At 61.7% G+C, this 55,491-nt stretch carries 56 protein-coding genes, 1 tRNA gene and 1 other RNA gene (1 of these 58 only partly in view); 46 read left to right on the forward strand and 12 right to left on the reverse strand.

Annotated features, from left to right (window positions below; translation table 11 throughout):
* From rnpB to PB2503_RS09200, 16 genes are all read left to right on the forward strand, one after another.
* Nucleotides 1-161, forward strand: an RNA gene (gene rnpB / locus PB2503_RS14185) — RNase P RNA component class A; it begins 211 nt to the left of the window's first position.
* A 206-nt stretch (nucleotides 162-367) separates the two neighbouring features.
* Nucleotides 368-913 (forward strand): division/cell wall cluster transcriptional repressor MraZ, encoded by a 546-nt coding sequence (locus PB2503_RS14040; protein ID WP_013300962.1) that lies wholly within the window; start codon nucleotides 368-370, stop codon nucleotides 911-913.
* A complete protein-coding gene (gene rsmH / locus PB2503_RS09135; protein WP_013300963.1) occupies nucleotides 906-1,901 on the forward strand; it encodes a 16S rRNA (cytosine(1402)-N(4))-methyltransferase RsmH in 996 nt (331 codons plus the stop codon). Before PB2503_RS14040 ends, rsmH begins: the two co-directional genes overlap by 8 nt.
* Nucleotides 1,898-2,284 (forward strand): hypothetical protein, encoded by a 387-nt coding sequence (locus PB2503_RS09140; protein WP_013300964.1) that lies wholly within the window; start codon nucleotides 1,898-1,900, stop codon nucleotides 2,282-2,284. The genes rsmH and PB2503_RS09140 overlap by 4 nt, the downstream gene beginning before the upstream one ends.
* Entirely contained in the window at nucleotides 2,277-3,965 is a 1,689-nt protein-coding gene (locus tag PB2503_RS09145) for a peptidoglycan D,D-transpeptidase FtsI family protein (protein ID WP_013300965.1), read from the forward strand. Before PB2503_RS09140 ends, PB2503_RS09145 begins: the two co-directional genes overlap by 8 nt.
* The gene (locus tag PB2503_RS09150; protein ID WP_013300966.1) at nucleotides 3,965-5,407 is read left to right on the forward strand and encodes a UDP-N-acetylmuramoyl-L-alanyl-D-glutamate--2,6-diaminopimelate ligase; all 1,443 of its coding nucleotides are present in this window, start codon (nucleotides 3,965-3,967) and stop codon (nucleotides 5,405-5,407) included. The genes PB2503_RS09145 and PB2503_RS09150 overlap by 1 nt, the downstream gene beginning before the upstream one ends.
* Entirely contained in the window at nucleotides 5,404-6,840 is a 1,437-nt protein-coding gene (locus PB2503_RS09155; protein WP_013300967.1) for a UDP-N-acetylmuramoyl-tripeptide--D-alanyl-D-alanine ligase, read from the forward strand. Before PB2503_RS09150 ends, PB2503_RS09155 begins: the two co-directional genes overlap by 4 nt.
* A gap of 8 nt (nucleotides 6,841-6,848) precedes the next feature.
* Nucleotides 6,849-7,955: a phospho-N-acetylmuramoyl-pentapeptide-transferase gene (gene mraY / locus PB2503_RS09160; RefSeq protein ID WP_013300968.1), complete on the forward strand. Its 1,107-nt coding sequence runs from the start codon at nucleotides 6,849-6,851 to the stop codon at nucleotides 7,953-7,955.
* 12 nt (nucleotides 7,956-7,967) lie between these two features.
* Nucleotides 7,968-9,320 (forward strand): Mur ligase family protein, encoded by a 1,353-nt coding sequence (locus tag PB2503_RS09165; RefSeq protein ID WP_013300969.1) that lies wholly within the window; start codon nucleotides 7,968-7,970, stop codon nucleotides 9,318-9,320.
* A gap of 1 nt (nucleotide 9,321) precedes the next feature.
* Complete coding sequence (locus PB2503_RS09170) at nucleotides 9,322-10,470, forward strand: FtsW/RodA/SpoVE family cell cycle protein (protein ID WP_013300970.1); 1,149 nt, start codon at nucleotides 9,322-9,324, stop codon at nucleotides 10,468-10,470.
* Nucleotides 10,467-11,558, forward strand: coding sequence for a UDP-N-acetylglucosamine--N-acetylmuramyl-(pentapeptide) pyrophosphoryl-undecaprenol N-acetylglucosamine transferase (locus PB2503_RS09175; protein WP_013300971.1), 1,092 nt, complete (start codon nucleotides 10,467-10,469; stop codon nucleotides 11,556-11,558). The genes PB2503_RS09170 and PB2503_RS09175 overlap by 4 nt, the downstream gene beginning before the upstream one ends.
* 45 nt (nucleotides 11,559-11,603) lie before the next feature.
* Nucleotides 11,604-13,025: a UDP-N-acetylmuramate--L-alanine ligase gene (murC, locus tag PB2503_RS09180; protein WP_013300972.1), complete on the forward strand. Its 1,422-nt coding sequence runs from the start codon at nucleotides 11,604-11,606 to the stop codon at nucleotides 13,023-13,025.
* Complete coding sequence (gene murB, locus PB2503_RS09185) at nucleotides 13,022-13,912, forward strand: UDP-N-acetylmuramate dehydrogenase (RefSeq protein ID WP_013300973.1); 891 nt, start codon at nucleotides 13,022-13,024, stop codon at nucleotides 13,910-13,912. Before murC ends, murB begins: the two co-directional genes overlap by 4 nt.
* Nucleotides 13,909-14,844, forward strand: coding sequence for a D-alanine--D-alanine ligase (locus PB2503_RS09190; protein ID WP_013300974.1), 936 nt, complete (start codon nucleotides 13,909-13,911; stop codon nucleotides 14,842-14,844). Before murB ends, PB2503_RS09190 begins: the two co-directional genes overlap by 4 nt.
* Nucleotides 14,832-15,701: a cell division protein FtsQ/DivIB gene (locus PB2503_RS09195; protein ID WP_013300975.1), complete on the forward strand. Its 870-nt coding sequence runs from the start codon at nucleotides 14,832-14,834 to the stop codon at nucleotides 15,699-15,701. The genes PB2503_RS09190 and PB2503_RS09195 overlap by 13 nt, the downstream gene beginning before the upstream one ends.
* Nucleotides 15,702-15,779: 78 nt before the next feature.
* The gene (locus tag PB2503_RS09200) at nucleotides 15,780-16,406 is read left to right on the forward strand and encodes a nitroreductase family protein (RefSeq protein WP_158305841.1); all 627 of its coding nucleotides are present in this window, start codon (nucleotides 15,780-15,782) and stop codon (nucleotides 16,404-16,406) included.
* Here PB2503_RS09200 and PB2503_RS09205 read toward each other — a convergent pair.
* Genes PB2503_RS09205 through accB form a run of 3 tightly spaced genes read right to left on the reverse strand, consistent with a single transcriptional unit; the run spans nucleotide 16,381 to nucleotide 18,727 of the window.
* Complete coding sequence (locus tag PB2503_RS09205) at nucleotides 16,381-16,926, reverse strand: CDP-alcohol phosphatidyltransferase family protein (protein WP_083811037.1); 546 nt, start codon at nucleotides 16,924-16,926, stop codon at nucleotides 16,381-16,383. The genes PB2503_RS09200 and PB2503_RS09205 overlap by 26 nt on opposite strands.
* Entirely contained in the window at nucleotides 16,905-18,248 is a 1,344-nt protein-coding gene (accC, locus tag PB2503_RS09210) for an acetyl-CoA carboxylase biotin carboxylase subunit (RefSeq protein ID WP_013300978.1), read from the reverse strand. The genes PB2503_RS09205 and accC overlap by 22 nt, the downstream gene beginning before the upstream one ends.
* Entirely contained in the window at nucleotides 18,248-18,727 is a 480-nt protein-coding gene (gene accB, locus PB2503_RS09215; RefSeq protein ID WP_013300979.1) for an acetyl-CoA carboxylase biotin carboxyl carrier protein, read from the reverse strand. The genes accC and accB overlap by 1 nt, the downstream gene beginning before the upstream one ends.
* 150 nt (nucleotides 18,728-18,877) lie before the next feature.
* Here accB and thiS point away from each other — a divergent pair, with 150 nt between their 5' ends.
* Together thiS and PB2503_RS09225 are read left to right on the forward strand one after the other, a co-directional pair.
* Complete coding sequence (thiS, locus tag PB2503_RS09220; RefSeq protein ID WP_013300980.1) at nucleotides 18,878-19,102, forward strand: sulfur carrier protein ThiS; 225 nt, start codon at nucleotides 18,878-18,880, stop codon at nucleotides 19,100-19,102.
* A complete protein-coding gene (locus PB2503_RS09225; RefSeq protein ID WP_013300981.1) occupies nucleotides 19,102-19,881 on the forward strand; it encodes a thiazole synthase in 780 nt (259 codons plus the stop codon). The genes thiS and PB2503_RS09225 overlap by 1 nt, the downstream gene beginning before the upstream one ends.
* Here PB2503_RS09225 and PB2503_RS09230 read toward each other — a convergent pair.
* The 4 genes from PB2503_RS09230 to PB2503_RS09245 all read right to left on the reverse strand — a co-directional run bounded on the left by PB2503_RS09230 (nucleotide 19,874) and on the right by PB2503_RS09245 (nucleotide 26,391).
* Nucleotides 19,874-20,785, reverse strand: coding sequence for an alpha/beta fold hydrolase (locus tag PB2503_RS09230; RefSeq protein ID WP_013300982.1), 912 nt, complete (start codon nucleotides 20,783-20,785; stop codon nucleotides 19,874-19,876). The two genes, PB2503_RS09225 and PB2503_RS09230, sit on opposite strands and share 8 nt — an antisense overlap.
* An 8-nt stretch (nucleotides 20,786-20,793) precedes the next feature.
* Nucleotides 20,794-21,603 carry a DsbA family protein gene (locus PB2503_RS09235; protein WP_013300983.1) on the reverse strand — a complete coding sequence of 270 codons (810 nt, stop codon included), beginning with the start codon at nucleotides 21,601-21,603 and terminating at the stop codon, nucleotides 20,794-20,796.
* Nucleotides 21,604-21,734: 131 nt separating this feature from the next.
* Entirely contained in the window at nucleotides 21,735-23,108 is a 1,374-nt protein-coding gene (locus tag PB2503_RS09240; RefSeq protein ID WP_013300984.1) for a M48 family metalloprotease, read from the reverse strand.
* A gap of 166 nt (nucleotides 23,109-23,274) precedes the next feature.
* The gene (locus tag PB2503_RS09245) at nucleotides 23,275-26,391 is read right to left on the reverse strand and encodes an Rne/Rng family ribonuclease (protein WP_013300985.1); all 3,117 of its coding nucleotides are present in this window, start codon (nucleotides 26,389-26,391) and stop codon (nucleotides 23,275-23,277) included.
* A gap of 605 nt (nucleotides 26,392-26,996) precedes the next feature.
* Here PB2503_RS09245 and PB2503_RS14045 point away from each other — a divergent pair.
* From PB2503_RS14045 to PB2503_RS09265, 4 genes are all read left to right on the forward strand, one after another.
* Nucleotides 26,997-28,316, forward strand: coding sequence for an N-acetylmuramoyl-L-alanine amidase (locus PB2503_RS14045; RefSeq protein ID WP_013300986.1), 1,320 nt, complete (start codon nucleotides 26,997-26,999; stop codon nucleotides 28,314-28,316).
* Between the two features lie 77 nt (nucleotides 28,317-28,393).
* Nucleotides 28,394-30,295 (forward strand): tetratricopeptide repeat protein, encoded by a 1,902-nt coding sequence (locus PB2503_RS09255; RefSeq protein WP_013300987.1) that lies wholly within the window; start codon nucleotides 28,394-28,396, stop codon nucleotides 30,293-30,295.
* Nucleotides 30,292-31,179, forward strand: a complete 888-nt coding sequence (locus tag PB2503_RS09260) for a 4-(cytidine 5'-diphospho)-2-C-methyl-D-erythritol kinase (RefSeq protein ID WP_013300988.1) — start codon at nucleotides 30,292-30,294, stop codon at nucleotides 31,177-31,179. The genes PB2503_RS09255 and PB2503_RS09260 overlap by 4 nt, the downstream gene beginning before the upstream one ends.
* Before the next feature lie 24 nt (nucleotides 31,180-31,203).
* Nucleotides 31,204-32,325, forward strand: a complete 1,122-nt coding sequence (locus tag PB2503_RS09265; RefSeq protein ID WP_013300989.1) for a hypothetical protein — start codon at nucleotides 31,204-31,206, stop codon at nucleotides 32,323-32,325.
* Here PB2503_RS09265 and PB2503_RS09270 read toward each other — a convergent pair.
* Nucleotides 32,223-33,242 (reverse strand): polyprenyl synthetase family protein, encoded by a 1,020-nt coding sequence (locus PB2503_RS09270; protein ID WP_041534969.1) that lies wholly within the window; start codon nucleotides 33,240-33,242, stop codon nucleotides 32,223-32,225. The genes PB2503_RS09265 and PB2503_RS09270 overlap by 103 nt on opposite strands.
* 173 nt (nucleotides 33,243-33,415) lie before the next feature.
* Between PB2503_RS09270 and PB2503_RS09275 the strand changes: the two genes are divergently transcribed.
* From PB2503_RS09275 to PB2503_RS09315, 9 genes are all read left to right on the forward strand, one after another.
* Nucleotides 33,416-34,258 carry a S49 family peptidase gene (locus PB2503_RS09275; protein WP_013300992.1) on the forward strand — a complete coding sequence of 281 codons (843 nt, stop codon included), beginning with the start codon at nucleotides 33,416-33,418 and terminating at the stop codon, nucleotides 34,256-34,258.
* 52 nt (nucleotides 34,259-34,310) lie between these two features.
* Nucleotides 34,311-34,514: a hypothetical protein gene (locus tag PB2503_RS09280; RefSeq protein ID WP_148235242.1), complete on the forward strand. Its 204-nt coding sequence runs from the start codon at nucleotides 34,311-34,313 to the stop codon at nucleotides 34,512-34,514.
* Between the two features lie 74 nt (nucleotides 34,515-34,588).
* Nucleotides 34,589-35,128 (forward strand): 3'-5' exonuclease family protein, encoded by a 540-nt coding sequence (locus PB2503_RS14695; RefSeq protein ID WP_013300994.1) that lies wholly within the window; start codon nucleotides 34,589-34,591, stop codon nucleotides 35,126-35,128.
* Nucleotides 35,088-35,969, forward strand: coding sequence for an alpha/beta fold hydrolase (locus PB2503_RS09290; RefSeq protein WP_013300995.1), 882 nt, complete (start codon nucleotides 35,088-35,090; stop codon nucleotides 35,967-35,969). Before PB2503_RS14695 ends, PB2503_RS09290 begins: the two co-directional genes overlap by 41 nt.
* A gap of 79 nt (nucleotides 35,970-36,048) precedes the next feature.
* A complete protein-coding gene (locus tag PB2503_RS09295; RefSeq protein ID WP_013300996.1) occupies nucleotides 36,049-36,861 on the forward strand; it encodes a SapC family protein in 813 nt (270 codons plus the stop codon).
* A 29-nt stretch (nucleotides 36,862-36,890) separates the two neighbouring features.
* Nucleotides 36,891-37,106 (forward strand): hypothetical protein, encoded by a 216-nt coding sequence (locus tag PB2503_RS09300; protein ID WP_013300997.1) that lies wholly within the window; start codon nucleotides 36,891-36,893, stop codon nucleotides 37,104-37,106.
* Nucleotides 37,107-37,121: 15 nt separating this feature from the next.
* Nucleotides 37,122-38,093: a homoserine O-succinyltransferase gene (locus PB2503_RS09305; protein WP_013300998.1), complete on the forward strand. Its 972-nt coding sequence runs from the start codon at nucleotides 37,122-37,124 to the stop codon at nucleotides 38,091-38,093.
* 18 nt (nucleotides 38,094-38,111) lie between these two features.
* Nucleotides 38,112-38,197: transfer RNA gene (locus tag PB2503_RS09310), tRNA-Leu, on the forward strand.
* Nucleotides 38,198-38,421: 224 nt separating this feature from the next.
* Nucleotides 38,422-38,712, forward strand: a complete 291-nt coding sequence (locus PB2503_RS09315; RefSeq protein WP_013300999.1) for a DUF2312 domain-containing protein — start codon at nucleotides 38,422-38,424, stop codon at nucleotides 38,710-38,712.
* A gap of 128 nt (nucleotides 38,713-38,840) precedes the next feature.
* Here PB2503_RS09315 and PB2503_RS09320 read toward each other — a convergent pair whose 3' ends face one another.
* Nucleotides 38,841-39,623 carry a PhoH family protein gene (locus PB2503_RS09320; RefSeq protein WP_013301000.1) on the reverse strand — a complete coding sequence of 261 codons (783 nt, stop codon included), beginning with the start codon at nucleotides 39,621-39,623 and terminating at the stop codon, nucleotides 38,841-38,843.
* 344 nt (nucleotides 39,624-39,967) lie between these two features.
* Between PB2503_RS09320 and PB2503_RS09325 the strand changes: the two genes are divergently transcribed.
* A complete protein-coding gene (locus PB2503_RS09325) occupies nucleotides 39,968-41,185 on the forward strand; it encodes a cytochrome b/b6 domain-containing protein (RefSeq protein ID WP_013301001.1) in 1,218 nt (405 codons plus the stop codon).
* Nucleotides 41,186-41,239: 54 nt separating this feature from the next.
* Here PB2503_RS09325 and PB2503_RS09330 read toward each other — a convergent pair whose 3' ends face one another.
* Nucleotides 41,240-41,908 (reverse strand): alpha/beta hydrolase, encoded by a 669-nt coding sequence (locus tag PB2503_RS09330; RefSeq protein WP_013301002.1) that lies wholly within the window; start codon nucleotides 41,906-41,908, stop codon nucleotides 41,240-41,242.
* Between the two features lie 139 nt (nucleotides 41,909-42,047).
* On the opposite strand from PB2503_RS09330, the gene PB2503_RS09335 reads away from it, so the two are divergent.
* The 11 genes from PB2503_RS09335 (at nucleotide 42,048) to PB2503_RS09385 (ending at nucleotide 50,276) form a co-directional block, all read left to right on the forward strand.
* Complete coding sequence (locus PB2503_RS09335; protein ID WP_049781999.1) at nucleotides 42,048-42,491, forward strand: Rrf2 family transcriptional regulator; 444 nt, start codon at nucleotides 42,048-42,050, stop codon at nucleotides 42,489-42,491.
* Nucleotides 42,484-43,644 (forward strand): cysteine desulfurase family protein, encoded by a 1,161-nt coding sequence (locus PB2503_RS09340; RefSeq protein WP_013301004.1) that lies wholly within the window; start codon nucleotides 42,484-42,486, stop codon nucleotides 43,642-43,644. The genes PB2503_RS09335 and PB2503_RS09340 overlap by 8 nt, the downstream gene beginning before the upstream one ends.
* A 1-nt stretch (nucleotide 43,645) precedes the next feature.
* Complete coding sequence (gene sufB, locus PB2503_RS09345) at nucleotides 43,646-45,169, forward strand: Fe-S cluster assembly protein SufB (protein ID WP_013301005.1); 1,524 nt, start codon at nucleotides 43,646-43,648, stop codon at nucleotides 45,167-45,169.
* Nucleotides 45,166-45,432 (forward strand): hypothetical protein, encoded by a 267-nt coding sequence (locus PB2503_RS09350; protein ID WP_013301006.1) that lies wholly within the window; start codon nucleotides 45,166-45,168, stop codon nucleotides 45,430-45,432. Before sufB ends, PB2503_RS09350 begins: the two co-directional genes overlap by 4 nt.
* Nucleotides 45,433-46,185: a Fe-S cluster assembly ATPase SufC gene (sufC, locus tag PB2503_RS09355; protein WP_013301007.1), complete on the forward strand. Its 753-nt coding sequence runs from the start codon at nucleotides 45,433-45,435 to the stop codon at nucleotides 46,183-46,185.
* The gene (gene sufD / locus PB2503_RS09360) at nucleotides 46,182-47,363 is read left to right on the forward strand and encodes a Fe-S cluster assembly protein SufD (RefSeq protein ID WP_013301008.1); all 1,182 of its coding nucleotides are present in this window, start codon (nucleotides 46,182-46,184) and stop codon (nucleotides 47,361-47,363) included. The genes sufC and sufD overlap by 4 nt, the downstream gene beginning before the upstream one ends.
* Nucleotides 47,363-47,923 carry a pyridoxamine 5'-phosphate oxidase family protein gene (locus PB2503_RS09365; protein ID WP_013301009.1) on the forward strand — a complete coding sequence of 187 codons (561 nt, stop codon included), beginning with the start codon at nucleotides 47,363-47,365 and terminating at the stop codon, nucleotides 47,921-47,923. Before sufD ends, PB2503_RS09365 begins: the two co-directional genes overlap by 1 nt.
* Nucleotides 47,920-48,195 (forward strand): hypothetical protein, encoded by a 276-nt coding sequence (locus PB2503_RS09370; RefSeq protein WP_013301010.1) that lies wholly within the window; start codon nucleotides 47,920-47,922, stop codon nucleotides 48,193-48,195. The genes PB2503_RS09365 and PB2503_RS09370 overlap by 4 nt, the downstream gene beginning before the upstream one ends.
* Nucleotides 48,192-49,415: an aminotransferase class V-fold PLP-dependent enzyme gene (locus PB2503_RS09375; protein ID WP_013301011.1), complete on the forward strand. Its 1,224-nt coding sequence runs from the start codon at nucleotides 48,192-48,194 to the stop codon at nucleotides 49,413-49,415. The genes PB2503_RS09370 and PB2503_RS09375 overlap by 4 nt, the downstream gene beginning before the upstream one ends.
* Before the next feature lie 74 nt (nucleotides 49,416-49,489).
* Entirely contained in the window at nucleotides 49,490-49,909 is a 420-nt protein-coding gene (locus PB2503_RS09380) for an SUF system Fe-S cluster assembly protein (RefSeq protein WP_041535546.1), read from the forward strand.
* A 1-nt stretch (nucleotide 49,910) separates the two neighbouring features.
* Nucleotides 49,911-50,276, forward strand: a complete 366-nt coding sequence (locus tag PB2503_RS09385) for a HesB/IscA family protein (RefSeq protein WP_013301013.1) — start codon at nucleotides 49,911-49,913, stop codon at nucleotides 50,274-50,276.
* A gap of 55 nt (nucleotides 50,277-50,331) precedes the next feature.
* Here PB2503_RS09385 and PB2503_RS09390 read toward each other — a convergent pair whose 3' ends face one another.
* A complete protein-coding gene (locus tag PB2503_RS09390) occupies nucleotides 50,332-50,526 on the reverse strand; it encodes a hypothetical protein (protein ID WP_013301014.1) in 195 nt (64 codons plus the stop codon).
* Nucleotides 50,527-50,540: 14 nt separating this feature from the next.
* On the opposite strand from PB2503_RS09390, the gene PB2503_RS09395 reads away from it, so the two are divergent.
* Nucleotides 50,541-51,494, forward strand: a complete 954-nt coding sequence (locus tag PB2503_RS09395) for a lipid II:glycine glycyltransferase FemX (protein ID WP_013301015.1) — start codon at nucleotides 50,541-50,543, stop codon at nucleotides 51,492-51,494.
* A 64-nt stretch (nucleotides 51,495-51,558) separates the two neighbouring features.
* The gene (locus tag PB2503_RS15050) at nucleotides 51,559-52,491 is read left to right on the forward strand and encodes a CatB-related O-acetyltransferase (protein ID WP_013301016.1); all 933 of its coding nucleotides are present in this window, start codon (nucleotides 51,559-51,561) and stop codon (nucleotides 52,489-52,491) included.
* Between the two features lie 2 nt (nucleotides 52,492-52,493).
* Here PB2503_RS15050 and PB2503_RS09405 read toward each other — a convergent pair whose 3' ends face one another.
* Nucleotides 52,494-52,712, reverse strand: coding sequence for a hypothetical protein (locus PB2503_RS09405; RefSeq protein ID WP_013301017.1), 219 nt, complete (start codon nucleotides 52,710-52,712; stop codon nucleotides 52,494-52,496).
* Between the two features lie 112 nt (nucleotides 52,713-52,824).
* On the opposite strand from PB2503_RS09405, the gene alaS reads away from it, so the two are divergent.
* A complete protein-coding gene (gene alaS / locus PB2503_RS09410; RefSeq protein ID WP_041535549.1) occupies nucleotides 52,825-55,476 on the forward strand; it encodes an alanine--tRNA ligase in 2,652 nt (883 codons plus the stop codon).
* Nucleotides 55,477-55,491 lie beyond the last annotated feature (15 nt).

Raw genomic sequence — 55,491 nt, forward strand, 5'->3', positions numbered from 1 at the left:
AACCGAATAGGGATGGGAGGGGCCCTTGGGCCCGGGGGCGCCGCCACCCCTTACCCATCCGGGTTGGTTGCTTGAGGCCGCCCGCAAGGGCGCGTCCCAGATGAATGGTCGTCCTCCGCCACGGCAGAGACAGAACCCGGCTTACGCGGCCGTCTGACACTTCTTCCCTTGGCCACACATGTTCCGCGCTCTCGCCCTGTTTGGTCGTCTTTCTGCGGTGGGCGCGCGCAAGGCAAGTGCTGCCAAGCTCGATTGTGTCCCATGCGAAACCATGATATCCCATGCTATACCAAATCATGCCTGGGACGGGCCATGCCCCGCATTGATCTCGGCACCGCTGGGGACTGACGAGAGGAGCCGACAAAAGGTGAGCGACGCAGGGACGCAGATTGCTGTCGATCTCAATGCCCCGTCGCGGTTCGTCGGGAATTTCGAGGCGCGGATAGACACCAAGGGGCGTGTGTCGGTCCCGGCGGAGTTTCGACGATTGCTGGTGCCCAGCCAGGCGGAGCCTGCTGCCGCTCTTTATGCCTGCCGCTCGTTTTTCGCGCCGGAGATCCAATGCGGTGGGCCCGACCTGCCCGATATCCTGCTCTATCTGGTCAAGACCCAAGATCTGATCGACGATGAGGGGCGCCGAGCAAAGCTCGAACGTGCAGTCACCGCCTTCACCCAGCGTTTGGGGTTCGACGACACAGGACGGGTCGTTCTGCCAAAGCCCTTTCGTGACCATGCGCGATTGGCGGGCAAAGCTGCCTTTATCGGGGCGGGGGCCTTCTTCACGATCGCCGTGCCGGAGGATCTCGACGATCTGTGGGCAAGTGTGACCGATATGAACGCCGATCAGAAAAAAGTGTTCGAGGCGCGCGCCATGCCCTCGACCCTGGCGCGGCGGGGGCGGGGCGATGACTGACCTCCACCAGCCGGTCCTCCTCGATGCCGTGATCGATCGGTTGTCGCCCCAGCCCGGAGAGATCCTTGTCGACGGGACGTTCGGCGCGGGGGGCTACACCCGCCGCCTCCTGGAGGCTGGCGCGACCATCATCGCTTTTGACCGGGATCCCACGGCCATTGCGGCAGGGCGGTCGCTCGAACGGGAATGCGGGGACGCTCTGACCCTCGTTGAAGCCCCGTTCTCGGCGTTGGCCGAGCATGTCGCCCCACCGATCAACGGGGTGGTGTTCGATTTCGGCGTTTCCTCGATGCAGCTCGACCGGCCGGAGCGCGGGTTTTCCTTCCGCGCAGAGGGGCCCCTCGATATGCGGATGGGGGCGGGGCGTCCGGCGGCGGACTTTGTCAACCAGGCCGAGGAAGCGGCGCTTGCCGACGTTTTTTATCATTATGGTGAGGAGAGACGGTCCCGCGCTCTTGCTCGCCGTATCGTGGCGCAGCGCGAGACCACGCCGTTCGAAACGACGGCGCAATTGGCGGCTGTGGCGGAGGCGGTGCTGGGCACCAGGGACAAGATCCATCCGGCGACCCGTATGTTTCAGGCGCTTCGCATTCTCGTGAACGATGAGCTCGGCGAAATCGTCAGGGCGCTGATCGCGGCTGAAAAGGTCTTGGCAGAGGGGGGGCGTCTTGTGGCGGTCTCGTTCCATTCGCTGGAAGACCGGATCGTCAAAAGGTTTTTCCAAGTGACGGAGGGGCGGGCGCAAACGGCCTCTCGTCATGAGCCGCCGGTGGATAAAATACTGCCTCGCTTTGCGCCTCTCGGTAAGGCGCTCTCCGCCGACGAGGCGGAGATTGCCGGCAATCCAAGGGCGCGGAGCGCGCGATTGCGGGCTGGTGTCCGTACGGCCGCACCGCCCACGGATTGGACGGAGGCGGCATTGGCGCAATTGGGCCTGCCGGCTCTTGTTTTTTCCCCTCTTCAAGACGCTTGGAGGCCCTCCCCATGAGGATTATTCTTGCCCTGCTCATCATTGCGACCGCCGGTTCCTCTGCTTTCCGTTTCCTGACCGAGGCGGAGATCCAGAGCCTCGAACGGAAGAGGTCTTTGTTGATCGCCAAAGAGGAGGCGTTGGTCTCGGACGTTCAGCAATTGGAGCTGTCGGTCGAAGTCCTTGAATCCGCCCGCCGACTCAGTGAACTCAATGCGTCTCATTTGACGTTGGGCACAGTAAAGTCTGGACAGCTTTTGGATGATCGGGCCTTCGCCGATGTCATCGGCATGGATGAATCGCCGATTCCCAATGATTTGGGGCCTGAATCGGACGTGATCGGAAATATGATCGGCATGGTCGACCCCAATCTCGGTGAAAAGGAATTGGTCCATGAGTGAGCCGATCTCTCCCGAGGCCGATGTCACCTTCAGGCTCAAGCTCTGCGCCGTCGCTTTCTTCGGCCTTTTCGGTCTTTTGCTGCTGCGGTTGGGGATGGTGTCCTTTGGCGGCGAGGTGAGCCTTCGGTACGACCAGGACGCGCGCGCCGAGATCAGAGCCCCAAGGGCGATCGTCGACCGGGTGGGCCGTCCCTTGGCAATGAATACCAACCTCATCGGTCTGGCCGTCGATGGGCGGGAGGTAACGGACCCCGAGGAGATCGCCGCGCGTCTCTTGCCGCTATTTCCCGATCTCGATACGGCGCGTCTGACTTCTCGGCTGGCGCGTGGCCGCTATGTCCATTTGTTCAATGCGATCACGGACAAAGAGCGTCAGGCGGTGATTGCCCTTGGTCTGCCGGGGGTCCGATTCCCTGAAAGCCAGGGCCGGGCCTATCCGCAAAAAAGCCTCGCAGCCCATATTGTGGGCTATCGCATTCCCGGCGAAGGGGGGGCGGTGGGCGCTGAAAAAGCCCTAGATGCGGGCTCCCTGTCCCCCGGAGGGAGAGAGCCGGTGGCCCTCTCGATCGATCTGGTGGCGCAGCAAATCCTCGAAGAAGAACTGGCGCGTGCCCTTGAGACCTTTTCGGGCAAGGCGGCGTGGGGGGTCCTTCTCGATGTCCATACGGGGCAGGTCCGCGCCTTGGCCAATCTGCCGACCTTCAATCCCAATCGTCCCGGGGCCTTCCCGGCGGCCTCCTGGCGCAACCGGGCCATGTCCGACCGGTATGAGCTCGGCTCGGCTTTCAAGCCCTTGACCGTCGCGGCGGCGTTTGATGCGGGGGTGATTGCGCCATCTGAAACCTTTGATGTCGCCACACCGCTTGAGATCGGCGGGTGGGAGATCGATGATTACAGCCGCAAAAAGCCCTTCATGACGCCCGCTGAAATCGTCCAATATTCGTCGAATATCGGGACGATCAGGATCGTTCAACGATTGGGAACGGCGCGCTTTACGCAAATGTTGGAGGCGCTCAATCTCTCCTCTCCGCTTTTTACTGAGTTGCCGGAGGCCCGCGATCCGGCCCTGTCGACGGAATGGCGGCCGTCGGAATTGGCCTCCAGTTCCTATGGCCACGGCATCGCCGTCAGCCCCTTACAATTGACGGCGGCCTTTGCGGCAGTGGTCAATGGCGGTGTCTACCGTACCCCAACCTTCCTGAATGAGGCGACTGTTCCTGGTCGGCGTATCTTCCGTCCCGAAACCAGCAAACGCATGAAATTGATTTTAAGGCGGACGGTTACGGACGGTACTGCGCGCAATGCCCGCGCCCCAGGCTATTATCCGATCGGGAAAACAGCGACGGCGGACAAGCCTGTCGCGGGCGGATATCGCGATGAAGGGGGGCAATTGATCTCAAGCTTTATCGGTGCCTTTCCCGGCTACGACCCTCAATACGTCCTTTTGGTCTCCGTGGATGAGCCGAAGGGCACGCGTGAAACCTATGGATTTGCCACCGCGGGCTATGTCGCGGCGCCCGCCTTTTCGCGAATTGTGGAGCGCGTGGCGCCGACCCTCGACATCATGCCCGCCTCCGACGCCGTGGCGGCCGACGGGTTTTTAGGGCTGCGTCGGGAAATCGCTCAACGACCCGCCGAAACCGATGCGCTGGCCCGCTTAATGGAAGAGGCGTTGCGGTAATGCGTTTGTCCGACCTCATCCCCCTCGACGGCCATCTGGATGCGGAGATTACCGGCCTGACGGCGGATTCCCGTCAGGTGAAGCCAGGCTTTCTCTTTGCGGCCCTGCCGGGGGAGACGACCGACGGTCGGCGGTATATCGATCAGGCCATTGCGGCCGGGGCGGCGGCCATCTTGGCGCCGACAGGGACGACCGCGACAGTCCCCGTCCTGGCCGACGACAATCCTCGCCAGGCGCTGGCTATGCTGGCCGCCCGTTTTCACGCGGGCCAACCAAAGTGCATTGTCGGCGTGACCGGTACGAACGGGAAGACCTCCGTCGCGCGGTTCGTTGCACAGCTTTGGTCGGCTTTTGGCCATTCTGCGGGCACGGTCGGCACCTTGGGGGCTAGCGCCCCGGGCTATGATTACGCGCTGCGCCACACGACCCCCGATCCCGTGGAGCTGCACCAGGTGATCTCCACCATGGCGGCGATGGGAACGACCCATCTGGCGATGGAAGTGTCCTCCCACGGTCTTGCCCAACATAGGGCCGACGGCGTCCGATTTTCCCATGCCGGCTTTACGAATATTACCCAGGACCATCTCGATTATCATCCAAGCTTTGAGGCCTATTTCGCCGCCAAAATGCGCCTACTGACGGCCCTTCTTCCCGAGACGGGCCAAGCGGTGATCACCACCGACGGTGCCGGCGCAGAGGGGGCAATCGAGGCCGCGCAGGGGGCGGGCAGACGGGTGCTGACCGTTGGACGGCGCGGCGAGACGCTCAAGCTCTTATCGTGTGTGCCCCATCAAGGCGGATTGGCATTGACAGTGTCCGTCGAGGAGGGCCCCGCCCAGAGTGTCGCGCTTTCATTGATCGGTGATTTCCAGGCGGACAATGCTCTTGTGGCGGCGGGGTTGGTCATCGCGTCGGGGGCGGAGCCGGAGGCGGTTATCGAGGCGATGGCCAAGCTCTCCGCCGCGCCGGGGCGTATGCAGCCCGCCGGGCAAAAATCATGTGAGGGGGGGATGGCATCGGCCTTTGTCGATTATGCCCATACCCCCGATGCCATTGCGACCGCCTTGCGGGCCATCAAACCCCATGTCCCCGGCGGGCGTGTGGTGGTGGTGATCGGGGCCGGCGGTGATCGCGACCGGACCAAACGGCCCTTAATGGGGCGGGCGGCGGCGGCGGGCGCCGATCTGGTCATTGTCACCGACGACAATCCGCGTTCTGAAGACCCAGCGGCGATCAGATCCCAGGTCGCCGAGGGCGCCCCCGGGGCGCAGATCATCGGCGGGCGCGAAGCGGCGATCAGAGCGGGGGCCGAGGCCTTGAAGGCGGGGGACGTTCTCCTGGTGACCGGCAAGGGCCATGAGCAGACCCAGACCATCGGCCACGTGACCTATCCCTTCGATGATGTGTCGACGACCCTTGCGGCCATGGGAGGTGAGGGATGACCGACGCCCCCCTCTGGACCGTGCGAGAAATCATTGCCGCCACCGGCGCCGCCTTAAGAGGGGCAGGGGAGGGGGAGACCTTGGGCGAGCGGCCGGTTTACGGTCTTTCCTTCGATACGAGAAGCTTGGCCAAGGGCGATCTGTTCATCGCCCTCAGCGGGGCGCGGGATGGGCACGACTTTGCCCAAGCCGCGGCGGATAAAGGCGCCGCGGCGGCGCTGTTGACCCATCGCCCGGCGGATCTTTCCGAGGCGCTGCCCGGCCTGATGGTCGATGACCCCTTGCGGGCGCTTGAGGATTTGGCGCGGGCGGCACGGCAACGGTGCTTCGGGGCCCTGGTCGCCGTGACGGGAAGCGTTGGAAAGACGACGACCAAGGAGATGCTTCGGGCGGCGCTTTCCCCTCTGGGCGAGGTTCATGCCGCGGCGAAGAGCTTTAACAATCATATCGGCGTCCCGATTTCTCTTGCGAGCCTGCCTCAACAGGCGGCCTTTGGCGTGTTCGAAATCGGCATGAATCACGCCGGCGAGATCACCCCGCTCGTCGATCTCGTCCGCCCGCATGTGGCGATCATCACGAGTGTAGCGGCGGTTCATTTGGAAAACTTCTCCTCCGTGGACGGGATTGCCGACGCCAAGGCCGAGATTTTGTCGGGGATCCGGCGCGGCGGCGCGGCTGTCCTGCCGTCGGATAATCCGTATTATGAGCGGCTGGTGTCGCGCGCTCGGGAATGCGGTGTCGAGCGCATCGTGCCCTTTGGCTTTGGCGATGGCGCGCGGCCCGGTATCTGGGGCACCGCACCAGTGATGATTGAGGGCGGGAGCAGAACCGAGATCGCCATCGCCGGGGAGCGCCATGTCCTGGAGCTGGGCGTGCCTGGCACCCATCAGGTCTCCAACGCCCTTGCGGTCATCGCGGCCGGCGCGGCCCTCGGCCTCGACCTTGAGTCGATGATCGAGGGATTGGCCTCCTTCAGAGCGGGGGCGGGCCGCGGGGCGCGCCATCATGTGACGATCAGGGGCAAAAAAGTGCTCGTCCTCGACGAAAGCTACAACGCCAACCCCACCTCGATGGCCTCGGCCCTGGCGCAATTGGGCGAGACTGAGCCCGTGGCAGGAGGACGCCGCCTCGCCGTCTTGGGGGAAATGAAAGAGCTCGGGCCGACAAGTGACGCGCTCCATGCCGGTCTTGCCGGCCCCATCGAAGACGCGGGCACGGCCAGGGTCTGGCTGGCCGGCAGCGGGATGGCGCCGTTGCGCGACGCCCTGCCTGCCGATCGCGTGGCGGAATGGGCGCCGAAGGCCCCGGATCTCCTGTCAAATCTCGTAGATTCGCTCGAACAGGGTGACGTTGTTCTCTTCAAGGGGTCCAACGCGGCCGGAATCGGCGCACTGCTTGAGGCGTTTCTAGCCAAGACCGATAGGGCGGGGTAGCGCGCGTTATGTTGTATCATCTTCTCACCCCGTTCGCCGAAGAGATCATTCTCTTCAACGTCTTCAACTACATCACCTTCAGGACCGGGGGCGCGTTGATGACGGCGCTCCTGATCTCTTTCGTGATCGGTCCGCCACTTATTCGGTGGATGCGCGTGCGCCAGGGCAAGGGCCAGCCGATCCGCACAGACGGGCCGCAATCCCATATCATCGAAAAGGCAGGGACGCCGACAATGGGCGGGGTCCTGATCTTGCTCAGTGTGGTGATCGCCGTTCTGCTCTGGGCGCCCCTCGATAATCCCTATGTCTGGACCGTGCTCGGTGTGACCGTGGGGTTCGGCCTCCTTGGTTTTGTCGATGATTATCTCAAGGTCACGAAGCAAAATACCAAAGGGGTCGTCGGGTCCTCTAAACTGGTGTTTCAGTTTGCCCTTGCGCTGCTGGCCGGGGCGGTTTGCGTGGCCGTCCTGCGCTCCACCGAAGGGGTGGATCCGGCGGTGGCGACGGCGGTGGACGTGCCGTTCATCAAGGAGTGGATGATCCCCCTTGGGCTCTTCATTTACCCCTTCGCCGCCCTCGTGATCGTCGGCTCTTCAAACGCGGTGAACATGACCGACGGTCTCGATGGGCTCGCCATTGTGCCGGTGATGATCGCGGCCGCCAGCTTCGCCTTGATCGCCTACCTTGTGGGGCGGGCGGATTATACGGCCTATCTGGGACTGATCTATGTCCCCGGTGTCGGAGAGCTGGCCGTGATCGGCGGTGCCATTCTAGGCGCAGGCTTGGGCTTTTTGTGGTTCAACGCGCCGCCGGCGATGATCTTTATGGGGGATACGGGCTCCTTATCCCTGGGCGGAGCGCTTGGCGCCATCGCGGTGGCGGTAAAGCACGAAATCGTCCTTGCGATCATTGGCGGGTTGTTCGTTTTCGAGGCTGTCTCGGTGATGATCCAGATCGCGTCGTTCAAGCTGACGGGCAAACGCGTGTTTCGCATGGCGCCCGTACATCACCATTTCGAACAACTCGGCTGGAAGGAATCGACCATCGTGATCCGGTTCTGGATCATTGCGGTCATCCTTGCCCTGATTGGTCTCAGCTCACTCAAATTGCGATAGGAAGAAAAGGCCATGATCCCCCTCCCCCTGTTCGATCAACGTATCGTGGGCGTCCTCGGCCTCGGGCCCTCCGGCCTCGCGGTGGTGGAGGCGCTGACGGCCGGCGGGGCGCGGGTGATCGCGTGGGATGCCGAAGAAGCCGCTCGGGCGAGCTGCGGTGCCGACATTCTCGCTGTCGAGGATTGGCCGATCGCCGAGATGGCCGCAATCATCCTGGCGGATGGGGACCGTGATGGTCTGTCGCGCCAGGTGGTGGTCGCCGCGGGGGAGGGGGAGACGGAAGTCCTGACCGATCTCGATCTCTTTGCCTTGGGCCTCGAGAAATCCGGTCATCGTGACGATGTGAATGTGATCGCCGTGACGGGGGCGGCGGGGAAATCCGTCACCATCTCGATCATCGCCCATATTTTGCGGGAGCAGGGCCGCGCGGTCGCCATCGGCGGCGATCTTGGCGCGCCATTCCTTGGCTTGCCCGCCCCGAATGAGGGGATGACCTATCTGCTCGAACTCCCCGTACGGCGTCTGACCACGGTTCGCCGGATGCGGACGGACGTTTCCATCGTTCTCAATGTGGCGGGTCGTCGACCCACGGCGGAAATCGAACTCGCCCTCCGGTCTCTTCTCAAGATCTATCGCTCGCAAAATGCGGGGGACACGGCGATCGTCGGTGTCGATGATCCGATCGGGCAGAAGGTTTGCACATTGCTGCGGTCCGGTCGGGCGGATGTTGCGACCATCGGGACCGTGATCCCCGTTTCCGGTGAGGCCAGCCTCGGCCATGGGGTCTTTGTGCTCGACGGGGCGGCGTATTCGGCAAAACGCGGTCGAACCCAGACCTTGGGCGATTTTTCGAGAGCGGATGGATTTTTGGGGACGCATTTCAATCAGGATGCGGCGGCGGCGACCGCCGCGTGTCTCAGCATGGGGATTGCCCCAGCGATGATCGTGAAATCCCTGCACAGCTATTCAGGGCTCCCCGGCCGGTTCGAATGCCTCGGCGCGGCGGGCAAGGTCATTTTCGTCGATGATAGCTATGCCAGTTGCCAGACGGCGGCGGAGCGGGCGGTCAATGCCTGTCCCAATGTGTTCTGGATAGGCGGCGGGCCGGTTTCAGAGGGGGGAGAGGTGCCGATCGCCGCCTCGGCGATCAACGGGGCCTATTTCCTTGGCGACGGCAAATCCTCTGGTGAGACCCTGCCCTCCGCCTTCGAAGCCGCTTTCCTCGATGCAAGAGCCTTTGCGGACAAGGATCCCGATGCGGCGCCTGTTGTCCTGTTCTCCCCCGGCGTGCCCGCCGCTCAAGGCGGGTTTGCCCCAGACGAATTCCGCAGCTTGGCCGCGCAGGTCATCGATACGAGATATTGATATGGCGGATACGGCGGTTTTTGAACAACGGTTGGCGGCGGCGGCCTCACCTGGGCGGGAGGGGAGCCTCAAGACGTGGTGGCGATCCCTCGACAAGCCCCTCCTCGGGGCGATCGGCAGTCTTATCTTGATCGGGGTGGTGCTGGCCGCGGCGGCGGGGCCTGTGGCGGCGTTCCGAAAAGGGATCGCCGATCCGCTGCACTTCGTCGAACGGCAATATCTTTTTCTGGGCCCGGCGCTTCTGTGCTTGGGGTTCACTTCGCTCTTGGCGGTCAGGCAGGTGCGCGCCGCCGGAATCGTCCTTGCCGGGATGGCTTTCGGGATGATGCTGCTCACCCTGATCCTTGGGGAGACGATCAACGGGGCCAATCGATGGCTCTCCTTTGCGGGGTTTAGCCTTCAGCCGTCGGAGTTCTTCAAGCCGGGCTTTGCGTTGATGGCCTCACTGCTGCTTGCCGAGCAGGCGCGGACCAAGGATTTCCCCGGCGGCATGATGTCCGCCGCTCTGTTTGCTGCGGGGGCGATCGTCCTGCTCTTACAGCCCGATTTCGGACAGCTCTTTCTGCTCACCGCCATTTGGGGCACGGTCTTCTTCGTTGCGGGGTGGAATTGGCTGTGGATAGGCGGGCTTGGCACTGTGGTGTCCGGGATTTTAGCCTTCGGGTATACATTCGCGCCCCATTTCCGCAGTCGGATCGACCGGTTTTTCGATCCCTCTTCGGGGGATACCTATCAGGTCGACATGGCGCTCAAGACGGTGGCGGCCGGCGGGGCGGCTGGGTATCGGCTGAACGATGCGCAAAGCGTTAAGAACGCGCTTCCCGATGCGCACACGGATTTTATCTTTGCCGTCGCGGCGGAGGAATTTGGTTTCTTGCTGGGGGCCATCATCATCGGCTTGTTTGCGACCATCGCCTATCGGTGTCTCAAGGCGGCCTTCTCAACGGAAGACGTCTTTTGCCGCTGCGCCATATTGGGCCTTGCGGCGCATCTGTGCTTCCAGGCGTTCATCAATATCGGTGTGACCCTGTCTGTGCTGCCGGCCAAGGGGATGACCCTTCCCTTTATCTCCTATGGCGGCTCGTCGCTCATCGGGGCGGCCCTGTCGGCAGGATTTCTTCTTGCATTGACCCGTCGACAGCCGGCGTGACGGCGACGATCGGGTTCGCCGCGGGGGGAACGGGGGGGCATATGTTCCCCGCCCAGGCGGTTGCCCATGCGCTGAAGGCGAGGGGGCACCGCATCATCCTTTTCAGCGACGCCAGGGGCATGCGTTATGCGGACGATTTCCCCGCCGACCGTATCGTTCTGCTGGAGGCCGCCAACCCCAATGCCAAGGGCCTATGGGCGAAGGCGACCGCCGCCTTCACCCTGCTCTCCGGCCTCAGGACCGCGCGGCGGGCGCTGAAGGAGGAGGCCGTTGATCTGATGATCGGCTTTGGCGGTTACCCCTCGGCCCCTGGCTATTTCGCGGCGCGGACCCTGCGCCTCCCCACGGTTCTGCATGAGGCCAACGCCATTCTCGGGCGCGTCAATCGCCGCGCCGCGCCGGGGGCCGATCTTGTCGCCCATGGTTTCCCTTCCCTCGCGCGGCTGCCCGATACATCGGCGGCGATCGTCTTTACGGGGAATCCGGTGCGGGAGGCGGTGCGGGCCGCTGCCGCCTTGCCCTGGCCCTCGACGGCATCGGACGCCCCGCTCAAACTCCTGATCTTTGGGGGCAGCCAGGGGGCGGCGCTTTTTGGTCGGGTGTTTCCCGCGGCGATCTCCCAGCTCCCCGCCGAGATCAGGTATCGATTGGTGGTGACCCATCAGGTCACCGACGATCACAGAGAGGCCGTGGCCGCCGCCTATGAGGCGGCTGGGGTCGAAGCGGTGCTGGCTCCCTTCTTCCCTGATTTGCCCGCAAGAATTGCCGACAGTCATCTTGTGGTGGCGCGAGCCGGGGCGGGGACGGTCACTGAATTAAGCTTGATCGCGCGCCCCGCGATCCTGGTCCCCCTGGCCATTGCGATGGACGACCATCAGCGCCTCAACGCCGAAAGCCTCGCAAAAAGCGGTGCGGCCGATATTCTCCTCGAAGCCGAGGCCACGCCGGAGGCCGCCGCGGCCCTATTGCTGCCGCGTTTGCGTGATCCACAAAGGTCGTTGGAGCTCGCCGCGGCGGCAGGGCAAGGGGTGCCGCCCGAGGCGGCGGCGGACCTTGCCGAGCGCATCGAAATGCTGCTTGAAGGCTGATCTCCGCTCCGTCGGGAGCTTCCTCCCATTTGCAGCTGTTCGGTCATGCGTATGCCCAACCCCGAGACCATCAAGATCAATGTGCCGTTTCCGGTCGGCACCATCCATTTCGTCGGCATTGGCGGCATCGGGATGAGCGGCATCGCCGAGATCATGAACAATCTCGGCTATCGTATTCAGGGAAGCGATATTCAGGACGGCCCCCAGGTCGCGCGCCTGCGGGAGCAGGGGATCAGCGTTCAGATCGGTCACCGGGCGGCGAATGTCGAGAATGTCGACGCCGTGGTGGTCTCGACGGCGATCGGCCAGGACAATCCCGAATTGGCCGCGGCGCGCGCGCGCCACGTCCCCGTGGTTCGCCGTGCCGACATGCTGGCGGAACTGATGCGCCTCAAATGGAATGTGTGCGTTGCGGGGACGCATGGAAAAACGACAACGACCTCGATGATCGGGAGCCTGCTCGATGCCGGCGATCTCGATCCCACGGTCATCAATGGCGGGATCATCAATAATTACGCCTCGAACGCCCGGCCGGGCACCGGCGATTGGATGGTGGTGGAGGCTGATGAGAGCGATGGGACCTTTATCCGCTTGCCCGCCACCGTGGGGGTCATCACCAATATCGACCCTGAACATCTCGACCATTATGGTGATTTTGCAGGGGTTCGGGCGGCATTCGATCAATTCGTGGCCAACTTGCCGTTCTACGGGTTCGCCGCTGTGTGTCTTGACCACCCCGAGGTGCAGGCGCTGGTGGGGCGGGTGACGGATCGACGGCTGATCACCTATGGCTTTAACCCGCAGGCCGATGTGCGGGCGGAAAATCTCGACCCCACCGAAGAAGGATCTCGGTTCGACATTATTTTCCGTAAGGACGATATCGTCCGGCTGGAAGGGATCACGCTGCCCATGCCCGGGCGGCACAATGTCTTAAACGCGCTCGCCGCGGCGATTGTCGCGCGGGAAATGGGGGTCCCCGAAGACGCGATACGAGACGGCTTTGCCCGCTTTCGCGGGGTTCGCCGACGGTTCACCGAAGTGGGCAAATACCGTGGGGCCCGGATCATTGACGATTACGGTCATCATCCGGTGGAAATTGCCGCGACCCTGTCGGCCGCGCGCACGGTGGCTCGGGGGCGGGTGATCGCCGTCATGCAGCCCCATCGCTATACACGCCTCCAGCAGCTGTTTGATGCTTTTTGCGGCTGTTTCAACGACGCCGACCTCGTGATGGTCGGCGATGTGTATCCGGCGGGCGAAATGCCGATCGAGGGGATGGACAAACGCGCCCTGGCCGATGGCATTGCCCGCCACGGCCACCGTGGGGTTGAGGTGATCGAGGCATGGGGGGGCTTAAGCCAGCGTCTTCGGGATGAATTACAGGATGGCGATGTGGTCATTTGCCTTGGCGCCGGGGACATCACCAAGCACGCCGCGACCCTGTCTAAGGAGCTGACGGAGGTATGAGCGGGGGCGGCAAGCTGCTGACCGATGCACCCCTGGCGCCCTATACCTGGCTCAGGGTCGGCGGGCCGGCGGACCGATTGTTTCTTCCCAATACAGAAGCGGAATTGAGCGCGTTTCTGGCCGACATGCCGGCGGATGAACCGCTGAGCGTTATCGGCATCGGCTCGAATCTGCTGGTCCGCGACGGCGGCATCCGCGGCACCGTCATTCGGTTGGGATCGGGCTTTGGCACCATCGAGGTCGAAGGCTGCCGGGTGCGGGCGGGGGCGGCGGCCCTCGATGCGTCAGTGGCGAAGGCGGCGGGTCGGGCGGGGATTACCGGCCTCGAATTTTACCGGGGCATCCCCGGCTCGATCGGCGGGGCGCTGCGAATGAATGCGGGGGCCTATGGCGGAGAGACCAAGGACGTTCTCGTAGAGGCGACGGTCCTCGACCGGCGCGGAAACCGTCACCTGATGACCGCTGAGGAGATGGGATTTTCCTATCGGCGATCATCCCTTCCCCCCGATTGGATCGTCGTCTCGGCGGTGTTCGAGGGCCAGGAGGGCGATCCTGCAAGGATTGAGGCGCGGATGGCGGACATCATGGCAAAGCGGGAGGCGACCCAGCCGATCAAATCGCGCACGGGTGGCTCGACCTTCAAAAACCCCGACCCCTCGCGCAGCGAGGGGCGGTCATCCTGGCAATTGATCGATGCTATCGGCGCAAGAGGACGGGTTGTCGGCGATGCGCAAATGTCGGACCTTCACGCCAATTTCATGATCAACCGCGGGGCGGCTACGGCCGCCGATCTCGAAGCGTTGGGCGAGGGGATAAGGCGCGATGTGAAGGATCGCTTCGGCGTGGAGCTTGAGTGGGAAATTAAGCGTGTAGGAGACCCGCAATGAAAGAATTCCGGCGCATCGTTGTCCTTAAAGGGGGCTGGTGTTCGGAACGAGAGATCAGCCTGATCTCCGGGGCGACGGCGGCTGACGCGTTGCGTGACGAGGGGTACTCTGTCGAGGAGATCGATGTCGGTCGCGATCTGGCGACGGTCTTGCCTGCAAGCTTTGATCGGCTGGGGCCGGATGCGGTCTTCAATGCGCTGCACGGCCCCTTTGGTGAGGATGGTCGGGTCCAGGGGCTCTTGGAGATCCTCAATATTCCTTACACCCATTCGGGGGTTCTCAGCTCAGCTCTCTGTATGAACAAGCCGCGGGCGAAGATGGTTCTCGCCCAGGCGGGCCTTAAAGTGCCGGAGGGGCGCACGCTGCCTCTCAATTCGCTTACCGGCCGCCATCCGATGGCGGCGCCTTACGTGCTGAAACCGATCGGCGATGGCTCCTCCTTTGGGGTGAATATCGTCATGAGCGAGCAAGAGGTCGCCCCAAAGACGGAGGATCTGGATGCGGATCTCTTTGGGACGGAGGCGTTGGTCGAGACATTCATTCCCGGTCGGGAGTTGACGGTCTCCGTCCTTGGGGCCGTCGCCCTTGGGGTGACCGAGATCGTTCCCAAGAATACCTTTTACGATTTTGAGTCGAAATATGCCGAAGGCGGATCGACCCATGTCCTCCCGGCGGATATTCCCGAGGAGGTGGCGGACGCCGTCAAGGCTCAGTCCTTAAAAGCGGTCCAGGCGCTTGGCTGTCGGGGGCTCAGCAGAGTCGACTTTCGTTGGGATGACCGGTCAGGCGTTAATGGTCTGTTTATCCTGGAGGTGAATACCCAACCAGGGATGACCCCCACGTCGCTCTCTCCCGAACAGGCAGCGGCGGCCGGCATCGATTTCGGTGCCCTGGTGCGGTGGATGATCGAGGATGCCTCATGCCTCCGGTGAAAGCCCGAGCGAAGAAGACCTCACCGCGGCGACGCCGTGGTAAGCGAAAGCCTCAAACGCTGACCGAGCGGGTGGGGAGTGTGCTGGCCGAGGCGACATCGAATATCGCGTCGCTCTTTGTTCTCTCCTTGCTTGGCCTGGTCGCGGTTGTCTTCATCATGATGCTGGCCGGGGGCTATTTCGCCAATCCCGGCGAACGCATCGGTCTGCTCACGGAAAAAATCAGCCGCGCCGTCGGGCTCGATGTCACAAGGGTCAGCCTCGAAGGCGGAGAGTATATCGCTCATCGGGACATTATGGGGGCGCTACGCGATCCGGTACGGGGCAGTATTCTCGGACGCTCTGTTTTACATGTCGACCTGCCCGCCGCCCGTGCTCGGGTCGAGGAGATCGGCTGGGTCGAACATGCCGCCGTTCAGCGGCTCCTGCCCAATACCGTTCATGTGTCGATCACGGAGCGTCAGGCCGATGCCCTGTGGCAGAATGAAGCTGGGGAATATTACGTCGTCGACCGTACCGGTCGGGTCCTCTCCGCCGTCTCACCGACCGCTCACACGGATTTGCCGGTGATCGCGGGGACGGATCGGCCCGCCGCCGCCTCGCCGCTGCTCGACGCCCTGGCGCAATTCCCTGAACTGCGCGCCCGCGTTGCGGTCATCTTGTCGGTGGGGGATCGTCGCTTCGATCTGCGGTTCCGCAACGATTTCACCGCCCGCCTGCCGGGCGGCGATCCGATCCCCGCCCTCGAAAAGCTCGAGGGGCTCGGCGCCGGATCGGGCCGACTTGCCGAACGGCTCGAATATATCGATCTTAGGGATGCCGATTGGGCGGCGGTCAAACCCAAAACCGGCCTTTAATCTGCCGCGTGGCGCGCTCTCGTCATGCGTGACCCTTGGCAGGGCAGGGGGGCACCCCATTTGTTATATATGGAAATATTGCCCCCACCTGCCTTCGGCGACCCCCTCGCTTCAGCTCATCCGTCGCCGGAAACCCTCAAGCTGCTTCAGTTGAGACGGTCGACACCGGCCAAGACCTTAGGAGAGCCCGGCCCCACCCCCGAGGCGGTGTCGGCATTGTTGACGATCGCCTCAAGGGTGCCGGATCATCGGCAGGTCGAACCTTTCCGCTTTGTACTGATGATGGGGGAGGGGCGAGCCGCCTTTGCCGAGACGCTCAAAATAGCCGTCGGGAAGGGCGAGAGGGCGGAGGACGCAAGGGGGAAGTCTGAGGAGGAGGCCGCCGCCCTGGCTTTCCGGGCGCCGGTCATCGTCGCCGTCATTTCTTCGCCGAATCCCGATCATCGCACCCCGGTATGGGAGCAAACCCTGACGGCCGGCGCTGTCTGCCAAACCCTGCTCATCGCGGCGAACGCTGCGGGGTGGGCGGCGCAGTGGCTTACCGAATGGCCTGCCTACGACCCGACGATACGCAAGGCCTTTGAGATGAGCTCCGGCGAAGCCATTGCGGGATTTGTCTATATCGGCACTGCACAGCAGGCGCCGAAGGAGCGCAACCGCCCTCAACTGGCGGCCAAGCTCACAGTTTTTGGACAAACAGCCTGAGATAGCTGCCGCCGGTGATCAGCGTCAGCCCCCCGGCAACCCATAGCAGGGCAAGGCCAACGCTCGCGGCCTGAGGGACGGCGAGGATGCTGAAGGCGACAAACTGAAGAGCTGTTTTGAGCTTGGCGGCGCGACTGACCGGCAGGGCGACTTTGCCGGCCGCGGCCTCGCGCAACCCCGCAACCAGGGCCTCGCGAAAGAGGATCGCAAGGGCGGGGATAAGATGGATCCCTTCAATCCGGCCATCGGCGATATAGGCGCTCAGCGCGGCAATCGCGACGAGTTTATCCGCAATCGGATCGAGGGCGGCGCCAAGGGCGGTGACCTCTCCCCGTCGGCGGGCCAAATGTCCGTCAAGGACATCGGTCGCCGCGATCATCAGCAAAATAAAGACCCCGTACCAGGGCGGGGCCAGTAAGAGGACCGGGGCCAAGCCGATCGCCATAGCGATCCGGCCCATTGTCACCTTTGTTGCGAGGGTGAGGGGGAGTGATCCCCTCACTCGCTTTCGGCGAGCCATTCCTCCAGCCAGTGGATATGGTAATCCCCTGCCTGGAACGCCTCGTCATCGATGAGATCCGCAAACAGGGGCACGGTTGTTTTCACCCCGGTCAGCGCCGTTTCCGCCAAGGCCCTGCGCAACCGCGCAATGCAATGATCCCGATCGTCCCCGAAGACGATCAGCTTCCCGATCATCGAATCGTAGAATGGGGGGATCGTATAGCCGTCATAGACGGCGCTATCGAACCGCACGCCCGGGCCGCCGGGTTGGTGATAATCGATAATCTTTCCGGGTGACGGGACGAAGGTTTTCGGATCCTCCGCATTGATCCGACACTCGATGGCGTGGCCGGAAAAGGTCACGTCTTTTTGGGTCAAGGATAATTTCTCACCCGCCGCGATGCGAATTTGCTCCCGCACCAAATCGACGCCGGTCACTTGTTCGGTAATCGGATGTTCCACCTGCAGGCGGGTATTCATCTCGATAAAGTAGAATTGCCCGTTTTCGTAGAGATATTCGACGGTGCCGACGCCGAGATAGCCAAGTTTCTCAATGGCGGCGCGCGTGATCTCGCCGATCTCCGCCCGCTGTTCGGGGCTCAGGGCCGGGGACAGGGCTTCTTCCAGCACCTTTTGGTGGCGCCGCTGTAAGGAGCAGTCCCGCTCCCCCAGATGGATCACATTGCCGTGGGAGTCAGCCGCAATCTGGATCTCGATATGGCGTGGCTGAACGAGATATTTCTCCAGATAGACCGCATCGTCGCCGAAGGCCGATTTCGCCTCGGCCTTGGCGGTGGAAATGGCCCGCTCCAGGTCGGCTTCCGTTTCGGCGAGTTTCATGCCGCGCCCGCCGCCGCCGGAGGAGGCTTTGACGAGGAGGGGGAAGCCGATCTCTTTTCCCACCTTCAGGGCGTCTTCCATGGTCTCCACGGCCCCATCGGACCCCGGCACCAGCGGGATCCCGACCCGGCCGACGGTTTCCTTGGCGGTGATCTTGTCGCCCATCACCCGGATATGGTCCGCTGAAGGGCCGATAAACGTGATATTGTGGGCGGCAATGATGTCGGCGAATTTCGCATTTTCCGACAGGAAGCCATAGCCAGGATGGATGGCGTCGGCGCCGGTAATCTCCGCCGCCGCGATGATCGAGGCAATGTTGAGATAGCTGTCCTTGGCCGCGGGCGGGCCGACGCAGACGCTTTCGTCGGCGAGGCGGACATGCATGGCGTTGGCGTCGGCGGTCGAATGGACGGCGACGGTTTGTATACCGAGCTCTTTACAGGCGCGGTGAACCCTGAGGGCGATTTCGCCCCGGTTCGCGATGAGGACTTTTTCGAACACTACTCAACAATCATCAAAACGTCGCCAAACTGCACGGGTTCGGCATCCGCGGCGAGGATTTTTTTCACTGTGCCGGATCGGGGTGACTTGATTTCGTTCATCGTCTTCATGGCTTCGACGATCATCAGGGTATCGCCCTGCTTGACGCTCGCCCCTTCGCTGACAAACGGGTTGGCCTCGGGGGACGGCGACAGATAGGCCGTGCCCACCATCGGCGAGGTGACCGCTCCTGGGTGGTTGGCGGGGTCCGGTTCCGCCGCCGGGGCCGGGCTTGCGCCTCCGCTCTCCGGCACAGGCGCTGCCGCCGGCATCGCCGCGGGCGCAGCCATCTGGGCCGCAACCGTCGTCGCCGTCTTGGCCACCCTAAGACGGGCTTGCCCCCGTTCGATCTCAATTTCCGTGAGGCCGGTTTCTTTCAACACATGCGCCATCGCCCGGATGGCTTCGAGATCTTCTTCGATTTCTTTACTACTGCCCATCTACCAGCCTGCTTTTCCCAAATGAGATCAGTTCAACTAATGGAAAGCTCTAACGCGATGCTCCTCATGCCGCAATCAGGTGAAGCCGATTGTCTTCAGCCTTCTACATCGGTGCTTGCGCCCTCTCTCCACGCTCCATAGGTCATGGGCATGCAACAAGAGTTCCAATCGCCAGGGCTGAGCATCACGATTAACGGTCAAAGGCGAGCGACGGCCGCCACGACGGTTGCGATGCTGGTTGAGGAGTTGAACCTCCCTCCCGCCAAGGTGGCGGTTGAGCGAAATCGGGAAATCGTGCCGAAATCGACCTACGCCACCGCGCCGATCTCGGAGGGGGATCAGATCGAAATCGTTCATTTCGTGGGAGGCGGGTAATGACGGTCAATGACACGCCCCTGACGATCGCCGGCACGACCTATACGTCCCGACTGATCGTCGGCACCGGGAAATATCAATCCTATCAGCAAAATGCAGAGGCCGCCCGGGCGGCAGGCGCTGAAATCGTCACCGTCGCCGTTCGTCGGGTGAACCTGACCGATCCTGACCAGCCGCTGCTCGTCGATTATCTGTCCCCCAAGGAGTTCACGTTTTTGCCCAATACCGCGGGCTGCTTCACCGCGGAGGAGGCGATTCGCACCCTGCGCCTGGCCCGAGAAGCGGGAGGATGGTCGCTGGTGAAGCTCGAAGTGCTGTCCGATAAGAAAACGCTTTATCCGGATATGATCGAAACGCTTCGGGCCCTTGAGCTGCTCAAGAAGGAAGGGTTCGAGGTCATGGTCTACTGCTCTGACGACCCGGTCATGGCAAAGCGGGTCGAGGAGGCCGGTGCAGCGGCGATCATGCCTGTCGGCGCGCCGATCGGCTCGGGACTTGGCATTCAGAACCCGGTGAATATTCGCCTCATCGTGGAGCAGTCGACCGTCCCCGTTCTCGTCGATGCCGGCGTGGGAACGGCCTCAGATGCGACGATCGCCATGGAGCTTGGGTGTGATGCGGTCCTGTTGAACACGGCGATTGCCGAGGCGAAGGACCCCCTTTTGATGGCTGAGGCCATGAAGCATGCCGTGATTGCGGGGCGGCAAGCGTATCTTGCCGGACGCATGGAAAAGCGGCGCTATGCCGACCCTTCAAGTCCATTGGCCGGCCTTATTTAGGCGCGGGCCCTAAAAACGCCTTCATCGCCGCGTTCACTTCGTCTGGCCGTTCCTGTTGGATCCAGTGAGAGCCGTCGGGCAGGAAGGCATATTGCAGATCCTCGACATAGTCGGCGCTGTTAAGGGCGCTCTTTTTCGTCAGGGCGAGGTCTTTTTCCCCCCAAATCAACAGCGAAGGGGTGATGATTTTCGGCAGATCCTTCATCCGTCCGTGGGCAGATAAGGGATGACGGAAAAACGCGCGATAGTAATTCAGCATGGCGGTGATCGCCCCGGGGTCGAGGACGTTCTCGCGGAAAATGTCGGTCACTTCCTTGGGGAACATCTCAGGCTTCGTGCTCGACAGCTGAAAGATACGGCGGATCAGCCCCGCCCGATTCGCCGTGAGGGCGAGCTCGGGGAGGCGGGGGATCTGAAACAAAAGGATGTAATAGCTTTTCAGCGCCTGCTCCAAGGTACGGGTCTTGAGCAACGCATTGGGGTGCGGAATATTCATCGCGACGAATTTGTGGAGGGGCCGTAGCTGGAGCGCGGCGAAGGTCCAGGCGATGATCCCGCCCCAATCATGGGCGATCAGGACGGTTCGTTTCGCGCCGCTCGCATCGATCAGCCTGGCGATGTCGTCAAGCAGGTGATCGAGACCATAAGCGGCCACCCCATCGGGCCGGGTCGTTCGCCCATACCCCCGCAGATTGGGGGCCCACACGCGATATCCCATCTGGGCAAGGGCAGGCAATTGATAGCGCCATGCAAAATTATGCTCCGGGAAGCCGTGGAGGCAAAGGGCGAGGGTGTCTCCCCCACCGCACATATCCACCTCAAAGGACATCTCCCCCACGGTCACCATTTCGGTGATTATGCCTTCTCGAGGGGTCAGATGCGGGGAAAGGGGGGAGGGGCCCATGGGATCCTCTAGCCGTTGGTCTCAAGGGCGGTGGCGATCGCTGTGCGCACGGCGTCGGGGTCGAAGCCGCTGACCGTACGGACGAAGGACCCGTCGGGGGAGGCGATGAGGAAAGCGGGGGTCCCGTCGACCCCCAATTGCTCTGCGATGCTGAGGGATTGATCGAGAGGCTCGTCAAAACTGTCCGTCGCGGCGCTGCCGTCCTCGCCGGTCGAGCTCGGCGTGGCGAGATCGAGGGAATGGGCGATATCCAGCGCCCGCTGGGCGTCGATCACGCCGCTCTCTCCCATCAGCGCCCGGTGAAGGGGCACGTAATCCGCTGTCCCGGCATAATTCAGCGCGACCTTTGCCGATCCTCGGCTGTCAGGGTGGGTCACCGGTAATTCTTGGAGGACCAGGGTCATTTCTGGCGTTTCCTCCTTGAGGGTGAAAACGAAATCCGTCGCGCGGCGACAAAAACCGCAATTGTAGTCGAAGAATTCGACGACAATCACCTCGGCCTCCCCCTCGGCGGGCATGATGTGTCCCGCCTGTGTCGTCAGAAGGGCGGGAACCAGATCCCGCGCGCTTTCCTGCGCCATCGCAGCGGCAAGTCGTTCCTGGTCGATCCGATATCGCTCGACCGACTCGATGATGATTTCAGGATTCTCGAGCAGATAAGCTTCGACCTTCGCCGCAAAATCCGCGTCGACGGTGACCTGACTTGCGGGCGAAGGGCTGTCCGCCTCTTCCGGGGATTGCGCCGAGCACGAGGCGGAGAGGACCACAGCGCCCAAAACGGCCAACAGGGGCTGGGTAGGGCGGACAAGCATGACCATCAGACATTCTCCTCTTACTTGGCTCTTATGACAGCTGGTCGCCGAGCTCAAAGCCCGTTTACGGAAGTCGCCCGAAGAAAGAGGAGCGTGGCGCCGGGGCGCCATGGGGCTGGCCGGCGGAAAGGGGCAGATCAATTCATGCGGGAAGGACTTCCCTCCGCCCGCGCCCGTCGCGCTGTCTCGACGGTTGCGGCAATGATATCGAGGGCTTGTAGATGTTCGGGGGTGCCGGGTTCCAGTTTCTCGCTCGCCCGGGTCGCAAAGCGGTGGGCTTGGGCTTCGTTGCCATAGGAAAAGAAGGCCTGCGCCTGGGCCAGACTCGCCAGATCGTCGCGACCGAGAGCGGCATAGGCGCGGGCAAGTTCGGACCAGCCAAATCCATTATCCGGCTCCAGGGCGAGGCCTGATTTCAGAACCTCCACCGCTTCGTCCATGTCTCCCTCCCGCTCAAGGGCAACGAGGGCGCGGCCGAGATTGATCTTGAACAGAGCGACACCTGGGGCGAGGGCGACCGAGCGACGATGGGGGACGACACTTTCGGCGATCTGACCGTGTTCGAACAGCATTTGTCCCTTCAGCTCAGCGAAATAGGGATTGTCCGGCTGTTCATCGATCAGACTGTCAATTTCCTTCAAGCCGCGCTCAAGCTCACTTTTCCGGTAATAGGCGACCGCCCGAGCGTATCGCGCGGGGGCGCTTTTATCGCTCAAGGGATAGGTCCTTAAGGTAATGTAGGGGTCTTGCATGAACCCCAGGATCTTGCCCTGTATCATCTGCAAGCGGATGATTTCGTCTTCGCTGTCGGCGCTGTCATAATGCTCAAGACCCTGCACCTTGTCGCGCAGGGCATTGATCCGCCGAATCGCCAAGGGGTGGGTCAAGAGATAGGGATCGACATTGCGTGACGAGGCGAGCTGGCGGTTCGCCAATTTCCCAAAAAACTCAACCAAGCCCTGGCCAGATTGTCCCGTCGCTTCGAGATAGGTAACGGCCGCCTGATCGGCCGACGCTTCCTGTCCGCGGCTGTGGGCGAGGATGTCGCCAAGGGCGACCCGCTGTCCAAGACCACTGATGGCGATACCGGCTTCGGGGGGCGCGCCGGCGGCAATGGCGGCCGCCCCGAGGACAAGGCTCAACAGGACAGGACGACTGGCCGTGGCCATGACATCGGCGCCGCGTTGCAGGTGGCCCCCGGCAATGTGGCCAATTTCGTGGGCGATCACCCCTTCAATCTGATTGGGCGTATCGGCCGCCGTCAGCAGCCCGGTGTGAATGAAGATATTCTGCCCCCCCGCCACAAAGGCATTCAGGGAATTGTCCCCCACGAGATAGAGGGAGACGGCCTCCGGCTGGAGGCCCGCCGCCTCGAGCAGCGGCGTCGATAGATCTTCGAGGAAGAGTTCGATCTCAGCATCCCGAAGAAGGGATTGCGCTGCGGCGGTGGAGAGGGCCCACGAGAAGCACGCAACAATGATCGAAAGGGTGCGGAACGGGCGCGCCGTCATGACCGATCTCCTTAAGCCCAGTATTCCCCGATAGGGATGTAGCGGATGAATGAGGGGCACGGCACCGGGGGCGGCCGTGAATTGCGCGTAAGCTGCGCGCCACACCGCCGCCTGGTCGTCCTTGACCTTCAGATGACGGCCCGGTTCAGGCCGTCATCCTCGTTCTTCAGGTCTTATTGCCAAAGGCCCGTTGCCACCAGCCGCCGCGTTTGGGAGCGGGTTTGTCCTCCCCTTGCGCACTGTCCTCGAGGGGGGCGTGAATGGTTTCCGCGGCCCGGGGCGGTTCTGACGGCTGGGCCTTGTCGGCGGGGGCGTCAGTTTTGGGGGGGCTGGACTGTCCTGCTTCCTGATCCGCAGTCTCTGTCGCCTTGGCCCTAGGAGCGGCCTGCTGGGGGGAGGGGCTGTCCTTTTCGGTATCGGACGGACCGCTATCGGTTTCGGCGGCCGGTTGAGCCGGTTTTCTCCGGCGCCGGGCCGGTTTCGGAGCGGCCTCGCTGTCCTTGTCCTTTGCAGCCGTCTGCCCGTCTACCTGGGTGCCTGCCTGCTCCTCTGCCGCTCCCTGCTGAGGTGACTGATCCTTGACGGAACCGGCATTTGGCTCGGCGGCACCGGCCTCGATCTGCTCGTCCTTGGTCTCGTTCTCAGTTGGCTGAGAGGGCGCGCGCGACTCCGTCTCGCCCTTTGTCTCGGCCGAATCAGCATTCCGCTTCCGCCGCCGCCGCCGCCGCTTTTTGGGCTTTCCGTCACCGCCCTCGGCGGTTTCGTCGTCGGCTTTCTGGGACTTTTGTTCGGGATCATCACTGTCGGAGGCGGCTGCCTCCTTCGGGGTGTCCCCATCGTCCTGCTGCTCGTCATTCTCAAGCAGGCTGGAGGCATCGACCGCCGCGGCGCTCGACCCCTGGCGAAGGGTTTCTTCCTCTTTCAGACGACCAGAGACAGTGAGCTCGTATTGATCGCCATTCTTGTCTGAATCGCCTTCAACGGTGATCCGACATCCATAGGTGGCTTCGATTTGATTGAGCCAATCGCGCTTTTGATTGAGGATATAGAGGCTGACATCGAGGGCGGCGCTGGCCGTAACGCTCGCCGCCTTGTCGCTCGCCGCTTTTTCTTCGATGGCGCGCAAAATGCGCAGCGCCGCCATTTCCACCGAGCGCACAGCGCCCGCCCCGTCGCAGGTCGGGCATGTTCGCGTGGTGCCATCGACAATGCCTGAGCGGCGCCGCTGACGCGACATCTCAAGAAGGCCAAAGGTCGAAATCGAGCCCACTTGAATGCGGGCGCGATCTGATTTCAGCGCCTCCTTGAACTTTTTCTCCACCGTCCGATTGTTGCGGTTCTCATCCATGTCGATGAAATCCACCACAATCAGCCCGGCGAGGTCGCGGAGCCGGCATTGCCGGGCCACTTCGACGGCCGCTTCGGAATTGGTCTTGAGCGCCGTCGCCTCGACATTGCGCTCCTTTGTCGATTTCCCTGAGTTCACATCGATCGAGATCAGCGCTTCGGTCTGTTGAATGACCAAATACCCGCCCGATTTCAGGGTCACGACAGGCTGATACATCTCGTCCAATTGCCGCTCGACGCCGTAATGCAGGAATAGCGGCTCTTGCTCGCGATAGGGCTGCACATTCTTGGCGTGGCTCGGCATCAGCATTTTCATGAAGTCCTTGGCTTCACGATAGCCGTCCTCGCCCTCCACCAAGATTTCGGCGGTATCCTTGTCATAGAGGTCGCGGATCGCCCGCTTGATGAGGCTGGCTTCCTCATAGATCAGGCAGGGAGCAACGGATTGCAGGGTCTGGGATCTGATCGTGTCCCACAGACGCGCAAGATAATCATAGTCGCGCTTGATCTCGGCCTTGGTGCGCTTGGCCCCCGCGGTGCGGATGATGAGGCCCTGTCCCGCCGGGACATTGAGCTCGGCCATGGCCTTGCGCAGACGACGCCGATCGGACTGGTTCGAGATCTTGCGACTTACCCCGCCCCCTCGGGCGTTGTTCGGCATCAAAACACCGTAGCGACCGGCCAGGGACAAGAAGGTGGTCAGCGCCGCGCCTTTATTGCCGCGCTCCTCTTTGACGACCTGCACCAGCATCACTTGGCGGCGCTTGATGACCTCCTGGATGCGATAATTGCGCAAAAGGCGATCCCGTTCGCGCCGCGCCTCGTCGTAGCGCTTTTGAAGGGCCGCAATTTGCGCTTGTTCCGAGGCCGGAGAGGGGGCTGTGTCATTCGCCTTTCCCTTTGGCTCCTCCGCCGCTGATTCCTCATCGTCGGATGGGGCGCTTTCGCCATCGGCGACCGGTTGGTCGGTCTTCTCCGCCCTAGGGGCGTTACCGTCGTCGGCGAGGGGGGGGTCGCTCTTTTCCGCGTCCGCTAAGGCTTCATCGGAGAGGACTTCGCTATCGGCCAATCCGTCGGTGATATCCGCCGAGCCGGCCTCGTTCTCCGCGTCATCGGGAAGCGGCGCCGTCACGCTTGAATCGGTCTTCGCAGAGAGCGGGACACTTTTATTGCCCGTTTCTTCCTGACTGCCGGTCTCGTTGGTGGCCTCGGCGCGGTCCCCCTGATCGTCTTGAGGAGCAGGGGCGGCCGCGGCTTCTCCCTCGGCCTGATCTGCGGTCGAGGCGGTGGTTTTCTCAGAAGACGGGCTGTCTTGGGTCTGAGCGGGCTCATCCGCCGTGTCGGCCTTTTTTGCCTCATCAGCGGACGATCCAGCGGACCCCTCGCCATCCTCGTCATTCGCCGCATGGGAACCATCGGCTTTGCTGGCCCCGCGTCCGCGCCGTCGGCCTCGCCGCCGCCGCCGTCCGCGTCCCGACGACCGGTTACCGTCATCGCCGCTATCGCCGTCATCATCGTCGGCGGCTGAGGTCGACGACGTTCCGTCCTCGCTCTCAAGATCGCCTTGGGTATCGACGACGTCACCTTCGTCCTCGATGTCGACGACCCCCGCTTGGTCAAAATCCGCAAGCTTTGCCGCCAATTCGGCTTCGAGCGCCTCTGCGGCTCTCAGAACTTCGCGATCGGCAACGGGGATCTGATAGTAATCAGAGTGGATTTCTCCGAAGGCCAGAAAGCCATGGCGGTTGCCGCCATATTCGATAAAGGCGGCCTGCAATGAAGGTTCGACCCGGGTCACCCGGGCGAGGTAGATATTTCCCCTCAGCGGTTTGCGCGAGAGGGATTCGAAATCAAAATCTTCGACTTTTCCGTTCGAAAGAACAGCGACCCGGGTCTCTTCCGGATGCCGTGCATCGATCATCATCTTCTTTGTCATGTAATGGGGCTCCGCGGCGCCACGAGGGGCGACCGCACGAATGGGCCATGGCGCGCTGGGGGTGAGCGTCTGCGCTCTGCGTCGTCAATCGAACACGGAGAGGAGCAAAAGAGGTCACTGCCGCCGGCAACATGGCATCGGTTCCAACTGCCCCCGGCATAAGCGGGGGAAAAACGGAGTGGCCCAGGCCAACCAACCGAAAATCGATCGTCGGACCCTCACGGCCACTTTTACGCTTCGATCTCCGGCTCGTCGCCGCCCCCCTCTTGCGAGGGCGCAGGGCCGCTTCATGCCGCCCGACCGCAGAAGCATCCGGTCGGGATATCCAATGAGCAGACCCATATGCGTAGAGTCACAGGACCGCTCAGGAAACTGGGGGATAACGGTCAATCCGCCATCTGAGAACGTACTGTGCGCCTATTGTTTTAAAGACACAACCCGCACCAAGCCGTTCCCGGCCCCCAGCCCATTCAATTTAACCGCGCGTCATTAAAGCGGCGTTAAGGGTCCTGCTGCACCGAAAGCGGGTGTGGGCGCGCGGGACCGAGTCTGGTACTTAGTGATTCTCGTTCTGCTTGCCCTGGGTCGCTCGGATGAAACAAATAATGAAACGTGCGCTCGTATTTTGGTCGGTGGCGGTCCTGTCGTTCTGTGGCATTCTGGCGATTGCCAGTGAGCAGCCAACGGCGCCGTCCATTGATCAGGTGCGTATCGGCCACCATCAGGCCGGTCACACGCGTCTTGTGCTCGATTTGGATGCAAAGCCCGCCTATGCGGTCGCCCCCCTCGAGGATCATCGCATTGCGCTGGTGATCGAGCGGGCCGATTGGAGCGGCGCGGATGATCTGCCCAAGGGGGTGGGGTTGATCGAGACGATCAAACTCGAAGATAACCGTCGCCTGCTTATTCATCTCTCAAGCGCGGCGCTGCCGGAGCGGAACTTCATTCTGCCGCCGGAGGGGGAGATCGATCACTGGCGCCTTGTCATCGATTTCGACGATGTGCCCTCGGCGGTCTATGCGCAGGCGGTCAAAGACGCGGTCGGGCGGCTGGCCGAGATGACCCCTCCCGTTGCAACGGTGACCGGAACGCCGGCCCCAGCGCCCATTAAGGGGGAGGCGGCGCCGGCCATGACGGCCATGACCGGGATGACCCGGGTGCCGGGGCTAAAGCCCCAACGCCCTGAGGCCCAACGGGTGGCGGCGGGCGACGAGGATGGTCGTCTGACCATCGTCATCGACCCTGGCCATGGGGGGCGGGACCCCGGCGCGATTGGCCCGAGTGGATTACTGGAAAAGACCGTGACCTTCGACACCGCGAAGCGCCTTCAGACGGTGCTCTCGGCGCGGGGCTATCACGCGGTTCTGACCCGCGACGAGGATTCTTACGTGGAGTTGGATGATCGCATCACCCTAGCGCGGGCGCGTCAGGCCAATATGTTTATCTCGATCCATGCCGATTCCAATCCCAACGATACGGTCCGCGGGGCGTCGGTCTATACCCTGTCTGAAAGTCGCTCTCGCCGCATGGCCGAGGATGCGGTCAGTGCCGGGGATTTCCGCGTTTTCGATCGGGACTTGAAAAACGAAGCCTCTGAGGTCTCATCGATCTTGATCGATCTTGCCAATACCGACACCAAGAACCGATCCGCCCGCTTGGCCACGACGATCATCGATGCGATGGCCGGAGAAGTGCGGATGGTCAATAACACCCACCGCAAGGCGGGACTGGCCGTTTTGCTGTCGCCCGATGTGCCCGCCGTGCTGGTCGAGCTTGCTTTCATGTCGAACGCCTCGGACGAGGCCAATCTGAAATCACCCCGCTGGCGCGCCAAAATCGCCAGCACGATTGCCGATGGTGTCGACACCTATTTTGCCGATATCGCCTCCCAACATGCCGATGCCAGTCGAACCGCGCTGAATTGAGCTCGCATCTCGGCTTGCCCCACATGCCACGTAATGGGATGACGAAGGTCTCTCATGTCTTCTAGAGAAGGGTTCCCTTGTCGCTCAGCGCGTTTCGTTTCCTGACCCTGATCACCCTAGGAGCCATGGCCGCCTGTGCGGGCGGGCCGGGGCTCTCCTTATCCTCCGTTGCAGACGGCTATCGCAATCCGCAGACCGTGGCCGGCGATTACCTGCAAGGAAAATTCGCCGCCAGTCAGCATGATTACAATTTTGCCGCCGCGGCCTTTGACAGGGCTAATCAAGAGTCGGGCGCCCGGGCCTTGAAGGCAGGGGCCTTTCGGTCGGCCCTTGCGGCGGGGGAATTCGATCGGGCGATCACCTACGCTCATGCCCTTCTTGCCCTTGAGGAGCGCGAGGATACCCCCGCAGAGCTGGAATCGCTTCTTGGCTTTCTTGATCGCGATTTGCCGCGATTGACCCTCGCGGCCCAGGCCTTTCGGCGGGACGACATCTCTGGGGCGGATACCGTCCTTGAGCGACCCTTTGAAAGCAGTCTTGGCCAAGGGATTGCCGACCTCCTGTCGGCTTGGGTCATCTACGACGCGGAGGGCAGCGAGGCGGCGATTGCGTCCTTAAGGTCCACGCAGAACCCGGCCATAGCGGCCTTCGCCCCCCTTCATTTGGGATTGATGTTCGATCTCGATGGGGCCAGCGAAACCGCCGAGGTCGCCTATGCGGAGGCCCTGCGCGGCGATGCGCAGGATCTCGCCCTCGAAGCCTATGGGGGGCTATTGGAGCGGCGCAAACCCCGAGAAGAGGCCATCTCCTTTTACAGTAAGTTGGCGGAGGATCAGGGGTTTGCCCGTCGCCTCGGCCGGTTAGGTCTTGCCCGGCTGGAGGCGCCCTTGCCCCAGGAAACGGCTGAATTCGTTCGGATCGCGGAGCGCACCCGCCTTCGGATCGTTCAGAACCCAAGCGAAGGGGCGGCGCTCGTCTTCCTCAATTTCGCTTGGGCCGCCTATGAACAGGCGATCGCCCGCCAATCCGCCGCCCGCCAGGCTGGCTTTGGCGATCTGCCGATCAATCTCGATGTCCCGCTCTCCCTGGCGCGCCTAGCGGTCGCGATCGATCCGGATCTCGATGCCGCCCATTATGTGCTCGGCGCGATCAAAGGATTTTATGACCGCCCGCAGGAAGCCGCTGAAGCCCTCGACCGGATCGCCCCTTCTAGTTGGCTCTATAATTATGCCACCATTGACCAGGCCGACGCCTATCTTGCGCTCGATCGGGCGGACCAGGCCATCGCGCTATTGGAGCGATATCTGACCCATGATGCGCTGGCGCCGGATGTGGCCCTGACCCTCTCTCAAATCTATGCCGATGAGGGGCGTACCGATAAAGCGGTGTTTACGGCCAATCGTGCCCTGAGCATTGCCAGCGATCTGTCCTCGGAAGAAAACCGGGAGGCCAATCTTTGGCGGTATTATTTCAGCCGTGGAGCGATCCTGACCGAAGCGGATCGCTGGACGGAGGCTGAGCCCGATCTGCGCGAAGCCCTGGTGCTCGCGCCGGAGGAGCCGGTCGTCCTGAACTATCTGGGATATAGTTATGTGGAACGGGGACAGCGTCTCGACGAGGCCTTGGCCATGATCGAGCGGGCCCTCGATCAGCGTCCCGCTTCCGGCGCGATCACCGACAGTCTCGGCTGGGCGCATTATCAGCTCGGCAACTATCAAGAGGCAGTGCGCTATCTGGAGCAAGCCGTTGAGCTGGAGCCGGGAGACGATGTCATTACCGACCATCTCGGCGATGCCTATTGGCAGGTCGGCCGCCAAGTGGAGGCGCGCTTTGAATGGCGCCGCGTCTTGCAGATTGATGGCCTGAGCGCGGCGCTTCGGCAATCGGTCGAAGCCAAATTGGCGGGGACGCCGCCGGCGCCGGGAACCCTCGCCGATCAAGCGGTATCTTCGGGGGACGCGTCTATGTCGGGCCCATGAGCCTCTCTTCCTGGCCCGCCCTGGCAAAGATCAATCTCGCCCTGCATGTCGGGGCGCCTTATCGGAACGGCTATCACCCGGTGGATACCCTCTGTGTCTATGCCGCGGTGGGCGATCGGTTGTCACTGGTGGCGGGATCGGCGGGGCGGCCTTTGCTGACCCTTGAGGGGAGGTCGGCCCACGGCCTTGATGCAGGACCGTCTAACTTCGTCATCAAGGCGCTTGAGCTCTTCCGTCACCGGACGGGTCTGTCCCCGGATGTCTCTTTTCACCTGCGGAAAGACGTGCCCCTTGCCTCCGGCGTTGGCGGCGGGACCGCCAATGGCGCGTTGGCGCTCTGGCTCCTCAATCGCCACCATGGCGATCCCCTGTCGCCGCGACAGCTCATGGCGCTTGCCGTCGGCCTTGGCGCGGATGGACCGCTGTGCCTTGCGCCCCTCGTCTATGGGGGGGGATGCTGGCGAGGGCAGGGGACAGGGACCCTGATCGCCCCTGGTCCTGTTCTGCCGCCGCTTTGGCTCTGCCTTGCCAATCCGGGCCGGGCGGTGCCCACGGCCGATGTCTTCCGCGCCTTCGATCAGGCGGGTCCCATAACGGCGCCTTTGGCAATTGATTTGCATCCCCGTCTAAAAGGTTACAAAGAGGTTAAAAACCTCGTGATGGGGACACGAAACGACCTTGAGGCATCCGCCGTCGGATTGGAGCCGACAATAGGTGAAGTCATCACCAGGCTTCGCCGCACCCCTGGATGTCTCGCGGCACGAATGACGGGAAGTGGGGCAACAGCGTTTGGGCTCTTCGCTTCATGCCAGGCGGCCCAAAGGGCGGCTCGGCACTTACGGTCATCGGGTTATTGGTCAGTATCGGCGCCCCTATCGACGTAAAAAAGATAGTGGGAGTGAAGGCCAATGGCCGATTTTTTTGGGTCGATCGTCATTTTGACGGTCGGTACTGCGTGTCTCGTATACATGATGAGCGGGATCGCCGTTTGGGCTGGGCTTTTCCTTGTGCCAACGGCGCTTCCCTCCGGCCATTGGGGGCAGGCCTCCCGGGCAGGGGGGGTGATCCTTGGCGGCACGGTGTTGGTCTTAATGGCGATCATCCTGCTGGCAGGTCATCTGCCGGCGCCGGCGGCGCTGCCGGCGGCAACCCTGGCTGGTGTCATTGGCATGATTGCCGACGCCCGCCCGCTCAGCCGGAGGGCCATCCCCTTTGTGAACCTTGGTCTGGCCACAGCGGCGGTTGCCTTGGTCGGACCGATCACGGTCTTTCCTCTGCCTTCGGGAAGCGAGGTGCAATTGCCCGATGCCCTCGGCACCCTCTTTGCCATTGGCTTCATCGCGTCGATCCTGACCCTTTTTGCCCGTACCGAGGAGGTGAGGGGGCTTGCCAGCGGCGCAGGGTTGATTGGATTATGCCTTCTCACCCTCCTGTGTGGGCCTCAATTCGGCACCCTGACCTTGCTGATGGCGCTGACCGCTTCGGGGGTCTTTGGTCTTACCGTGCGAAATATCTGGTCCGGCACAATTCGTCTCGGGATGAGCGGGAGCTTAGGGCTTGGGATGCTCGTCTCGGCTGGGGCAATTGAAATCACCCATCAGACCGAGGCGGCCTTCACCCCTTATCTTCTCGGCCTCGCGCTTTTGCCGATGCTGGTCGATCGCCTTTATATGGGGGCGCGGCGCTTCGGGATCGGGGCCGTCCGATATGTGACGCGTCAGGAGCTGAGTGCCGATGCGCGATCTGCGGGACTGCGGTCCCAAGAAATAGCAGCGCTCTCCATGGTGCTATGCATGATCGCATCGGGCCTTGCCGGTTACGCTCTTCTCGGCAGCGTCAATACTCTTGGGTTTTATCTCGGGGTGATCTTTGGGGTGGCCCTGATCGGGATCTCCGTCCTGACCCTCCTCCTTGCGGGGGAGGAAACTCAGGTCGTCCTCTCTGCCGAGCCGATGGCGAGATCCTCAAGCGTGCCGCGCAAGTCGCCCACCGGAAAGACAGCGAGTGACGAGGCGGCCGCCTCGGCATAGCCGCGCGCCTCTTGCAAGCAGGCCTCGACAATCCGATCCCGGCGCATCAACTCATTCGCGCGGGCGAAATCGTCAGGACGCTGGTCTTTGTCACGGATGGTGCGTTGCCAGAATTGGCGTTCTTCGTCCGAGGTCGAGGCCGCATAGGCGCGGATCACGGGGAGCGTCATTTTCCCCTCACGGAAATCATCGCCTGCGGTCTTTCCGAGCACGGCACCGCTGCTTTGATAATCTAGGGCATCGTCCACAAGCTGATAGGCGATCCCGAAATTAAGGCCGTAGGCGCGCATCGCCGCCACCTTTTCAGCGTCGCCCCCGGCAACGACGGCCCCCGCCTCGGCCGCTGCGGCGAAGAGGGCGGCGGTCTTCGCCGAAATCACGTCGAGGTAAATGGTCTGGGGGGTCTCCAAATTTTGCGAGGTGGTGAGCTGCAAGACTTCGCCCTCGGCAATGATGCAGGACGCCTTGCTCAAGATCCCCAGAACCTCGATGGAGCCCGTCCTGACCATCAATTCGAAGGCGCGGGCAAACAAAAAGTCACCGACCAGCACGCTTTCCTTATTGCCGAACACGATATTCGCCGTCCGCAAGCCCCGACGCAGCGCGCTTTCATCGACGACATCGTCATGCAGGAGCGTTGCGGCATGGATCAGCTCCACCGCCCCCGCAAGGAGGCGTGGGCCTTCACCGGTCTCTCCACACAGCTCTGCTGCGGCAAGGGTCATGAGCGGGCGGAGCCGTTTTCCCCCGGCAGCGATCAAATGCCGCGCCACTTCGGGGATCAAGGGGACGCTGGAGGCAAGGTGATCAAGGATCACCTGATTGGTGGACTCAAGCTGCCCCGACAGCATGTCCTTGAGCTGACTGGCCGTATCGCGAAACGGCGCGGAGGGAGGAAGTGCGGCGGTACGCGCCATCAAAAGGTCCTTTTCTGCCGGGCTGCCGCCGCACTCATGGGTGCGGGCGATCCATCGTGACAGTGGATGAGGCAAAACCACATCGCATAGACCGGGGGAAGGTTGAACAGGAGATTTCTGCGACCTAGAAGCCGCGATCCCGCCCTCTTCGATCCCGGCGGGGGGAGATCATCATGTTGAAACGCCTTTGGCATCGCTTGCCCTTCACCCCTGAGCCGCCGCCCATGATCCATATCGTGCCGATGGAGGGCGTGATTGCCGCCGCCGGTCGGTCGAGCCGCTCGCTCAACCTGTCGGCTGTGGAGGGGGCGTTGGAAAAGGCCTTCAAGACCGGGGAGCCTCGAGCCGTCCTGCTGTCCATCAATTCGCCGGGCGGGTCGCCGGTCCAGTCGCGGATGATCCTCCAAAAGGTTCGGGATTTGTCGGTGGAACATAAGGTGCCGGTGATTGCGCACATTCAGGATGTCGGTGCCTCGGGAGGATATATGCTCGCCCTCGCCGGTGACGAGATCTACGCGGACCCCTTCGCGCTTGTCGGCTCGATCGGGGTGATTGCCGGGGGGTTCGGTCTGCACGAGGCGATTGGCCGTCTGGGGATCGAGCGTCGGGTCTATACGGCAGGGGAAAACAAATCCCAGCTCGATCCCTTCCGCCCCGAGGATCCACGAGACGTTGCGCATCTGAAAGGCATTCTCGACAAAAGCCACGCGCTGTTCATCGATCTTGTGAAAACCCGGCGCGGGGATCGCCTGAAAGGCGAGGATAAGATCGTCTTTACCGGGGATTTCTGGATCGCCGACGAGGCGCAAGCCTTGGGTCTGATCGATGGGGTCGAGGATCGCGATGCATTGTTGAAGCGGCGATTCGGCGATCGGGTGCAGAGCCGTAGCTTCGACGTCGATAAGCGCTCTTTGCTGTCCCGCCTTCTGTCTGGGACGATGCCCGGCGCATGGCGCCCGGAGGCCGTGGCGGCCGCTCTCGAAGACAAGGCGCTTTGGGGACGGTTCGGCCGATGAGGTTTTTCAGCTGTGACTTTGCGGTGATGGCGACGCGTGTTATCACCCTCTGATGAGTGCGATCGGGACAATTATGGTGACGGCGGCCTTCTCCGCGGGGGCCCTTGCGGCTGTGCGACAATGGAAGCAGTACCAGCGTCGGCGCCGCCCCTCGGTCGGCGATCACCCGCAGGAGATCCTTGATCTTGAGAGAGACAGCGGCACCGGTGTGTGGCAGGTGCCCTCCGATGACAGAATGGATCCGTCACGACTCTAGTCATTATAGTGGCTTTACGTGCCGTGGACCCTCGTTTCAGTTGCCCGATAATCAATAAAGATAAGTAGGAACGCATGCCGGAGGCCCAAGCTCAGCCCCCAATCGCCTTTATTGACATTGAGGCGTCCGGTCTTGGTCCCCATTCCTGGCCGATCGAGGTCGGTTGGGTCTTTGAGACGGGGGACGCCCATGCGCTCTTGGTCAAACCAGCCGATCAATGGTCGATGAAGGCGTGGGAGAAAAGCGCCGAAGCGCTCCATCGAATCACCCCGAACCGATTGATTACCGAGGGGCGAGATCCGTTGGAGACGGCGCTGATCCTCAACGCCGCCATCGGCAGCGCCACCGTCTATTCAGACGCCCCCGACTATGACAGTTTCTGGTTGTTCCGGCTGTATGACGCAGCCGGGATCAAGCCGAACTACATCCTCAACGACATCGGTGATTTGTTACGGCCGATCTGGCCGCGGGAGCCGAAGGAACTCGTCGCCCTGGCATCGGACGAGAAACCCCATGCCCATCGCGCCGCCGCCGATGTACTGCATCTGCAGGCGATGTATAGGATTGCGTGTGATGCCTTCGTTCAAGAGCGACCAAATCCCACTCCCCAATAGCGGCGACGTCTTTCACACCTGGACATCCACCGGCCAGCGGTCCCGTGATCTGGCCTTCTTTCACGCGAACGGGTTCAACGGCGCCACCTATCGCTCTTTTGTCGCGCCGCTGACCGACACCTTTCGGGTGGGGCTGCCCTCGCTCAGGGGCCATGGCTTCACCACTGTCGGGCCGACACCATCGCTCAGCTCCTGGGAGATTATCGGGGACGATATGAGGGCGTGGGCAAAGGGGTGGGGGCTCCGCGACGGGGCGGTGATGATCGGTCATTCCCTGGGGGCCTATGCTGCTTTGCGGGTCGCCGCCGCCTATCCTGAGCGTATCTCCCGCCTGATCCTGATCGAACCGGTATTGCTCCATCCGCTGGCGCGGTGGATCTTTCGAACACCAGTCCGGTATCTCATCAAACCGCATCTTCCCCTGGTGAAAGCGACCCTAAGGCGTCGCGCCCATTGGCCGTCCCGCGAGGCGGTGATCGAGAAATTGCGCCCCCACCCCTTTTTCCGCGACTGGGAGGAGGCCGCATTCTTCGATTATCTAGAGGAGGGGCTGATGCCGGCGGCGGAGGGTGTCAGGCTGTCGTGCCCTCCAAAGTGGGAGGCCGCATTATTCGGGGCACAGGGACAACGCATACGATGGGCGATCAAGCGGGTCCTGAAGGCCAAGAGGCCTGTCACCCTGATCCACGCCACCAACGCATCGACCGTCAGCCGCGTCGAGCGGGAATGGCTCGCCGCCCAAGGGGCGGAAGTCGTCGCCATTGAGGGGGGACATCTCTTGCCGCAAGAACAGCCCCTGCCTACTCGCGAAGCGGTGCTTCGCTTGCTCTCACGGGGATGAAGGTCCAAGCGGCTTCGTTGACCTTGTCCCGGGGTCTGCTAGGGCGCCGCCAATTCATCTACTGCAAGGAACAGGATCTATGAGCCAGACCAATCCGTCCGCCGCTGCGAGTCTCGAAGGCTCCATGTTTCTTTTCCGCAGCCCGGCCCTGTTGAATATCGAGCATCACGAAAAGCTCGGGATTACACCGCCGAAACGCCCTTTCCAATTCGCGCAGTCGATCCGGGCGGTTCCCATTACCGTCTCCGAAGTCGCCCAGGCGTCCAAGCACTTTCCGATCATCTTTGCCGATACGGCCAATCCCCTGCCCTTGGCGGTTGTCGGGATCATCGATGACGAGAACCTTTTCGTTGACGAAAAAGGGACGTGGGAGGCCCCGGCGTACATTCCCGGTTACCTCCGACGCTATCCTTTCGCCCTCGCCGGCGAGCGGACGGGAAATGGCGAGGAGGGGAGCCGCATGGCGCTGATCGTCGACACCGCCTATGAGGGGATCAATGACAATCCGGCGACCCCCTTCTTCAAGGACGGAAAGCCTAGCGAAGCCACCCAGTTGGCGATGCAATATTGCCAGAGCTATGAGCAAGACCGGGCGATGACCATGCGGTTCGCTGCGGAGCTTGCCAATTATGAATTGCTGGCCGAACAGGTGGCGCAATTCACCCCCGAAGGGGCGACCGAGCCCAAGCCGTTTGCGAAATATAATGGCGTTGACGAGAAAAAATTCTCCGACCTCAGTGATGAAAAATTCCTGGGTCTGCGAAAATCCAACATTCTGCCGATCATCTATGCCCAGCTCATGTCTATGGGCAATTGGCGCGGCCTCATGGAGCGGCGGGCCCGGCGGCACAAGCTGACGGGGGCGGCGGTCTTGGAACCACGGGGGGCCTGACGCGTTATTACAGGGCAGAGGAGACAATTATGTCCAGTGAGCAGTCAACCGCGTCGGCATCGACCCGAGATCAGACCGAAACCGTCGTGGTGTCGGAGGCCGAGCGTGAAGCTGATAAAACGCTGACCGTCGATGAAGTTAGGGGCGCCCGAACCGGCACCAATCTAGGGTCGATTTTGAAATGGTCGACCATTGGTGCAGCGGTATTCTTGTTGGGGATGTTCTTGGTGGTCGTCTTATTGTAAGCGCGTCGGCCTATTATGCCGATCAAGATTCCAGACCAACTGCCCGCCCGTGAAACCCTCCTCGATGAGGGGATTATGGTCATGGCCGAATCCGCCGCTGCGCGGCAGGATATTCGGCCCATGCGCGTTGGGTTGTTGAACCTGATGCCCAATAAGGTGCAAACCGAGACGCAATTGGCACGCCTCTTGGCGGCAACGGCGCTTCAGGTGGAGCTGACCCTTGTCCGCGCGACGACCCACCAGTCCAAGACGACGCCGGCCGCCCATCTCGATGCCTTCTACAAGACCTGGGAAGAGGTTCAGGGCGAGAAATTCGACGCTTTCATCGTTACCGGCGCGCCCATCGGCAATATTCCTTATGAGGATATTACCTATTGGAGTGAGTTGAAGACGATCTTCGACTGGACCACGTCAAACTGTCACTCGAGCCTCTTCGTCTGTTGGGGCGCCATGGCAGCCCTTTATCATTTTCATGGGGTGGGAAAGACGCGCCTTAACGAAAAGGCATTCGGCGTTTTCCCACACAATAATTGTCGTCCGGGCTCCCCCTTTCTCGTTGGGTTCGCCGATTCGATCCAGGTTCCTGTCTCGCGCTGGACGACGTTGAAACGAGATGTGGTGGAACAGGTCGATCAACTTCGGGTGCTTATCGATAGTGCGGAGACCGGGCCGTGTCTCATCCATGAGGCGTTTGCCAATCGGTTGTTTATGATGAACCATTTTGAGTATGACGCAACGAGCCTCAAGGATGAGTATCTGAGAGACCGGGCCAAGAATGCCGAGACGCCGCTGCCGAAAAATTACTTCCCCTTCGATGATCCTGACTCAACACCGCCCAACCGATGGCGCGCGCACGCCCATTTATTGTTTGGGAATTGGCTGAACTACACCTATCAGACAACGCCTTTCGATGTGACCAAAATTGGTGAGGGGCGGGGCGGTGGATCGTCCAATTCCCCTCTTGCAGAACGCCTCGCAGCAGAGTGAAGAGGACCGCTTGGTGCCGCGGACGTGGTGGAATCGGTAGACACACGAGACTTAAAATCTCGAGGCCCTAGGCCGTGCGGGTTCGAGTCCCGCCGTCCGCACCATGTTTCTTGCGCACCCGCCTTCGGCTATTTGAGGCCGTGCGGTTCGGGGCAGTCCTCTAGGTTCCTCCCTTTCTCCTCTGACGGCGCGGGGCGCGTCCGATGGGGCGGCCTCAGACCGCAAGAACGAGGGCGTGTTTCCCTCGGCTTGGGGATAACTCATATTTGCGTCTCCCTCGCCGGTAGGGTTTCTTCCCCCCTCAGCCGTCTTTTTGGGGAATTTCCGTATGGCAGATGGTGCCTCGCATTTCGGTTCCGATTCCGACACCTCAGCAGTGGGCGGCGATGGCGTCGCCGCCGATCGCCTTCGTCTGTTCATTGAGCGGATCGAGCGCCTCGAAGAGGACAAAAAGGGCGTGATGGAGGATATCAAGGAGGTCTATGCCGAGGCCAAGGGCGAGGGCTATGACACCAAGATTATGCGACAGGTAATCCGTCTGCGGAAAATGGAATCCCATGACCGACAGGAGATGGAGGCCCTTCTCGACCTCTATCTCTCCGCCTTAGGCGAAGCCTGACACTCAGCTGCTCTGCCGGCCCGTAGGGCCTTGGCGAAATGGGATCGCATCGACAGGGCGGGGGCGCCGGTAGGGCGATCTCAAACGCTCGCGCGCTTGCAAGCCCCCTCCCTGTGAGCTGCTTTTCGTCAGATATGCTCAATCATGGACGCCACCAGCGGATGGCGCACGACATCGGTTCGGGAGAAACGGCAGACACCGATCCCTTCCACCTCTTCGAGCTTATTGGTGATATCCTTGAGACCCGAAACGCCGGGAAGAAGATCGGATTGTTCAGGGTCGCCGGTGACCACCATGGTTGAATGCCATCCAAGCCGCGTCAGCAGCATTTTCAACTGGGCATAGGTGCAATTCTGCGCCTCATCGATCACGACGAACGCATTGTTCAGTGTGCGCCCCCGCATAAAAGCAATCGGCGCCACCTCGATGACCCCTTCCGCCATCAGGGAACGGACTTTCTTTGCACTGAGCCGGTCGGTCAAGGCATCGTATAGGGGGCGTAAGTAGGGGGACAGCTTGTCCTCCATATCCCCAGGGAGATAGCCAAGGTTCTCGCCGGCCTCCACAGCCGGGCGGGACAACACGATGCGCCCGACCCGGCCCGCCTCTAGGGCCTCTACCGCCTTGGCGACGGCGACATAGGTTTTCCCGGTGCCCGCAGGGCCGACCGCGAAGACGACGGAGTGGTCTGAAACCAGCTGGAAGAATTTTTTCTGGGCGTCGTTCTGAGCCCTGACGTTTTTCCTGAATTTTTGGTCTCGTTGGCCGGTGTCGCTGGGCCCTTCGAGCGACTGCATCGGCGACCAGCCATCCTCAAAGAGGACTCTGACATTGTCGGGCATCGAGTCACGATCGTCGCTCACCTGTTTGCCGCTGCGTTTGATTGCTTTCTTGGCTGCACGACGAGTCATGGTCTCTACTCCCTAGTTAGACCTGGAGGAAAAAAAGCCGGCGGTCCGTGGAGACAGACGCCGGCGGAAAAGAGGGAAAGAGGACTGAGCCCCTCGGAGAGGGAAGGCCGGATCTGCGGGCGTGGTGCCGTAACCGTCACAACCTGTCCTCGCGCAGCTTATCTACTGCGCATGACTTTCACCTAGGATCGTAGCTGATTCGCGTCGATCCGAGTCAGAGTTTGCGTCAAACCGATCAATATTGCGTGAAGGCATCCGGGGAAATGGCGCTTTCTTTGCCTCACATATACCGATGGCCGCGCTTTCCCCTTCATGACGCGGACAGACCGTGGCAATAAGGCGCCATGAACGCTTCGCTCCGATATACCCGTGTCGCCCGCGCGCTGCATTGGACGATCGCTGTCGTGATCATTTTGATGTTTGTCGGCGGCAAGTTCATGACCCATCTGCCTTTGGGGGTGGATCTGAAATATATTGCTTTTCAGAACCATAAGACACTGGGACTGATCGTTCTCGTCTTGTCCTTTGTCCGCCTCTGGTGGCGCCTCGGTCATCCGCCCCCGCCCTTGCCCGACAAGATGGCCCGGTGGGAACGAGAGGTGGCGCGGATCACGCATATTGTGTTCTACGGTTTCATGATCGGGGTCCCGCTCCTGGGGTGGGCAATGGTGTCCGCAGATCCGGCGGGAATCCCGACCAAGCTTTTTTTCCTCATTCCGATCCCGGATTTGCCGGTGCCTGAGGGCGCGGGCATTCGCGCGATCCTGCAGAACGCTCACGGGGCGATGGCAACGGCGATGATCGCGTTGGTCGTTCTCCATGTCGGCGCCGCGCTGAAGCACCATTATGTCAGCCAGGATGGGACGCTGCTAAGGATGCTGACGGGCCGGTCCGAGGTCACGGGACGGCGCGCCGTTCCCGCCCTGACAGCAGGTCTCGTCGGGGTGGCCCTTACCTATCTCACCGTGATGCTGGTCTGGGGCAATGAAGATGACGCCGTGACCCTGCCGCCCCAGCAAGACGCTGAGATGGGATCTGGGGCAGGGCCGCGCGCCGGGGAGGCGAGGGGCCCCCATGCCTGGCGGGTCGACATGGCGGCCAGTCATGTGAGGGTCGCCGCCACGGCCTATGGCGATGAGTACCAGGCTGAGATTCCGGGCGTCTATGCTGAGATCCGCCTTGACCCCGCAGATCCCGGCGCCGTGGGAACGATCCGTGCACGGCTCGACATGACAAGCCTTGAAGGCGGCAGCCGTTCAGTCACGTCCGAACTCGTCAAGCCGAAATGGTTTGACATAGAGCACTATCCAGAAGCCCGGTTCGTGTCCGAGACGGTCCGCTCCCTGCCGTCCGGCGATTACGAGGCCGAGGGCGTGCTGACTGTAAAAGATCAGTCGGTCCCCCTCACGCTCCCCTTCACCCTGTCGATCGAAGGGGATCGCGCGGTGGCCATCGCTGATGTGACGCTCAACCGTCTTGACCTCGGACTTGGGGCCCCAGGGGGCGGGATCGCCGAAGAGGTGGCCATCACTGTGCATCTCGAGGCTGATCGCGCCAATTAGCGCTCCCCCCCCGCGCGGCGAAGCGCGTAAGGGGGCGCAAGCCGCAAGAGAGGCTCAGTCCTCGAACAGCAAGCCTTCGGGCGGTTCCCCAAGACGCCGGTCAAGATAGGCGGAGGCCGCGTCCATCAGCTCCTGCTCGTGGTCGACGAAGAAATGATCGGCCCCTTCGATCGTTTGGAATTCGATGCGTCGTCCCTTTTGCGTGCGGGTTTTCGCCATCACATCGCGGGCAGCATCCGGTGAGCAAATCTTGTCCGCCGTGCCATTGATCACCACCCCTGATGAGGGGCAGGGCGCGAGAAAGGAGAAATCGAAAATATTCGTCGCCGCTGAGACGGATATGAATCCGACGATTTCGGGCCGGCGCATCAGAAGTTGCATGCCGACATAGGTGCCGAAGGAAAAGCCGGCGACCCAGGCAAAGGGCGCCGTGGGATTAAGGCTTTGCAGATAATCGAGGGCGGTGGCCGCATCGGACAGTTCACCATGTCCTTGATCGTATTCGCCCTCGGACTTCCCGACCCCGCGAAAATTGAACCGCATCACCGCAAACCCTCGCCGGGCGAAGAGATGGTACATTTCATAGGTGATCTTGTCGTTCATCGTGCCCCCAAATTGCGGATGGGGGTGGAGAATGAGGGCAATCGGCGCATTCTCCTTACGGGACCGCTGGTATCGGCCTTCGAGGCGGCCTTCGGGGCCAGTGAAAATGATCTCAGGCATCAAAACTCCCAGTGCGATACGGTCTGCCGCAGGGTCGAAAGTTGACCGGAAAGGTCGGATTTCTTACGTCCACGGGACGAAGAGGCGGCCTATACCATTTTTTGAGGCCGTGACTAGTGAACTTCAGAGGGGATGACCCGTGAGATTGACGGCAAAGGCACGCGGCGCGGTAGCAGCCATGGCGGATATCGCGACACAGGAGGCCGCAACATTTCCCGTGACGGTCCAGGCGATCGCCGCGCGTCAGCGTCTTTCGGCCCCTTTCCTCGAGCAAATCCTGCGCAAACTCCGCCGAGCGGGGCTTGTGGAGAGCCGCCGGGGGGTCAATGGGGGCTATCGCCTGGCCCGCCGGGCCGCCGAGATCCCGGTCAGCGAAGTGGTGCGGGCCGTAGAGGAAGAGATCCGCTCCACTGCCTGTCAGCCAGGGGCGGTCTTGGGGTGCACGGGCACAAGCGCGCGCTGTCTCACCCACCATCTATGGTCCGGCCTCGACCGCCATATCGAAAGCTATTTGGCGGATATCTCTTTGGCTGACATCGCCGACAAAACCTATGAGGCGGAAAGGGCGGTGGATCATGGATGACCGTCTGTATCTGGATCATAATGCGACAAGCCCGTTGCGGCCGCAGGTACGGGACGTGATGCTCGATGTGCTGTCTTCGGGGCCGTGTAATCCGTCTTCGACCCATTCAGAGGGCCGGGCAGCCAAAGCACGGCTGTCCAATGCCCGGACAACGCTAGGGGAGGTCCTGTCCGCGCCGATCGAGGGGATTGTGTTTACCGGCGGCGGGACAGAGGCCGTGGGCCTTGCCATCCATTCGGCGATCCGGGGCGCGGCGGGGGTGAAACGGATTTTCCTTGGGGCCACCGAGCACGATGCCGTGCGGTCCACCGCGCATGCCTATCGTGATCAGGGAGCAGTGGAGATCGAGGACGTGCCGGTCTTGCCGACCGGACAAATCGATACCGATTGGCTGGCGCGGCGTCTCGATAGCTATGAGGCGGATACGGACGGACCCTTCCTGCTATGCGTAATGCTGGCCAATAACGAAACGGGGGTCATCAACGAGATTGGACAGCTTGGTCCGCTTATTTGGCCGAAGGGCGGATATTTATTCGTCGATGCCGTGCAAGGGTTTGGCAAACTGCCGATCGACTTTACGGCCTGTGGCGCTGATTTCATGGCGATTTGCGGACACAAGATCGGTGGGCCTGTGGGGGCTGGGGCGCTCTTGTTGAAGCCTGGTCTTGAATGCGTTGCTGTGCACCGGGGCGGAGGGCAGGAAAGCTATCGGCGGGCGGGGACCGAAGCGGTCGCCGCGATTGCCGGCCTGGCTAAAGCGGCGGAGTTGGCGTCCCCCCTCGACTATCGGGGGTTGGCGGTGAGCAGGGATGCTATCGAAAAACGACTTCCCAAGGGGGTCACGATCTGGGGCCGCTCTGCGCCGCGGCTCGGGAATACCTCCTGTTTTTCCGCGCCGGGGTTTTGGAGTGAAACGCAAGTGATGGTGATGGACCTCGATGGGATCGCGGTTTCCGCCGGTTCGGCCTGTTCCTCCGGCAAGGTGCGACGATCGGGGGTTCTGGCCGCCATGGGGGCGAGCGACGACCTGGCTGGATGCGCCATTCGCGTTTCCTTTGGGTGGTCGACCCCCGAGGGCGCAGCGGACCGTTTCGTTCGTCAGTGGACACAACATTATGAAAGGGTCGTGGGGTCATCCACCGCGGCAGCATGATATGAGCGAGCAATATGTGAAAGAAGGGATCGAGCAGGGGACCGTCGATGCTGTACGGTCGCTCGAAACCTATAAATACGGTTTCACCACCGATATTGAGAGCGTTCGGGCGCCAAAAGGTCTGTCAGAGGAGACAGTCCGCTATATTTCAGCCAAGAAGGAAGAGCCCGAATGGATGCTTGACTGGCGTCTTCAGGCCTTTCGTCGTTGGCAGAAAATGACGGAGCCGAACTGGCAAAAGGTCACTTATCCGCCGATCGATTATCAGGACCAGTATTATTACGCTGAGCCCAAGGCGGGGGCGAAATACGAGTCGATCGACGATGTGCCGGCGGAAATCCTCGCTGATTTCGAGAAACTCGGTATCCCGCTTAAAGAGGCTGAGGTCTTGCTGGGGGTGAAGGGGGCCGCGGAGACCGCGGCTGGCGCAAGGGGGGATGCGCGACCCGGCGTGGCGGTCGACGCTGTGTTCGACAGTGTTTCGGTGGCGACGACCTTCAAAAAGGAATTGGAAAAGGCTGGCGTCCTTTTCATGTCGATTTCAGAAGCGATCCGGGAGCATCCCGATCTGGTGAAGCGCTATATTGGGACGGTTGTCCCGCCGACGGATAATTATTTTGCGACCCTTAACTCGGCGGTCTTCTCCGATGGCACCTTCGTCTATGTGCCGGCGGGGGTGCGGTGTCCGATGGAGCTGTCGACCTATTTCCGGATCAATGAGGCGAATACAGGTCAATTTGAGCGGACCCTGATCGTCGCGGATAAGGGGGCGTATGTCTCCTATCTCGAAGGGTGCACGGCGCCCATGCGGGACGAAAACCAGCTTCACGCAGCGGTGGTGGAGCTGGTCGCCCTCGAAGACGCGGAAATCAAATATTCCACTGTTCAAAACTGGTATCCGGGGGATAAGGACGGAAAAGGCGGTATCTATAATTTCGTCACAAAGCGGGCCGATTGCCGGGGAGACCGCTCAAAAGTGTCCTGGACGCAGGTCGAGACAGGCTCGGCCGTCACCTGGAAATACCCGTCATGCATCTTGCGGGGCGATGACAGCCAAGGAGAGTTCTACTCGATCGCCATCACCAACAATCATCAGCAGGCTGATACAGGCACCAAGATGCTGCATCTCGGTCAGCGGACGAAATCGCGGATTATCTCGAAAGGAATTTCGGCGGGACAATCCGATCAAACCTATCGGGGGTTGGTGAGCATTGGGCGCAAGGCAAGGGGGGCACGCAATTTTACCCAGTGCGACTCCCTATTGATCGGTGATCGCTGCGGCGCCCACACCATTCCTTATATCGAGGACAAATCCGCCTCCGCCCTTCTCGAGCACGAAGCGACGACATCGAAACTGTCCGAAGACCAGTTGTTTTATACGCAGCAACGAGGCCTTGACGAAGAGGCCGCGGTCGCTCTCCTCGTCAACGGGTTTTGCCGCGAGGTCTTGCAGGAGCTCCCGATGGAATTTGCCGTCGAAGCGCAAAAATTGGTGGCCGTCAGTCTTGAGGGGAGTGTCGGATGAACCAGGCCCCATTTCGTAAATCAGCCAAGAAATGGGAGCGACCCTTCGTCCTGCCCAATACAATGGTGGGAAGCGCGATCTATTTTGGGCTGTTCCTTTTCAGCTATGCCAATTTCTATCTTCCCTTCCGCCGGGCAGGGGTCGAGGTATGGTGGATCAATGGGCTCATCGCGCTGATGTCCCTTTTCTTGGTGGCCATCTTGCTCAATCTGGCGCCCTCCCGTCACATTCACGACGAAGCGTCGCCTTCGGAGGATCTCTAAATGCCTTTATTGAAGATCGATGACTTGCACCTTTCTATCGAGGGGAATGAAATCTTGCAGGGATTGTCCCTCGAGGTTCCGGCGGGCGAAGTCCATGCGATTATGGGACCTAATGGATCGGGCAAATCAACCCTCAGCTATGCCGTGGCTGGTCGTCCCGGATATGCGCCCCTATCGGGGGAGGTGACGCTTAATGGCGAAAGCCTTTTGGGGCTGACCCCCGAGGAGCGGGCGGCCAAGGGCATATTCCTGTCCTTTCAAAACCCAGTCGCGATCCCCGGGGTGGCGACCATGAATTTTCTTCGTACTGCCCTCAACGCGCAACGCGCGGCCCGGGGAGAGGAAGAAATGTCCGCCGCAGAGTTTCTCAAAGTATTTCGGGAGAAGGCGGCCCTTGTCGGTCTCAGTCCTGACAAGCTGAAACGTCCCTTCAATGATGGATTTTCCGGCGGCGAAAAGAAACGCATGGAAATGCTTCAAATGGCGCTTTTCGCTCCACGCTTCGCCATCATGGACGAAACCGATTCGGGCCTCGATATCGATGCCTTGAAGATGGTGGGGGATGTGGTGAACACGCTACGGGGGCCGGATCGCGGCTTTCTCGTCATCACCCACTATCAGCGTCTCCTCGACCATGTGAAACCGGACGTCATCCACGTTTTGTCGCAAGGACGTATCGTGAAAACCGGGGGGCCGGAGCTTGCCGCCCAGTTGGAGGCGGAAGGCTACGATCAGTTTACGGAGGCGGCATGACGGCAGCCCCCCCGCTTTCCTTGACCGCAGCGGAAGAAGCGCTGTTGGCGGATCTTCCCGAGGGACCGGTGAAGGACCGTCTCGCAACGGAGGGCTTGCCGTCGCGCCGTACCGAGGCGTGGCGCTGGTCGGATATCAGAGCGGCCCTTTCGTCCGCCTATTCGCCTTCGGCTCCTCTCGCATCGACGGTGCCGCCATCGCTCTGGCCGGAAGAAGAGGCGTTTGTCGTCCTGCTCGGAAATGGGCGGGCGACGGTGCCAGCGGACGTGCCTGAGGGGGTGACGATCACTCGTGAACCAGGGCGCCCTGAAATCATCGGCGATGCGCCCTTGGCCTCCCTCCTGACGGCGAAGGAGGGGCTGAGCCTCACTCTCGCCCCAGGGGTCTCGGCAACAATTGTGCTCAGGCGCATGTCGGATGGTGAGGGTTATCACGGTGACCGTGTACGGATCGGTGTTGCGGAGGGAGCGCATCTGCGATTGATCGAAACCCACGAGGTTGCGGGCGGGGGCGCCTTTTCCAATAGCTTGACCGATATCGACCTTGCCGATGGTGCGCATCTCGACCGTTTCGTCCTTCAGCCTGCGGCCCAGGGGATTATTGCGGGGCTCGCGCGGCTGCGACGGACGGCCACGGGTTCCGCGCGGATTCGCCAACTGGTGCTCTCCGGCGGCGCCAAATTGTCTCGCCATGAGACGCTGATTTCGGGCGGTCACGCCGACATCATTCTCGATGGACTTTATCGCTTGTCCGAAGAGCGGCACGCCGACCTAACCAGTCTCATCGACCATGAGGGGCCGGATGGACGGACCCGTCAATTGGTCAAGGGGATTGTCGGCGATCAGGGCCGCGGCGTTTTCCAGGGGAAATTCCGTGTTGACCGCAAAGCACAACGGACGGATGCCCAGATGAGCCACCACGCCCTTCTTCTGTCCGAAGGGGCCCAAGTTTCAGCAAAGCCGGAACTTGAGATCTATGCCGACGATGTCGAATGCGCCCACGGCAATTCGGTCGGAGCACTCGATGATGAAGCGCTCTTTTATCTACGCCAGAGGGGGGTCCGCGAAGAGGCCGCGCGAGAATTGTTGATCGGCGCCTTCGCCGGTGAGGTTCTGAACCGCATCGAGGACGAGGATTTCCGTCGGGTGGCGGAGGATATCTGGAAGGGGATGTCGTAATGGCGCAATTTTTCGATCGCCTTGATGAACGACTGATTCGTTTCATCGAAGCGCAGCCGATGTTCTTCGTCGCCACGGCCCCCCCGGACGGTCGCGTCAATCTTTCACCCAAGGGGCTCGATACATTTCGGGTACTGACCGAAACATGTGTGGCCTATCTCGATCTGGTGGGAAGTGGGGCGGAAACGGCGGCCCATTTGAAGGCGGACGGCCGTATCACCATCATGTTCAACAGTTTCGGCGATAAGCCCCTCATCCTGCGACTTTACGGTCACGGTCGTTATGAGGATAGGCAAAGCGACTTCGCGCAGCGCAACGGCGCGGCATTTCCCGATCACATTGCGGCGCGCGGCTATGTCGTGGTCGATATCGATCAGGCGCAAACCAGCTGTGGATATGCCGTGCCCAAAATGACCCTCACCGAAGAGCGTTCGGTCCTCGATAAATGGGCGGCGCAAAAGGGTGAGAAAGGGCTCAAAGACTATGTCGATACGCGCAATCGGCGCAGTATCGACGGTCTGCCGACGGGCTTGGGGACAGAGAAAGAGGGGATCTCATGACCAAGGAATGTCACGTCTGCGGGAGCGATGCCCGCTTCTGGCCGCGGTTTGGCGATTATGATCGGGTCACCTGTGAATGGTGCGGTGACTATAAGATTATGGATAAAGTGGTGCAGTCGGACAAATGGAAAGAGGCGCCGATCGAACGCCGCATGGGCGAACTCGAAGCGGCCCGTCAGGCCGCCTCGGTCGAATTGCCGTTGATCGCCCAGCCCTTTCGCACAGGGGGAAAGAAAAAGAGCCGGGTTAGACCGGCGGGGAGGGCCGGATGACGGATTTCGACGTTGATCGCTTCCGGCAACAATTTCCGATCCTCTCTCGCGATATCGGAAAGTCGCCCTTGGCCTATCTCGATAATGCGGCCTCGGTGCAAAAGCCTCAGGCGGTGATCGACGCCATGGCTACGGCCATGGCCACCTCCTACGCCAATGTCCATCGCGGCCTTCACACTTTGGCCAATGAGACCACCGCGGCCTTTGAGGAGGCACGGACCATCGCCGCCAATTATCTGGGGGCGGCCAGTCAGGACGAGATCGTTTTTTGCTCCGGCGGTACCGATGCGATCAATCTGGTCGCGAATAGTCTTGGTCAGGATCATATCGGTGAGGGCGATGAAATCATCCTCAGCGTTATGGAACATCACTCGAATATCGTTCCCTGGCATTTTCTGAGAGAGCGGAAGGGCGTGGTCCTCAAATGGCTCGATGTCGATGAGAACGGTCATATCGATATCGAAGCCTATAAGGCGAACCTGTCCCCACGCACCAAATTGGTGGCGATAACGGGTCAGTCGAACGTGCTGGGCGCCTTCCCGGATGTCAGGACCATGGCCGATCTTGCGCATGATGTCGGCGCCCTGCTCCTCGTCGATGGGTGCCAGCATGCCGTCCACGGACCGGTCGATGTTCAGGCCCTCAATTGCGATTTTTACGTCCTTACGGGGCATAAGACCTATGGCCCCACGGGCATCGGGGTTCTCTATGGGCGTCAGTCGGTGCTGGAGGGGATGCCGCCCTTCCGGGGCGGCGGGGAAATGATTGACCGCGTGGATCTTGACGGCGTCACCTATAATGAGCCGCCGCACCGTTTTGAGGCGGGGACACCGCCCATTCTCGAAGCGATCGGCCTCGGGGCGGCGCTGTCCTGGGTCATGGAGCAGGATCACGAGGGGCTGCGCAGCCATGAGCGGGCCCTCACCGATCACGCGATGGAGGCCCTGCGGAGCACCAATATTGTCACGCTCTATGGCGCCTCGCCCGAGAAGGGCCCGATCGTCGCGTTCAATCTCAAAGGGGCCCACCCCCATGATGTGGCGACCCTTCTGGACAATAAGGGCGTGGCTGTCAGGGCTGGGCACCATTGTTGTCAGCCGCTGATGGCTCGCCTTGGCGTGACCGCCACGGCCCGGGCCAGTTTCGCCCCCTATAATACCCATGACGAAGTCGATGCGCTGGTTGACGCCTGCGTAAAGGCTCACAACCTATTGAATTGATGATGACCGATAGTATGCAGAAAACGCCCGCCGCCGAGGGCCCGGCTTTCGACCCCGAAACCGGAGGGCGGGATATGATCGATCTGAGGGCAACGCCGAGCTCGGCCGCCGCGACGGCCTCCCCATCAGAGGCTGAGCCCCCTTCAAAGGCCGAACCGCCCGAGGCCATGAGCCTGGACGAGATTGCCCTCGCCAATATCACCGCCAAGATCGTCGAAGCGCTCAAGACCGTCTACGATCCTGAGATCCCGGTGGATATCTACGAACTCGGGCTGATCTATAAGGTCGATTACGACGATCCCGGGCGCGTCACGATACAGATGACCCTGACGGCGCCCGGCTGTCCTGTCGCGGGGGAAATGCCCGGATGGGTGGCCCAGGCGGTGGAGCGGGTTGAGGGGATTGATCGGTGCGATGTCGACATGACCTTTGACCCGCCATGGACCCCTGACCGTATGTCCGATGAAGCGAAACTCGAACTGGGATGGATGTGATATGCCGAGGCCACGACCCAAGGCCCTGACCCTGACCGATGCCGCCGCCGAGAGAATGCGCGAGATTATGGCGGCCGCCGATGACGCCTTTATCGGCGTCAAGATCGGCGTGAAGAACGGCGGCTGTGCCGGGATGGAATACACCATGGATTATGCCACGGATCGCGCCCCCCTGGACGAGGTGGTGGAGGATCGCGGCATCACGATCCTCATCGATCCTAAGGCGATCCTTTTTCTCCTCGGCACAGAAGTCGATTACGTCACCGAAAAGCTGTCGAGCCGCTTTGTGTTCAACAACCCCAACCAGACCGATGCCTGTGGGTGTGGGGAAAGCGTGACCATCGTCCCCGCTCGCAACGAAGCCTAAGGGCTGACCTCACTCGGTGGGGTGCCCTTATTGGCCCGCCAAAGGGCGCCGACGCTCAAAAGAAGCACCATACCCCGTAGCAGCGGTCGAAGCCGAAACGGAAAATCAGATAGAGAAGACCGTCGAGGACGGCGAGCCCTGCGATGATCGGCAGGGCCCCATAGAGGAGGAGTAGCCTCAAGCCGGTGGGGGTGAGGGCGGGGGCGGGCAAATGTTGCCCCTTGATCGCTTGTTTTTTACGACGGATCATCTCACCACCTCATAATGGGACGGGAACGGAACAGTCTCGATATCGCTTGGGAAGGCGCGACGGCGAAGAGCTGGAACGCGTCTTACTCTGAGGCGCTTTACGCCCCGCTTCAACAGTCCTTCGCCTTTGGCGAGGTCATTCGCCGCCATAAGGGCCGGGTGCGACGGGCCGTCATCGCCCGGCAGGGGACACCCGTGGCCCTGGCGCAGGTGGCGATTCGGCGATTGCCGGGGCTGCAACTGGCCACCATCATTATGGGGCCCTTATGGCTGGTGCCGGCCGATACGGACATGCGGGCCGATGCCCTCAAGCTTCTGCAGCGCACCTGCCCGGTCAAAGGGCTCACTCTCTTGATGGCCATGCCCCCCGAGGCGGAGGAGAGTGCCGAGCAAATGCTCAGGCTGCGCCGTATTGTGTCTCCCTACCACACAATTCTTCTCGATCTGCGGCCAGACGAAGAGACCTTGCGCGGTGCCCTCGACGGCAAATGGCGTAACCGGTTGAACGTGGCCGAACGGGGAGAGTTGAGGGTGACGCCGCTGGGGCGGCGGCCGGAACAATATGCCTGGTTATTACAGCGAGAAGTCGAGCAGAGACGCGCCCGCGGTTATCGGGCCCTCTCGCCGGGGCTGGTTCCCACCCTGCAAGAGCTTGCGGGCAAGGAGAGTGTCCTCGGCGTCGAAGCCAAGCTGGGGGGGGACCGGGCCGGGGGGATGCTGTTTCTTCGGCATGGATCAACCGCGACCTACCACATCGGATGGAGCAGTCCCGATGGCCGCGAAGAGAATGCCAGCAATCTTCTCCTCTGGCAGGCCATTCGTCTGCTGAAAAAGAAGGGCGTCGCGACTCTCGATCTTGGGGGCGTCGACACCGATCATGCGCCGGGCCTCGCCCATTTCAAATTGGGGCTTGGCGGGCGCCCCCTCTCCCAAAGCGGCACCTGGCTGTTGCGGCCAAAACTATTTTAGGGGGAGGTTTTTTAAGGGGGAAGAGTGCTGGTCACCCGATCCGAACACCCCTACGCCCCTCCCCATGACCAGTGACACAACCGCTCTACTAGAACGGATCCTCAGCCACCCAGGCGTGCAAGCGGTGGAGGGCAAGAACCATCCTGGTGAGTTCATGCTGAACAGCCATCGGCTCAAATTCTATGATCCGGGAAATGATTATCGGGCTCAAGGCGGGCGCCAATCTGTGCTGGCCCTGACCCGGATGCGGAATTACGGCGGCCTGCCAAAGAGCAGCGACCTATTGCGGATCGGCGATTTCGTTGAGGTCGCGCGGAAGGTCACCTTCGTCGCCGGGGGCGAACATCCACATGCGGAGGTATTGAACACCACCCTTCACAAGCTGTCCGGTATCAATAACCTATACGACATCCCGGCATTTCCCGGCGCTGAGGTCCAAACGCGCGGGCCCATCACCATTGGCTCAGGCGCCGTGATTTCGTTCGGGGCGACGGTGCTGTCGGGGGTCACTATCGGGGAGGGGGCGGTGATCGGCGCCGGGGCGTTGGTCACCAAGGATGTCCCCCCCTTCGCCATTGTCAGTGGCGTACCCGCCAAAATCACCCGCATGCGCTTTTCAGACGAGACGGTGGCGGCCCTGTTGCGGCTCCGGTGGTGGGATTTGTCCTATCCATCGCTTTGCAAGATGGCACCGAAAATCAAGGCGGCGGGCGCCGACGCGATCGCGCTGTCGGAGCTCTGTGAGGATCGCGACATCGAATACGCCAAGACCGGCGATTATCTCCTCGTATCCATGAGCCCACCGGTGAACGATGAGGTGAAAATGGGGGTCGTCGGGGTCGAACGCGATGGCCAAAAATGGGTGGGGGACGCCCTGCCGGGACTGTATCAATTCTTCATCGCCCAGTTTAAACCCAATCCAGAGGGTCAAATCCTCTTGATGGCGGATGTGTTCGATATTGCGGACGAGTTCGGCGATCTCTCCAAAGCGGCCTGACCTCAACTACCCTTGTCAGCCGATTGGTCCTCTTCGCCTTCTTCCGTCACCTCTTCATCGGGGGCGGGGGGAGAGGGACGATCCGGAAAGCGCTCGCTGGCCGCATCATAGCCGCGCGGGGCGCCGCCAAAGGCTTTTTCATCTTGATAGGGGGCCTGCCCCTCGCGGGCTTCTTCTGCGCGGTCGGCCCGGCTTTTTTTCGACATTTTTGCCTTGGGCATGGGACAGTTCCTCCAATTCCTCTCCTTTAAACGACAAAGGGGGGGGAGGTTGTTCCGGCAAATCAGACAGGCGATTGCTCCCGTCCGGCGGCACGCCTAGACGTCTTGGATGATTACGAGCGTCAATGATATCCGTCAGGCCTTTTTGAGTTTCTTCGAAGAGCGTGACCATGAGATCGTTCCCTCCGCGCCGCTGGTGCCCCAGAACGACCCGACCCTGCTGTTCATCAATGCGGGCATGGTGCCGTTCAAGAATGTCTTCACCGGGGCGGATAAGCGCCCCTATGACAAGGCGGTCTCAGCGCAGAAATGCGTCCGGGCGGGCGGGAAGCACAATGATCTCGACAATGTCGGCTATACCGCCCGGCACCACACCTTCTTCGAGATGCTGGGGAATTTCTCCTTCGGCGATTATTTCAAGGAACAGGCGATCATCAATGCCTGGACCTTGCTGACCGAGGTCTTCGGCCTGCCGGCGGAAAAGCTGCTGGTCACCATCTTCCACACCGACGATGAGGCGGCGAGCCTTTGGAAGAAAATTGCCGGCCTGCCGGAGGAGCGGATCATCCGGATCGCGACGGCGGACAATTTCTGGTCCATGGGCGATACCGGGCCCTGTGGCCCTTGCTCTGAGATTTTCTACGATCACGGCCCTCAAATCCCCGGCGGTCCGCCGGGGTCGCCTGAGGAGGATGGCGATCGCTTCATCGAGATCTGGAACCTCGTGTTCATGCAGTTCGATCAGCAACCGGACGGAGAGCGCCTCTCCCTCCCCAAGCCCTCGATCGACACCGGCATGGGTCTCGAACGGATCGCGACAGTATTGCAGGGGATCCACAACAATTATGAGACCGATCTCTTTCGCGCGCTGATCGACGCCTCCGTCGATGTGACGGGGCGACCGGCGACGGGTGACGATTTGATCGCCCATCGCGTCATCGCCGACCATTTGCGGGCCGCGTCTTTTCTCATCTCGGATGGTGTCACCCCGTCCAATGAGGGGCGTGGATATGTCCTGAGGCGGATCATGCGACGGGCGATGCGCTACGCCCACGGATTGGGGGCGAAGGATCCGCTGTTGACCCAACTCGTCCCGGCCCTCGTTGCGGAGATGGGGGGCGCCTATCCCGATCTTATCCGAGGACAGAGCCTTGTTCAGGATACCCTCCGGGTCGAGGAGGAACGGTTTGCTGATCTTCTTGATCGGGGGCTGAAGCTCCTGGCGGACGAAACGCAATCCTTGACCCCAGGGGGGACCCTGGCCGGGGAGACGGCGTTCAAGCTCTACGATACCTATGGCTTTCCCCTCGACCTCACCGAGGATGCCCTAAGGCGCGCGGGCTACGGCCTCGACCAGGCGGGCTTCGATGCCGCCATGGCGGCCCAAAAGGCGCGGGCGCGGGCAAGTTGGCAAGGCTCCGGCGATGCGTCGGCGGAGACGGTCTGGTTCGACGTGAAAGCCGATAGTGGCGCCACGGATTTCATCGGATATGTCCACGAGGAGGCCGAGGGCGTCGTCTTGGCGATGGCGCAAAACGGTGAGCGGGTCGCTGAAAGCGGGGCGGGCGAGGAGATCGCCTTCGTCACCAATCAGACCCCGTTCTATGCGGAGAGTGGCGGTCAGGCCGGGGATGCCGGAACCGCAGAAGGCGAAGCTGTGCGCCTCGTCATCACCGATACGAAAAAAGGGGCGGGGAGCCTTCATGTCCATCAGGCGCGGATCGATAAGGGCACGCTGAAAGAGGGAGATGTCCTGCGGCTGAAGGTCGATGGGAAACGGCGAGTACGGATCAAGAGCAATCACTCCGCCACGCACCTCGTCCACGCCGCCCTCAGGCGCCACCTTGGCGATCACGTCACCCAGAAAGGGTCGTTTGTCGGCCCCGAGAGCTTCCGTTTCGATTTCTCCCACAATGATGGCCTCACCCCGGCGCAAATCGATGAGGTCGAAGCGGAGGTGAACGCCATCATCCGTCAGAACGATGCTGGGCAGATCTCGCTGATGCCTTATGAAGACGCGATCTCGGCGGGGGCAATGGCGCTGTTCGGTGAGAAGTACGAGGACGAAGTTCGGGTCTTGCGGCTCGGCGAGGATCCAGCGGATCCCGCGCGGCCCTATTCGATGGAGCTATGCGGCGGTACGCATGTGGCGCGGACCGGCGACATCGCCTTGTTCGCCATCGTGTCAGAGGGGGCCGTTGCCAGCGGCGTGCGCCGGATCGAAGCGGTCACGGGCGAGGCCGCCCGCGCTTATTATAAGGAGAGAGCGGCATCGGCGGCGGCGGCGGCCGCGGCGCTGAAGGTGTCGATCGCCGATCTTCCCGCGCGGCTGAGCCAGCTGATGGACGAACGCAAGAAACTGGAAAAAGACCTGGTGGCAGCCCGTAAAAAGGCGGCCCTTGGGGGGGGGGACGGGCCCCGCACCGAGACCGTCGGCGATATTACCTTTGTGGGTCAGGTGGTCGAAGGGGTGCCGGCCAAGGAACTCCGTGGCCTGATTGCCGATGCAAAGAAGAAATATGAAAAGGTGATCGCCGCCTTCATCGCGACCGCCGAGGACAAGGCCAGTCTGTCGGTCGGGGTGTCCGATGCGTTGATCGAGCAATGGCCGGCGCCCGACCTTGTAAGGATCGGCGTCGATGCCCTCGGCGGAAAAGGGGGCGGCGGAAAGCCGGACCTGGCCCATGGCGGGGGACCAGATGCCGCCGCCGCCGAGGCGGCCCTTGAGAAGATCAAAGCGCGATTAAGCGAGCCCCGCGCCTGAGCCCGCGCCAGAGAA

The sequence above is a fragment of the Parvularcula bermudensis HTCC2503 genome, assembly GCF_000152825.2.
In the GTDB taxonomy this organism is placed as follows: Bacteria; Pseudomonadota; Alphaproteobacteria; order Caulobacterales; family Parvularculaceae; genus Parvularcula; species Parvularcula bermudensis.

Coding starts and splice junctions, on each gene's coding strand:
- sufC (WP_013301007.1), top strand. CDS start 45,433: ATGCCTTTATTGAAGATCGATGACTTGCACCTTTCTATCGAGGGGAAT.
- PB2503_RS09305 (WP_013300998.1), top strand. CDS start 37,122: ATGCCGATCAAGATTCCAGACCAACTGCCCGCCCGTGAAACCCTCCTC.
- PB2503_RS09395 (WP_013301015.1), top strand. CDS start 50,541: ATGGGACGGGAACGGAACAGTCTCGATATCGCTTGGGAAGGCGCGACG.
- PB2503_RS09265 (WP_013300989.1), top strand. CDS start 31,204: ATGGCCGATTTTTTTGGGTCGATCGTCATTTTGACGGTCGGTACTGCG.
- PB2503_RS09235 (WP_013300983.1), bottom strand. CDS start 21,603: ATGGTCATGCTTGTCCGCCCTACCCAGCCCCTGTTGGCCGTTTTGGGC.
- PB2503_RS09365 (WP_013301009.1), top strand. CDS start 47,363: ATGGCGCAATTTTTCGATCGCCTTGATGAACGACTGATTCGTTTCATC.
- thiS (WP_013300980.1), top strand. CDS start 18,878: ATGCAACAAGAGTTCCAATCGCCAGGGCTGAGCATCACGATTAACGGT.
- PB2503_RS09300 (WP_013300997.1), top strand. CDS start 36,891: ATGTCCAGTGAGCAGTCAACCGCGTCGGCATCGACCCGAGATCAGACC.
- PB2503_RS09405 (WP_013301017.1), bottom strand. CDS start 52,712: ATGCCCAAGGCAAAAATGTCGAAAAAAAGCCGGGCCGACCGCGCAGAA.
- PB2503_RS09245 (WP_013300985.1), bottom strand. CDS start 26,391: ATGACAAAGAAGATGATGATCGATGCACGGCATCCGGAAGAGACCCGG.
- PB2503_RS09170 (WP_013300970.1), top strand. CDS start 9,322: ATGGCGGATACGGCGGTTTTTGAACAACGGTTGGCGGCGGCGGCCTCA.
- rsmH (WP_013300963.1), top strand. CDS start 906: ATGACTGACCTCCACCAGCCGGTCCTCCTCGATGCCGTGATCGATCGG.
- PB2503_RS09225 (WP_013300981.1), top strand. CDS start 19,102: ATGACGGTCAATGACACGCCCCTGACGATCGCCGGCACGACCTATACG.
- PB2503_RS09155 (WP_013300967.1), top strand. CDS start 5,404: ATGACCGACGCCCCCCTCTGGACCGTGCGAGAAATCATTGCCGCCACC.
- sufD (WP_013301008.1), top strand. CDS start 46,182: ATGACGGCAGCCCCCCCGCTTTCCTTGACCGCAGCGGAAGAAGCGCTG.
- PB2503_RS09165 (WP_013300969.1), top strand. CDS start 7,968: ATGATCCCCCTCCCCCTGTTCGATCAACGTATCGTGGGCGTCCTCGGC.
- PB2503_RS09205 (WP_083811037.1), bottom strand. CDS start 16,926: ATGGCTCGCCGAAAGCGAGTGAGGGGATCACTCCCCCTCACCCTCGCA.
- PB2503_RS09290 (WP_013300995.1), top strand. CDS start 35,088: ATGCCTTCGTTCAAGAGCGACCAAATCCCACTCCCCAATAGCGGCGAC.
- PB2503_RS09140 (WP_013300964.1), top strand. CDS start 1,898: ATGAGGATTATTCTTGCCCTGCTCATCATTGCGACCGCCGGTTCCTCT.
- PB2503_RS09330 (WP_013301002.1), bottom strand. CDS start 41,908: ATGCCTGAGATCATTTTCACTGGCCCCGAAGGCCGCCTCGAAGGCCGA.
- accB (WP_013300979.1), bottom strand. CDS start 18,727: ATGGGCAGTAGTAAAGAAATCGAAGAAGATCTCGAAGCCATCCGGGCG.
- PB2503_RS09150 (WP_013300966.1), top strand. CDS start 3,965: ATGCGTTTGTCCGACCTCATCCCCCTCGACGGCCATCTGGATGCGGAG.
- PB2503_RS09320 (WP_013301000.1), bottom strand. CDS start 39,623: ATGACTCGTCGTGCAGCCAAGAAAGCAATCAAACGCAGCGGCAAACAG.
- PB2503_RS09275 (WP_013300992.1), top strand. CDS start 33,416: ATGTTGAAACGCCTTTGGCATCGCTTGCCCTTCACCCCTGAGCCGCCG.
- PB2503_RS15050 (WP_013301016.1), top strand. CDS start 51,559: ATGACCAGTGACACAACCGCTCTACTAGAACGGATCCTCAGCCACCCA.
- PB2503_RS14045 (WP_013300986.1), top strand. CDS start 26,997: ATGAAACGTGCGCTCGTATTTTGGTCGGTGGCGGTCCTGTCGTTCTGT.
- PB2503_RS09260 (WP_013300988.1), top strand. CDS start 30,292: ATGAGCCTCTCTTCCTGGCCCGCCCTGGCAAAGATCAATCTCGCCCTG.
- PB2503_RS09325 (WP_013301001.1), top strand. CDS start 39,968: ATGAACGCTTCGCTCCGATATACCCGTGTCGCCCGCGCGCTGCATTGG.
- PB2503_RS09370 (WP_013301010.1), top strand. CDS start 47,920: ATGACCAAGGAATGTCACGTCTGCGGGAGCGATGCCCGCTTCTGGCCG.
- PB2503_RS09190 (WP_013300974.1), top strand. CDS start 13,909: ATGAAAGAATTCCGGCGCATCGTTGTCCTTAAAGGGGGCTGGTGTTCG.
- PB2503_RS09195 (WP_013300975.1), top strand. CDS start 14,832: ATGCCTCCGGTGAAAGCCCGAGCGAAGAAGACCTCACCGCGGCGACGC.
- PB2503_RS09390 (WP_013301014.1), bottom strand. CDS start 50,526: ATGATCCGTCGTAAAAAACAAGCGATCAAGGGGCAACATTTGCCCGCC.
- PB2503_RS09145 (WP_013300965.1), top strand. CDS start 2,277: ATGAGTGAGCCGATCTCTCCCGAGGCCGATGTCACCTTCAGGCTCAAG.
- PB2503_RS09315 (WP_013300999.1), top strand. CDS start 38,422: ATGGCAGATGGTGCCTCGCATTTCGGTTCCGATTCCGACACCTCAGCA.
- PB2503_RS09375 (WP_013301011.1), top strand. CDS start 48,192: ATGACGGATTTCGACGTTGATCGCTTCCGGCAACAATTTCCGATCCTC.
- PB2503_RS09380 (WP_041535546.1), top strand. CDS start 49,490: ATGATCGATCTGAGGGCAACGCCGAGCTCGGCCGCCGCGACGGCCTCC.
- PB2503_RS09340 (WP_013301004.1), top strand. CDS start 42,484: ATGGATGACCGTCTGTATCTGGATCATAATGCGACAAGCCCGTTGCGG.
- PB2503_RS14695 (WP_013300994.1), top strand. CDS start 34,589: ATGCCGGAGGCCCAAGCTCAGCCCCCAATCGCCTTTATTGACATTGAG.
- PB2503_RS09350 (WP_013301006.1), top strand. CDS start 45,166: ATGAACCAGGCCCCATTTCGTAAATCAGCCAAGAAATGGGAGCGACCC.
- PB2503_RS09230 (WP_013300982.1), bottom strand. CDS start 20,785: ATGGGCCCCTCCCCCCTTTCCCCGCATCTGACCCCTCGAGAAGGCATA.
- PB2503_RS09240 (WP_013300984.1), bottom strand. CDS start 23,108: ATGACGGCGCGCCCGTTCCGCACCCTTTCGATCATTGTTGCGTGCTTC.
- mraY (WP_013300968.1), top strand. CDS start 6,849: ATGTTGTATCATCTTCTCACCCCGTTCGCCGAAGAGATCATTCTCTTC.
- PB2503_RS09385 (WP_013301013.1), top strand. CDS start 49,911: ATGCCGAGGCCACGACCCAAGGCCCTGACCCTGACCGATGCCGCCGCC.
- PB2503_RS09270 (WP_041534969.1), bottom strand. CDS start 33,242: ATGGCGCGTACCGCCGCACTTCCTCCCTCCGCGCCGTTTCGCGATACG.
- murB (WP_013300973.1), top strand. CDS start 13,022: ATGAGCGGGGGCGGCAAGCTGCTGACCGATGCACCCCTGGCGCCCTAT.
- murC (WP_013300972.1), top strand. CDS start 11,604: ATGCGTATGCCCAACCCCGAGACCATCAAGATCAATGTGCCGTTTCCG.
- PB2503_RS09295 (WP_013300996.1), top strand. CDS start 36,049: ATGAGCCAGACCAATCCGTCCGCCGCTGCGAGTCTCGAAGGCTCCATG.
- sufB (WP_013301005.1), top strand. CDS start 43,646: ATGAGCGAGCAATATGTGAAAGAAGGGATCGAGCAGGGGACCGTCGAT.
- PB2503_RS09280 (WP_148235242.1), top strand. CDS start 34,311: ATGAGTGCGATCGGGACAATTATGGTGACGGCGGCCTTCTCCGCGGGG.